Origin of the sequence: Rhodanobacter sp. B2A1Ga4, assembly GCF_018101315.1 — a bacterium.
Taxonomy (GTDB): Bacteria; Pseudomonadota; Gammaproteobacteria; order Xanthomonadales; family Rhodanobacteraceae; genus Rhodanobacter; species Rhodanobacter thiooxydans_A.
Genome location: NZ_JADBJR010000004.1, coordinates 282,708 through 339,525 on the forward strand (window position 1 = coordinate 282,708; position 56,818 = coordinate 339,525).

56 protein-coding genes and 4 pseudogenes (2 of these 60 only partly in view) are annotated in these 56,818 nt (G+C 61.5%); 25 read left to right on the forward strand and 35 right to left on the reverse strand.

Going from position 1 to position 56,818, the window contains the following annotated elements; translation table 11 throughout:
• The 13 genes and pseudogenes from IMW82_RS14415 to IMW82_RS14470 form a co-directional block, all read left to right on the forward strand.
• Positions 1–408: the 3' portion of an arsenate reductase (azurin) small subunit gene (locus tag IMW82_RS14415; protein ID WP_211005034.1), read on the forward strand. Its footprint begins 141 nt before the window's first position; 408 of the gene's 549 nt are visible here — the last part of the coding sequence; its start codon lies off the left edge, out of view; it ends in the stop codon at positions 406–408.
• A gap of 26 nt (positions 409–434) precedes the next feature.
• The gene (locus IMW82_RS14420; RefSeq protein WP_211005035.1) at positions 435–2,957 is read left to right on the forward strand and encodes an arsenate reductase (azurin) large subunit; all 2,523 of its coding nucleotides are present in this window, start codon (positions 435–437) and stop codon (positions 2,955–2,957) included.
• 246 nt (positions 2,958–3,203) lie between these two features.
• Positions 3,204–4,292 carry a porin gene (locus IMW82_RS14425; protein WP_211005036.1) on the forward strand — a complete coding sequence of 363 codons (1,089 nt, stop codon included), beginning with the start codon at positions 3,204–3,206 and terminating at the stop codon, positions 4,290–4,292.
• A gap of 157 nt (positions 4,293–4,449) precedes the next feature.
• Positions 4,450–5,535, forward strand: a complete 1,086-nt coding sequence (moaA, locus tag IMW82_RS14430; protein ID WP_211005037.1) for a GTP 3',8-cyclase MoaA — start codon at positions 4,450–4,452, stop codon at positions 5,533–5,535.
• 330 nt (positions 5,536–5,865) lie between these two features.
• Entirely contained in the window at positions 5,866–6,366 is a 501-nt protein-coding gene (gene moaC, locus IMW82_RS14435) for a cyclic pyranopterin monophosphate synthase MoaC (RefSeq protein WP_211005100.1), read from the forward strand.
• Positions 6,363–6,965, forward strand: coding sequence for an NTP transferase domain-containing protein (locus tag IMW82_RS14440; protein ID WP_211005038.1), 603 nt, complete (start codon positions 6,363–6,365; stop codon positions 6,963–6,965). Before moaC ends, IMW82_RS14440 begins: the two co-directional genes overlap by 4 nt.
• Entirely contained in the window at positions 6,962–7,204 is a 243-nt protein-coding gene (locus IMW82_RS14445) for a MoaD/ThiS family protein (protein WP_211005039.1), read from the forward strand. The genes IMW82_RS14440 and IMW82_RS14445 overlap by 4 nt, the downstream gene beginning before the upstream one ends.
• Entirely contained in the window at positions 7,201–8,868 is a 1,668-nt protein-coding gene (locus IMW82_RS14450) for a ThiF family adenylyltransferase (protein WP_211005040.1), read from the forward strand. The genes IMW82_RS14445 and IMW82_RS14450 overlap by 4 nt, the downstream gene beginning before the upstream one ends.
• A gap of 34 nt (positions 8,869–8,902) precedes the next feature.
• Positions 8,903–10,168 carry a molybdopterin molybdotransferase MoeA gene (locus IMW82_RS14455; protein ID WP_211005041.1) on the forward strand — a complete coding sequence of 422 codons (1,266 nt, stop codon included), beginning with the start codon at positions 8,903–8,905 and terminating at the stop codon, positions 10,166–10,168.
• Positions 10,169–10,193: 25 nt separating this feature from the next.
• A complete protein-coding gene (locus IMW82_RS14460; protein ID WP_211005042.1) occupies positions 10,194–10,559 on the forward strand; it encodes a hypothetical protein in 366 nt (121 codons plus the stop codon).
• Between the two features lie 28 nt (positions 10,560–10,587).
• A pseudogene (locus IMW82_RS14465) lies at positions 10,588–11,085 on the forward strand (transposase); the annotation flags it as partial.
• Positions 11,086–11,118: 33 nt separating this feature from the next.
• On the forward strand, positions 11,119–11,265 hold the full coding sequence (locus IMW82_RS17875; RefSeq protein ID WP_244754348.1) for a hypothetical protein: 147 nt from the start codon (positions 11,119–11,121) through the stop codon (positions 11,263–11,265).
• A gap of 273 nt (positions 11,266–11,538) precedes the next feature.
• Positions 11,539–11,763 (forward strand): hypothetical protein, encoded by a 225-nt coding sequence (locus tag IMW82_RS14470; protein WP_211005043.1) that lies wholly within the window; start codon positions 11,539–11,541, stop codon positions 11,761–11,763.
• 79 nt (positions 11,764–11,842) lie between these two features.
• Here the strand turns inward: IMW82_RS14470 and IMW82_RS14475 are convergent, their stop codons facing one another.
• From IMW82_RS14475 to istA, 3 genes and pseudogenes are all read right to left on the reverse strand, one after another.
• On the reverse strand, positions 11,843–13,105 hold the full coding sequence (locus IMW82_RS14475) for an arsenic transporter (protein ID WP_211005044.1): 1,263 nt from the start codon (positions 13,103–13,105) through the stop codon (positions 11,843–11,845).
• A complete protein-coding gene (gene istB / locus IMW82_RS14480) occupies positions 13,102–13,929 on the reverse strand; it encodes an IS21-like element helper ATPase IstB (protein WP_211005045.1) in 828 nt (275 codons plus the stop codon). Before istB ends, IMW82_RS14475 begins: the two co-directional genes overlap by 4 nt.
• Positions 13,922–15,417, reverse strand: a pseudogene (istA, locus tag IMW82_RS14485) (IS21 family transposase). Before istA ends, istB begins: the two are co-directional and overlap by 8 nt.
• A 99-nt stretch (positions 15,418–15,516) precedes the next feature.
• Between istA and arsH the strand changes: the two are divergent.
• The 4 genes from arsH to IMW82_RS14505 all read left to right on the forward strand — a co-directional run bounded on the left by arsH (position 15,517) and on the right by IMW82_RS14505 (position 18,558).
• Positions 15,517–16,209, forward strand: coding sequence for an arsenical resistance protein ArsH (arsH, locus tag IMW82_RS14490; RefSeq protein WP_211200249.1), 693 nt, complete (start codon positions 15,517–15,519; stop codon positions 16,207–16,209).
• 14 nt (positions 16,210–16,223) lie between these two features.
• The gene (gene arsC, locus IMW82_RS14495; protein ID WP_211005102.1) at positions 16,224–16,625 is read left to right on the forward strand and encodes an arsenate reductase (glutaredoxin); all 402 of its coding nucleotides are present in this window, start codon (positions 16,224–16,226) and stop codon (positions 16,623–16,625) included.
• 217 nt (positions 16,626–16,842) lie between these two features.
• The gene (locus IMW82_RS14500; RefSeq protein ID WP_244754349.1) at positions 16,843–17,874 is read left to right on the forward strand and encodes a DNA-binding protein; all 1,032 of its coding nucleotides are present in this window, start codon (positions 16,843–16,845) and stop codon (positions 17,872–17,874) included.
• 63 nt (positions 17,875–17,937) lie between these two features.
• The gene (locus IMW82_RS14505; protein ID WP_211005047.1) at positions 17,938–18,558 is read left to right on the forward strand and encodes an SEC-C domain-containing protein; all 621 of its coding nucleotides are present in this window, start codon (positions 17,938–17,940) and stop codon (positions 18,556–18,558) included.
• A gap of 549 nt (positions 18,559–19,107) precedes the next feature.
• Here the strand turns inward: IMW82_RS14505 and IMW82_RS14510 are convergent.
• Genes IMW82_RS14510 through IMW82_RS14520 form a run of 3 tightly spaced genes read right to left on the reverse strand, consistent with a single transcriptional unit; the run spans position 19,108 to position 21,933 of the window.
• The gene (locus tag IMW82_RS14510; RefSeq protein WP_211005048.1) at positions 19,108–20,205 is read right to left on the reverse strand and encodes a tyrosine-type recombinase/integrase; all 1,098 of its coding nucleotides are present in this window, start codon (positions 20,203–20,205) and stop codon (positions 19,108–19,110) included.
• A complete protein-coding gene (locus tag IMW82_RS14515) occupies positions 20,205–20,891 on the reverse strand; it encodes a hypothetical protein (protein WP_211005049.1) in 687 nt (228 codons plus the stop codon). Before IMW82_RS14515 ends, IMW82_RS14510 begins: the two co-directional genes overlap by 1 nt.
• Positions 20,878–21,933 (reverse strand): hypothetical protein, encoded by a 1,056-nt coding sequence (locus IMW82_RS14520; RefSeq protein WP_211005050.1) that lies wholly within the window; start codon positions 21,931–21,933, stop codon positions 20,878–20,880. Before IMW82_RS14520 ends, IMW82_RS14515 begins: the two co-directional genes overlap by 14 nt.
• 250 nt (positions 21,934–22,183) lie before the next feature.
• Here IMW82_RS14520 and IMW82_RS14525 point away from each other — a divergent pair, with 250 nt between their 5' ends.
• The 5 genes from IMW82_RS14525 (at position 22,184) to IMW82_RS14545 (ending at position 28,281) form a co-directional block, all read left to right on the forward strand.
• The gene (locus IMW82_RS14525) at positions 22,184–23,851 is read left to right on the forward strand and encodes a DNA-binding protein (protein ID WP_211005051.1); all 1,668 of its coding nucleotides are present in this window, start codon (positions 22,184–22,186) and stop codon (positions 23,849–23,851) included.
• Between the two features lie 57 nt (positions 23,852–23,908).
• Entirely contained in the window at positions 23,909–25,138 is a 1,230-nt protein-coding gene (locus tag IMW82_RS14530) for a hypothetical protein (protein ID WP_211005052.1), read from the forward strand.
• A gap of 134 nt (positions 25,139–25,272) precedes the next feature.
• On the forward strand, positions 25,273–26,643 hold the full coding sequence (locus IMW82_RS14535) for a hypothetical protein (protein WP_211005053.1): 1,371 nt from the start codon (positions 25,273–25,275) through the stop codon (positions 26,641–26,643).
• A 132-nt stretch (positions 26,644–26,775) separates the two neighbouring features.
• Positions 26,776–27,174: an H-NS histone family protein gene (locus IMW82_RS14540; RefSeq protein WP_211005054.1), complete on the forward strand. Its 399-nt coding sequence runs from the start codon at positions 26,776–26,778 to the stop codon at positions 27,172–27,174.
• A 21-nt stretch (positions 27,175–27,195) separates the two neighbouring features.
• Positions 27,196–28,281, forward strand: a complete 1,086-nt coding sequence (locus tag IMW82_RS14545) for a hypothetical protein (protein ID WP_211005055.1) — start codon at positions 27,196–27,198, stop codon at positions 28,279–28,281.
• 92 nt (positions 28,282–28,373) lie between these two features.
• On the opposite strand, the gene IMW82_RS14550 is transcribed toward IMW82_RS14545, so the two are convergent.
• The 12 genes from IMW82_RS14550 to IMW82_RS17935 all read right to left on the reverse strand — a co-directional run bounded on the left by IMW82_RS14550 (position 28,374) and on the right by IMW82_RS17935 (position 38,202).
• The gene (locus IMW82_RS14550) at positions 28,374–28,583 is read right to left on the reverse strand and encodes a hypothetical protein (RefSeq protein ID WP_211005056.1); all 210 of its coding nucleotides are present in this window, start codon (positions 28,581–28,583) and stop codon (positions 28,374–28,376) included.
• On the reverse strand, positions 28,570–29,334 hold the full coding sequence (locus tag IMW82_RS14555; protein WP_211005057.1) for a DUF6338 family protein: 765 nt from the start codon (positions 29,332–29,334) through the stop codon (positions 28,570–28,572). The genes IMW82_RS14550 and IMW82_RS14555 overlap by 14 nt, the downstream gene beginning before the upstream one ends.
• A gap of 108 nt (positions 29,335–29,442) precedes the next feature.
• Positions 29,443–29,715: a hypothetical protein gene (locus IMW82_RS14560; RefSeq protein WP_211005058.1), complete on the reverse strand. Its 273-nt coding sequence runs from the start codon at positions 29,713–29,715 to the stop codon at positions 29,443–29,445.
• Positions 29,705–30,904, reverse strand: a complete 1,200-nt coding sequence (locus IMW82_RS14565; protein WP_211005059.1) for a toprim domain-containing protein — start codon at positions 30,902–30,904, stop codon at positions 29,705–29,707. Before IMW82_RS14565 ends, IMW82_RS14560 begins: the two co-directional genes overlap by 11 nt.
• Positions 30,901–31,056, reverse strand: a complete 156-nt coding sequence (locus tag IMW82_RS14570; RefSeq protein WP_211005060.1) for a hypothetical protein — start codon at positions 31,054–31,056, stop codon at positions 30,901–30,903. Before IMW82_RS14570 ends, IMW82_RS14565 begins: the two co-directional genes overlap by 4 nt.
• Before the next feature lie 24 nt (positions 31,057–31,080).
• Entirely contained in the window at positions 31,081–31,695 is a 615-nt protein-coding gene (locus tag IMW82_RS14575) for a hypothetical protein (protein WP_211005061.1), read from the reverse strand.
• Between the two features lie 224 nt (positions 31,696–31,919).
• The gene (locus IMW82_RS14580; protein ID WP_211005062.1) at positions 31,920–33,776 is read right to left on the reverse strand and encodes a VWA domain-containing protein; all 1,857 of its coding nucleotides are present in this window, start codon (positions 33,774–33,776) and stop codon (positions 31,920–31,922) included.
• Between the two features lie 9 nt (positions 33,777–33,785).
• Entirely contained in the window at positions 33,786–34,769 is a 984-nt protein-coding gene (locus IMW82_RS14585; protein WP_211005063.1) for a DUF3150 domain-containing protein, read from the reverse strand.
• A 352-nt stretch (positions 34,770–35,121) separates the two neighbouring features.
• Positions 35,122–35,775, reverse strand: coding sequence for a hypothetical protein (locus tag IMW82_RS14590; protein ID WP_211005064.1), 654 nt, complete (start codon positions 35,773–35,775; stop codon positions 35,122–35,124).
• A 10-nt stretch (positions 35,776–35,785) separates the two neighbouring features.
• A complete protein-coding gene (locus tag IMW82_RS14595) occupies positions 35,786–36,874 on the reverse strand; it encodes an AAA family ATPase (RefSeq protein ID WP_211005065.1) in 1,089 nt (362 codons plus the stop codon).
• A gap of 74 nt (positions 36,875–36,948) precedes the next feature.
• Positions 36,949–37,791: a hypothetical protein gene (locus tag IMW82_RS14600; RefSeq protein WP_211005066.1), complete on the reverse strand. Its 843-nt coding sequence runs from the start codon at positions 37,789–37,791 to the stop codon at positions 36,949–36,951.
• A gap of 279 nt (positions 37,792–38,070) precedes the next feature.
• Positions 38,071–38,202 carry a hypothetical protein gene (locus IMW82_RS17935; protein WP_280518368.1) on the reverse strand — a complete coding sequence of 44 codons (132 nt, stop codon included), beginning with the start codon at positions 38,200–38,202 and terminating at the stop codon, positions 38,071–38,073.
• Positions 38,203–38,297: 95 nt separating this feature from the next.
• On the opposite strand from IMW82_RS17935, the gene IMW82_RS14605 reads away from it, so the two are divergent.
• A complete protein-coding gene (locus IMW82_RS14605; protein ID WP_211005067.1) occupies positions 38,298–38,531 on the forward strand; it encodes a hypothetical protein in 234 nt (77 codons plus the stop codon).
• Here IMW82_RS14605 and IMW82_RS14610 read toward each other — a convergent pair.
• The 14 genes and pseudogenes from IMW82_RS14610 to IMW82_RS14675 all read right to left on the reverse strand — a co-directional run bounded on the left by IMW82_RS14610 (position 38,528) and on the right by IMW82_RS14675 (position 50,343).
• Positions 38,528–38,791 (reverse strand): hypothetical protein, encoded by a 264-nt coding sequence (locus tag IMW82_RS14610; RefSeq protein WP_211005068.1) that lies wholly within the window; start codon positions 38,789–38,791, stop codon positions 38,528–38,530. The two genes, IMW82_RS14605 and IMW82_RS14610, sit on opposite strands and share 4 nt — an antisense overlap.
• A gap of 359 nt (positions 38,792–39,150) precedes the next feature.
• Positions 39,151–39,678, reverse strand: a complete 528-nt coding sequence (locus IMW82_RS14615; RefSeq protein ID WP_211005069.1) for a hypothetical protein — start codon at positions 39,676–39,678, stop codon at positions 39,151–39,153.
• A 232-nt stretch (positions 39,679–39,910) separates the two neighbouring features.
• Positions 39,911–41,023, reverse strand: coding sequence for a hypothetical protein (locus IMW82_RS14620; RefSeq protein ID WP_211005070.1), 1,113 nt, complete (start codon positions 41,021–41,023; stop codon positions 39,911–39,913).
• A 67-nt stretch (positions 41,024–41,090) separates the two neighbouring features.
• Positions 41,091–42,269: pseudogene (locus tag IMW82_RS14625) on the reverse strand (ribonucleotide reductase subunit alpha); the annotation flags it as partial.
• A 276-nt stretch (positions 42,270–42,545) separates the two neighbouring features.
• Positions 42,546–43,556, reverse strand: a pseudogene (locus IMW82_RS14630) (ribonucleoside-diphosphate reductase); the annotation flags it as partial.
• 150 nt (positions 43,557–43,706) lie between these two features.
• Positions 43,707–43,937, reverse strand: a complete 231-nt coding sequence (locus tag IMW82_RS14635) for a hypothetical protein (RefSeq protein WP_211005073.1) — start codon at positions 43,935–43,937, stop codon at positions 43,707–43,709.
• A gap of 111 nt (positions 43,938–44,048) precedes the next feature.
• Positions 44,049–44,690 (reverse strand): hypothetical protein, encoded by a 642-nt coding sequence (locus tag IMW82_RS14640; protein WP_211005074.1) that lies wholly within the window; start codon positions 44,688–44,690, stop codon positions 44,049–44,051.
• Positions 44,691–45,029: 339 nt separating this feature from the next.
• Entirely contained in the window at positions 45,030–46,364 is a 1,335-nt protein-coding gene (locus IMW82_RS14645; RefSeq protein ID WP_211005075.1) for a hypothetical protein, read from the reverse strand.
• A 114-nt stretch (positions 46,365–46,478) separates the two neighbouring features.
• Positions 46,479–47,456 carry a PD-(D/E)XK nuclease family protein gene (locus IMW82_RS14650; protein ID WP_211005076.1) on the reverse strand — a complete coding sequence of 326 codons (978 nt, stop codon included), beginning with the start codon at positions 47,454–47,456 and terminating at the stop codon, positions 46,479–46,481.
• A 13-nt stretch (positions 47,457–47,469) separates the two neighbouring features.
• A complete protein-coding gene (locus IMW82_RS14655) occupies positions 47,470–48,423 on the reverse strand; it encodes a hypothetical protein (protein ID WP_211005077.1) in 954 nt (317 codons plus the stop codon).
• 59 nt (positions 48,424–48,482) lie between these two features.
• Positions 48,483–49,079 (reverse strand): single-stranded DNA-binding protein, encoded by a 597-nt coding sequence (locus IMW82_RS14660; protein ID WP_211005078.1) that lies wholly within the window; start codon positions 49,077–49,079, stop codon positions 48,483–48,485.
• Between the two features lie 265 nt (positions 49,080–49,344).
• Complete coding sequence (locus tag IMW82_RS14665; RefSeq protein WP_211005079.1) at positions 49,345–49,533, reverse strand: hypothetical protein; 189 nt, start codon at positions 49,531–49,533, stop codon at positions 49,345–49,347.
• Between the two features lie 167 nt (positions 49,534–49,700).
• The gene (locus tag IMW82_RS14670) at positions 49,701–49,919 is read right to left on the reverse strand and encodes a hypothetical protein (protein WP_211005080.1); all 219 of its coding nucleotides are present in this window, start codon (positions 49,917–49,919) and stop codon (positions 49,701–49,703) included.
• Between the two features lie 133 nt (positions 49,920–50,052).
• On the reverse strand, positions 50,053–50,343 hold the full coding sequence (locus IMW82_RS14675) for a hypothetical protein (RefSeq protein ID WP_211005081.1): 291 nt from the start codon (positions 50,341–50,343) through the stop codon (positions 50,053–50,055).
• A 779-nt stretch (positions 50,344–51,122) separates the two neighbouring features.
• Here IMW82_RS14675 and IMW82_RS14680 point away from each other — a divergent pair.
• Positions 51,123–51,929 (forward strand): hypothetical protein, encoded by an 807-nt coding sequence (locus IMW82_RS14680; RefSeq protein WP_211005082.1) that lies wholly within the window; start codon positions 51,123–51,125, stop codon positions 51,927–51,929.
• Entirely contained in the window at positions 51,929–53,692 is a 1,764-nt protein-coding gene (locus IMW82_RS14685; protein WP_211005083.1) for an ATP-dependent helicase, read from the forward strand. The genes IMW82_RS14680 and IMW82_RS14685 overlap by 1 nt, the downstream gene beginning before the upstream one ends.
• Before the next feature lie 328 nt (positions 53,693–54,020).
• Here the strand turns inward: IMW82_RS14685 and IMW82_RS14690 are convergent, their stop codons facing one another.
• The 3 genes in view from IMW82_RS14690 to traD are tightly spaced (at most 45 nt apart) and all read right to left on the reverse strand, a layout consistent with a single transcriptional unit that may run on beyond the window.
• Positions 54,021–54,683, reverse strand: coding sequence for a DUF4400 domain-containing protein (locus tag IMW82_RS14690; RefSeq protein WP_211005084.1), 663 nt, complete (start codon positions 54,681–54,683; stop codon positions 54,021–54,023).
• A complete protein-coding gene (locus IMW82_RS14695; protein WP_211005085.1) occupies positions 54,680–55,189 on the reverse strand; it encodes a hypothetical protein in 510 nt (169 codons plus the stop codon). Before IMW82_RS14695 ends, IMW82_RS14690 begins: the two co-directional genes overlap by 4 nt.
• A gap of 45 nt (positions 55,190–55,234) precedes the next feature.
• Positions 55,235–56,818 carry the 3' portion of a conjugative transfer system coupling protein TraD gene (traD, locus tag IMW82_RS14700; RefSeq protein ID WP_211005086.1) on the reverse strand. 375 nt of this gene lie beyond the right edge of the window, so 1,584 of the gene's 1,959 nt are visible here — the last part of the coding sequence; the start codon falls outside the window, past its right edge; its stop codon occupies positions 55,235–55,237.

A 56,818-nucleotide genomic window follows, 5' to 3' on the forward strand; every position in this document is an offset into this window, starting at 1 on the left:
GCAGGCTCAGCCATGCTTGCGTATCCAAAGGCGGAGGTGGGCAAGGCTGGTGTCATGAAGGTCAATGAGCCGGTCTACTTCACCTACCCCGATTTGAGCTCGCCATGCATTGCCTTGAAGATGGGGCGTCGCGTAGCCGGTGGGGTAGGGCCGCAAGGCGATATCGTCGCCTTCAGTCAGCTCTGCACGCACATGGGTTGTCCGGTGAGCTACGAGGCGGAAACCGCCAGGCTCAAGTGTCCCTGTCATTACAGCATGTTCGATCCGGAAAAGTCGGGTCAGATGATCGCCGGTCAGGCGACCGTGGATCTTCCCCAGATCCAGCTTGAGTACATGGAGGCGAGTGACACGATCCAGGCGACTGCCATCAATGGCCTGATCTACGGCCGTCAGGCCAATCTGCTGTAAGCGTCGACGAACCCGGAGGATTACACATGTCGCAATTCAAGGATCGCATCGCCCTGCCGCCGGCGAATGCGCAAAAAACCAACATGACCTGTCACTTCTGCATTGTTGGCTGTGGCTATCACGTCTACAAATGGGATGCCGACAAAGAGGGCGGAAGAGCTCCTAACAAGAACGCACTGGGGCTCGACTTTCGAACCCAAGTGCCACCAATGCAGACGTGCATGACTCCGGCCATGACCAATGTGTTAACGGACAAAGATGGCACGCGCCACAATGTAATGATCGTTCCGGATGCCCAATGCGTGGTAAACAAGGGGCTCAGTTCGACGCGCGGCGGCAAGATGGCGTCGTATTACTACAATGCCGACGGCCTCACCAAGGAGCGACTGCTCAGCCCTCGCATTTACTATGGCGACCAGTGGCTGGATCTCTCATGGGAATACGCGCTGCAGGTATACGCAGGGCTGACCAAAAAGATTCTCGACAAGGATGGCCCGGAAGCCGTCATGTTCAGCGTGTTCGATCACGGCGGCGCCGGTGGCGGGTTCGAAAACACCTGGGGCACCGGAAAGCTGATCTTTTCCGCCATCCAGACGCCGACGGTACGAATTCACAATCGTCCCGCCTACAACTCCGAGTGCTTCGGCAATCGTGACATGGGCATCTTCGAGCTCAACAACAGCTACGAGGACGCCGAGGTCGCCGATGTCATCTGGTCCAATGGTAACAACCCCTACGAGAGCCAAACCAATTACTTTCTCGCCCACTGGTTGCCCAATCTGCAAGGCGCAACGCTGGACAAGAAAAAGAAGATGTTTCCGAACGAGCCGGTGGAGGCGGGCAAGTTCATCTTTGTGGACCCTCGCCGTACACCGTCGATCGCCATCAGTGAAAACGTGGCCGCCAAGCAGGTGCTCCATCTGGATCTGCAGCCCGGTACTGATACCGCGCTGTGGAATGGTTTGCTCACTTACGTAGTCGACCAGGGCTGGATCGACCGTGACTTCATCGACAAGCACACCGAGGGCTTCGAGGCTGTGGTTGCGGCCAATCGGATGTCGCTCGACGAGTGCAGCAAGATCACCGGTTTGTCCGTGACCAAGATCAAGCAAGCGGCGGAGTGGAGCTACAAGCCGAAGGCGCCCGGCAAGGCGCCTCGCAGCATGCACGCGTTCGAGAAGGGCGTGATCTGGGGCAACGACAACTACCGCATTGAGCAGGCGATGGGGGCCGTGGTGCTGGCCACGCACAACGTAGGACGGCGCGGCACGGGCTGGGTTCGCATGGGCGGCCATCAGGAGGGTTACGCGCGGCCGGCCTACCCTGAGCCTAAGAGCCGCTTCCCCGCCTCGAGCACACCGATTCCTTCGCACGACAAGCTCGTTGAGGTCGATGACTATGTGATCGCCGGCAAAGGACGCATGCTCACTTACTGGGCCAGCAACAATTTTCAAACCTCCAATAACTCGCAAGGTCTTCGCGAGGCGGTTCTCCGTCGCACCCAAATCGTCAAGCAGGCGATGACCAAGGCGCGAGGCGCGTCGCCGGCCGAGATGGTTGAGGTGATCTACGACGCCACCTCCCGGGGAGGTCTGTTTCTGACCGCCATCAACATCTATCCGACGATGTTGGCGCAGGCGGCGCAAATGCTTTTGCCCGGTGCGATTCCCGGCGAAATGAATCTGACCTCGATGAACGGCGAGCGGCGCATCCGGTTGTCCGAACAGTTCATCGCCCCGCCCGGAGAGGCCATGCCCGACTGTCTGATCGCCGCGCGCATCGCCCAAACCATTGCGGCGATGTATCGAGCCGAAGGCAACCAGAAAATGGCCGAGCGCTTCGCCGGGTTCGACTGGAAAACCCCCGAAGACGCTTTCAACGATGGCTTCCGCCGGGCTGGGCAGCCTGGCGCCGAGCACATCGATAGCCAGGGTGGCCCAACTGGGCATCTTGTCACCTACGAACTGTTGAGGAAGGCCGGCACCAACGGCGTCCAGCTGCCAGTGCAGTCCGTCACCAACGGCAAGATGCTGGGCACGGAGATGCTCTATCTCGACAGCAAGTTTGATACTCCCAATGGCAAAGCCAAGTTCTTTTCAGCCCCATGGAACGGCTTGTTGAAGACGGCCGAAAAGCAGAAGGACAAGCACAGGTTCTGGATCAACAGCGGACGGCTGAACGAGGTATGGCAGACCGCCTACAACAACCAGTACGACCCATTCATCATGCAGCGCTACCCGATGGCTGTGTTGCAGATGAATACCAAAGACATGCAGTCGCTGAACATCAGTCCCACGGACGTGGTCGAGGTCTACAACGATTTCGGCACTACGCTGGCGATGGCCTATCCGGCCGATGAACTGAAGGCGGGTCACACCTTCATGTTATTCGGCTATGTCAACGGGATCGCCGGTGACGTGACCACAACGGCCACCGATGCGCATTTCATCCCTTGGTACAAGGGTGCTTGGGGCAGCATCAAGCGGGTGGGGTCGATGCCGGAGTATGAGCGGACGGTTTCCACCAAGAGTCGCTATTTCATCAGTTGAGAAAAAGTCGCGTGTCGCCGCCTGGAGCGGCGCACATGGTACCTAGCTGCGTTGCGTGGTCGGGGAGATTTCGTCAAGCAGGACATTGTGAGTCGCCGGCGAGCCATGGCGGCGGTCGGCTGTTACGTCCTTTCCGCAAACCCGCCGAGCGCGCGTCTTATCCGGCGGTTGGTGCATCAGTGCGTCGTCTTGTGACGCCATTGATGACGAAACCTATTTCAATACCATTGTAGGGGTGGGGAAATCATGTCAGCTCAAAAGTACAATTGCTTCTTGCGTTGCCGGGCCATCGTCATGTTGGGTGGTGTGATGATGTGTTCCGCCGCGGGTGCGGTGGATCTCAATATTTACGGCGTGGGCCATGCTTCGTATGACAGCATTGACTCTGGCCCTTCGACGAGTGACTACCTGCACAGCAACTCCTCACGCCTTGGATTGAAGGGTGATGAGGATCTCGGTGACGGTCTTTCGGTTTATTTTCAATATGAATCCGGTGTGGATCTCACGGGGAATGGATTCGGTGATGGCAATGGAGGGAATGGTACGGGGGGGCAGATTTTTACCCGCGCGCGGGATTCGTTTCTTGGGCTGAAAAGCGACCAGTACGGCAGTATCCAATTCGGTCGCGTGGGCGGCCTTAACCAGTGGCTCTACGACTACAACCTGTTTGCTGACCAAGTGGGCGATCTGGGCAACATCTGGGGCGGTGACGGCTTGCCTGGACGGCTAAACAACACCATCGAGTATCTCAGTCCTACCTTCAATGGGTTCAGTGCCGATGTCACCTATGCGCCTTCCCAGGGAATGTCCAACCAGAACAGTGTCATCTTCAAGGCCAACTACGCCAGTGGTGCACTGAAGTTAGGTGGTGCCTATGCAAAGTTTGGTAACAGCATGGCGGGCACGCCGGATTACAAGGCCTATGCGCTTACCGGAAGCTACGACTTCGGCCAATTCAATCTAGGCGGAGGCTACCAACGTGAAACGGACATTGGTGGCACGCCGGGCGCAGATCGGGACAAGTTCACCGTGGGTGGCGCCGTGAAAGTGGGTGTCAACGGAACCCTGAAAGCCCAATATGCATGGGCCGGCAAACTGAGTGGCACGCCGAACAGTGCCGCTCATCAAATGGTTGTGGGTTATGACTACAACCTTGGCAAGAGCGCGATGGTATATCTCGCTTATGCACGTACCAGTAATCAGCGTAATACCGCGTACAGCGCCTACGACTATGGTCACGGTAACGAGGGAACGCCTGCGATTCTGGACGGCATGAGTCCGTCGGTGGTTTCTGTCGGATTGGTCTACAAATTCGATGTCGGGCTGTTGAAATAGCCAGTCGTGATAGAGATCAAGTACACCAGAATCATTACAGCGAAACTCAGGGTGTGATAACTTACCGGCGTGGGTGCGCATTGCGGTGCGTCCCCACTGCTCGGGTCATTCTGCCGATCCAGTCAATTAAGCAAATCGAACCGGAAGCTTAATATACGTGCGCACAAGTTCAACTGCCTATGAAGGCGATGGATTACATTACGTTCCGGTTCCGGTTCCGGCGGCCGGGGTTTCGTCGTTCGACCGCTTTGGACGGCCGCTGCATGACCTACGCATCTCGGTGATGGACCGCTGCAATTTCCGCTGTCCGTACTGCATGCCGGAGACGACCTATGGTGAGCACTTCGCGTTTTTGCGCAACGACGAGCGGCTGAGCTTTGATGAGATCGAGCGGCTGTGCCGGCTGGCCGCGCAGCTGGGCGTGAGCAAACTGCGTCTCACCGGCGGCGAACCGCTGCTGCGCCCCCGGCTGGCCGAACTGGTGGCGCGCTTGCGCCGCATCGAGGGCATTACCGATCTGGCGATGACTACCAACGGCGTGCTGCTGGCACGCCATGCGGCCGCGCTGCGCGACGCCGGGCTCGACCGCGTGACGGTGAGCCTGGACACGCTCGATCCGGCCTTGTTCCATCGTATGAGTGGCGGCCGCGGCGCGCTCGATGGCGTGCTCGAAGGCATCGCCGCGGCGCAGGCGGCCGGCTTTCCGAATGGCGTCAAGCTCAATACGGTGGTGCAGCGCGGCGTCAACGAACATACCGTGGCCGACCTGGTCGAGCGCTTTCGCGGCACCGGCATCGTGGTGCGTTTCATCGAATACATGGATGTCGGCAACCGCAACGACTGGAGCGCCGAGGCGGTGGTGCCATCGCGCGAGCTGATCGCAGGTATCGACGCGCGCTGGCCGCTTGTCGCGCTGCCGCCGAAGTACGAGGGCGAGGTTGCCACGCGCTATCGCTTCGGCGACGGCGCCGGCGAGATAGGGGTGATTTCCTCGGTCAGCGAGCCGTTCTGCGGCGGCTGCTCGCGGGCGCGGCTGTCCTCGGAAGGCACGCTCTACACCTGCCTGTTCGCCACCCGGGGCACCGATCTGCGCGGCCCGTTGCGAGAGGGCGCCAGCGACGACACGCTGCTCGAACAGCTGCGCAAGGTATGGCTGCGTCGCGCAGACCGCTACAGCGAGGAACGGGCGCAGAGCCGCCAGCGCTCGCGCCGCAAGATCGAAATGCATTACATCGGAGGTTAAAAAACTACGCCGTCATCCTGATCACTTCAAAGATGCGCAGCGGATCCACGATCTCCAGGTCAGTGTCGCCGGGAGATGGGCCTGATGAGTGTCGAAGGCGAGTTCCCCCCTGTTCTTCCGTGTGCAAGGTGCCGGACAAGATCGAGGGGACTCCAGCCAGCACCTCGGTGTCGCTCGCTCAAGGAACGACGTGCGAAAAAGGAAGGGAGATCTGGCCACAGCCCGCTCTCGGCTCTCATCAGAAACATGACACTACCCGCTCCAACAAATGAGCGCACTAGGATGCGTCGGGCCATCCACTTGACGCGGCGCCATCGACAGAGACAACAGATGACCGATCCACAAACCATGCTTTCCCATGTCGATGATGCGAATCAGCCGCGCATGGTGGACGTCGGCGCCAAGCCGCCCACCCAGCGTACCTCGCAGGCGCGCGCGAGGGTGACGTTTCCCGCCGAAGTCGCGGCCGCGCTGCATGCGGCCGGCTACGTCACGCCCAAGGGCGCGGTGCTTACTGTGGCGAACATCGCCGGCGTGATGGGGGCCAAGGCCACCTCGCAGCTGATTCCGCTGTGCCATGCGCTGAGCCTTGACCGCTGCGAGATAGCCATCCATATGGAAGGCGCAGACGCGCTGATCGTATGCACCGTCTCCTGTCGCGGCAGCACCGGCGTGGAGATGGAGGCGCTCACCGGTGCCAGCATCGCAGCGCTGACCATCTACGACATGTGCAAGGCCATGTCGCACGCCATCGTCATCGCCGAGATTCGGCTGCTGAAAAAGACCGGCGGCAAGCGCGATATCGACACTACGGTGCAGGCGCAGCCATGACTGCACAGCGTGCGCCGCCCATCTATGGCCTGCTGCTTTCCGGCGGCGCCAGCCGGCGCATGCAGCGCGACAAGGCGCGGATCGAATACGGCGGCGAACCGCAGCTGCTGCGCGCCTGGCGGTTGCTGGAGGCGGTTACCGCGCGCTCCTTCGTGTCGGTACGCGACGCCCAGCTCGGCGATCCACTGCGCTCAGGCCTGCCGCAGATCGTGGATAGCCATGACGCGATTGGTCCGGCGGCCGGCATTCTTTCGGCGCAGGCGGTCAATTCCCGGGTCGCCTGGCTGGTGATCGCCTGTGATCTGCCGCTGCTCGATGAAACCACGCTGCGCATGCTCATCGATGCCCGCGATCCGACCGATGACGCCACCGCATATGCCAGCCGCCACGACGGCCTGCCCGAACCGCTGTGCGCGCTGTGGGAACCGTCAATCCACGCGTTGCTGAAGCGACGGGTCGAAGCTGGCAGCTTCAGTCCGCGCAAGGCCTTGATCGAAGCGCGCATCCGGCTGCTGCCTACGCCGGGCGACAAGCTGGACAACATCAACACCCCCGAGGAATTCGAGCAGATGCAACACCACATCGCGCAGCAGTCATGACCACCGTAACCCTGCAGTACTACGCGCAACTGCGCGAGCAGGCCGGCGCCGGCGGCGAACAGCTAACCACTTCGGCGGCCTCGCTGCGCGAGCTGTACGAGGAGCTGCGCACGCGGCATGGGTTCTCGCTGCCGATCGACGCACTCAAGGTTGCGGTCAACGCGCAGTTCAGCGACTGGAGCCGGATCCTGAGCGAAGGCGACACCGTCATTTTCATTCCCCCGGTGGCCGGCGGATGAAGCGCTTCAGCCTGGCCGGCGAAGCGGTCGATCTCGCGCAGTTGCACGCCGCGCTGCAGCATCCGGGCAGCGGCGGTTTTTGCGCGTTCGAAGGCTGGGTGCGCGACAGCAACGATGGACGCGAAGTCAGCGGCCTGGAGTACGAGGCCTATGCCGAGTTGGCGATCATCGAAGGCGAGCGCATCATCGAGGAGGCCGTTGCGCGTTACGGCGTGATCGCGGCGCATTGCGTGCATCGCACCGGCGACCTGCAAATCGGCGAGCTGGCCGTGTGGATCGGGGTGTCCTCCGCGCATCGCGACGAGGCGTTCCGCGCCTGCCGCTACGTCATCGACGAGATTAAGCACCGCCTGCCGATCTGGAAGAAGGAGCACTATCTCACCGGCGACACCGCCTGGGTCGCCTGCTCTCACACCGAGCGCGCGCACGAGCACGATCCGCCGCTTGGACATGCACATGCACGCGGGCACGACCACGAGCTGCCACATCGGCAAGCGCACCAGCATCCTCTGCTCCATCACGACCATCAACACACAGCCGCAGTTTCCCTCGGGCGAGAAGCGCAGGTCGCTACGACCTTCACCCCGGACTACTCGCGCCAGACCCGCCTGCGCGAGATGGGCGAAGCCGGTCAGGCCAGACTGGCCGCCGCCCGCGTGCTGGTGATCGGTGCCGGCGGCCTGGGCTGCCCGGTGCTCAGCTATCTGGCCGGCGCCGGCGTCGGCACGCTCGGCATCGTCGACAGCGACCGCCTCGATGCCAGCAACCTGCATCGGCAGACCATGTACGACGCGCGCGACGTCGGCCAGCGCAAGGTGGATCTGGCCGCACGGCGCATTGCCGCGCTCAACCCAAGCGTCGTCGTGCAGACCTATGGTGAGCCGCTGCATGCGGGCAACATCGCGGAGGTGTTTGCACGGTACGACCTGGTGGTGGAATGCACCGACGATCTGGGCAGCCGCTATCTCAGCAACGATGCGGCGGTGTTCACCGGCACGCCGTTGATCCTCGCCAGCGTGTACCAGTACGAAGGCCAGCTGCAGGTCGTCAGCGCGCAACCCGACGCGCCGTGCCTGCGCTGCCTGTGGCCGCAGCCACCGGCGCCCGGCGTGGCCGGTAGCTGCGTCGAGTCCGGCGTGCTCGGCCCGGTGCCCGGCGTGTTGGGCGCCCTGCAGGCCACCGAGGCGCTGAAGCTGCTGCTGGGCCTGCCACGCCCGGCCGATCACGTGCTGCTGCTGATCAACCTGCTCGACTACAGCACCCAGCGCCTGCCGATCGACCCGGCCCAGGGCTGCGCGCTGCACGGCGGCTGCGTCGAGCTGGCGCGTGCCGCCCTCGCGCAGGCGCAGGATACCCGCGACGTGGAGCTGGCCTTCGACCATCTGGACGCCGCGGTCGCCGCTGGTTACGCGCTGGTCGACGTGCGCGAGCCCGATGAAATCGCCGCGCAGCCGCTGCACGTACCGTCGCGGCAGCTGCTTTCCACGCAGATCGCCGCGCGCGCCGCCGAGCTGGCCGAAGGCCGCGTGCTGCTGGTCTGCGCCACCGGCAAGCGCAGCGGTCACGCCGCTCGCACGCTGCGCGGGCAGGGCATGCGTCAGGTCCATTCGCTCAGTGGCGGCCTGGCCGCGCTGCAGCCCGCGCGCGATCGCGTGCCCGGTTGACGCGCGCTCACGCCTGCCCGGTGCGCACCTTGCCATGATCGACTACGTCCAGGCCCTGCAACGCATCCTCGCCCATGCCGCGCCGCTGCCCGCGCAAACCTGCGCGCTGGCCGCATCACCGGGCCGCATCCTGGCCAGCGCGATCCGCAGCCCGATCGCGCTGCCCTCGTTCGACAATGCTGCGATGGACGGCTACGCGCTGCGTACGCGCGAGCCGCTGTCCGCCGGTTCGGAGCACGCGGTGCACGGCTCGCAGGCCGCGGGCGATGGGGCGCGCGCCTCAGCCGCTGGCGCGAGTGAGATCGGCGCGTGGGAAATCATGACCGGCGCGCAGCTGCCCGCCGGACTCGACGCCGTGGTGGCGGTGGAACGCACCGAGCTGCTGGAAGTGCATGTCGATGGCACGCCTGCACGTATCCGCCTGCTCGACCCGCTCGCCGCCGGCGACAACGTGCGCACCACCGGCGCCGACGTGGCCCGCGATGCCACCGTGGTGGTTGCCGGCACCCGCATCGAATCACCGCACCTAATGCTGCTGGCCGCGCTGGGCATGGCGCAGATCGAGGTGGTGCGCTGCCCGCGAGTCGCCATCATCTGCACCGGCAAGGAGTTGCAGAACGATGCCACGCGACCGCTGGAATCCGGCCGCATCCACAGTTCCAACGGCCCCTACCTCGTCGCCGCGCTGGCTGCGGCCGGCGCGCAGGTGTTGTCCTGCGTCACGGTGGACGACACCGCGATCACCTTTGCCGACGCGCTGCAGCACGCGGTCGACGTCGGTACCGACCTGATCATCAGCACCGGCGCGGTGTCGATGGGTCGCTACGACTTCGTGCCCGACACCCTGCGCCGCTGCGACGCGCAGCTGCTGTTCCACCACGTGGCGATCCGGCCCGGCAAACCGCTGCTGTGCGCCACGCTGGCCAATGGCCCGTTGATCCTGGCGCTGCCCGGCACGCCAATGGCCGTCGCCGTCGGCGTGCGCTTCTTCGTCGCGCCCGTGCTGCGTGCCATGGCCGGGCAGGGCAGCGAACCGACCCTGCATGCCGTGCTCGACATGCCTTGGCAACCCAAGCCCGGCCTGCGCCATTTCCTGCGTGCCAGCCTGCATCTGGATTTAGATGGCTATCTGCACGCCGCGGTGCCAAGCCAGCAGCAACCGTTCCTCATCCGGCCGTTTGCCGAGGCCGATGCATGGGTGGTGCTGCCCGAAGACGCGGGTGATTGCGCTGCCGGCACGCGTGTCGAAATCGTCAGCCTCGAACCTGGCCTGCCGCCACGTATCCGCTCACCGCACTGATCCACCCACGCCACGGAGCGCCGCCATGAAACTGCAGATCGAAGGCCAGAAGCTGCGGGTACGTGTTGACGAGGACGAGCTGGCGCAGCTGCTGGCGCGACAGACGGTCGAGGCACGAACGCAGTTTGCGGATGCGTTCGCCATAGGCTTTGCGTTTCGGTTGACGTCCGACGCTGAGGCCACATTCGCTGGGCAGGCCGAGGCTTGGCAGATCGGTTTGCCGGAAGCGACCGTCCGCGAACATGCGGCACGTCTGCCCACGCGCGAAGGGCTTCGCTTCACGCTTGTGGGAAAAGGTGGCGATGAGGCGCTGGAGCTCCTGTTTGATGTGGATGTGCGGGACAGCGTGAAACGGCGCAGATCATTCTATTCCCCGCATGAGCCATCATAGCGACTGGCCTCCAGGAAGCGCATCCTCGATGAAGCAGCGTTCGTTTGCATCATTGAGTTTCGAGTCAAAGAAGAAGCGGAGGCGTCGTGGGTGGTTCCTTGGTGAGATTGGGCAAGGTTGTGCCGTGAGCGGCATTGCTGGCGTAGATTGAGCCACGCTATCCCACTTCCGCTCGCCGCGGTTGGCCTCCGATGCCTGCGGCGACGAAGCTGCGGATCCACTGCATTCAGCAGTGGTATGCATTGAGCGACCCAGCCATGGAGGATGCGTTGTACAAGATCGATTCGATGCGTCGATTCGCCGGACTGGAGTTGAACGAGGACGCGATCCCGGACGAGACAACGATCCTGAAGTTCCGCCGATTCCTGGAGCAGCACGGCCTGGCGGTGAAGATGCTCGCAGCGCTCAATGCGCATTTGGGCCCGCAAGGGCTGTTGCTGCGGCAAGGTATGATCATTGATGCCACGATCGTCGAGGCACCTCATCGACCAAGAACCGGGCAAAGCAGCCCGATCCGGATATGCGGTAGACGAAGAAAAGCCAGCAGCGGTACTTCGCCATGAAGGCGCGCATCGGGGTGGATGTGGAATTGGGACCGGTGCACACAGCAGCACTGGTGCTGGTGGTGTCGCAGTTGCTGGGCGTATCGGGCCGATCGAGTCTGGCGCGTGCTGAATCATTACGTGATACAGGTGCGTGCGCGTGAGGACTACTCAGCGGTGTGCCCGATCCAGTGCCGACGAGCGCAGTGCGCGCTGCGGGTATCGCTACGCGACGATGACGGCCAAGCAGTTCGCCCAGATGCACTGGCTGCAGCACTCGGGATTGAAGACGGCGGCGTACGTGGCGGATCAAGGAACGGATGCGCGCGGTGTTTTCGTAAAGCACCGGTCGAACGGCCGCCGAGGTGCTGCGTCCGGGCTGGATCGGTTGTGTCAGTCGCTGCCAATTCGCTCCCTTCAAATGACTTGCAAGGACGGTGAAGAAGTATCTGGCCGGCGTCCTCGAACACTTCCGCTTCCGGTTGAACAACGACTTTGCCGAAGCGATCTCCGGCTGCGTCCAAGCGGACAAGGCGCGAGCCGAGGGCTATGGCTCCGACGCGCATTTGATCACCATCAGCTATCTGGTCTGCACCAAGCTCAAGCACTTGCCGAAGAACCGTGACAAGAACATCCCCTTTTGCTCTGCTCCACCAACGTGATGAGCCGTCTTGTCTATGGCAAAGCGGTGTCCTAGAAGTGACAGCGTAAACAAACACTTCGGACTGATTCCCGCACTCATCACGGGAGACTCAGGCGTAGTGCCAGCGCCGCCAGCGAGACGAGCAGTACCGGGAGCGTCAAAACGATACCGACCCTGAAGTAATAGCCCCAGGTGATCCGGATGTTTTTGCGTGCCAGGACGTGCAGCCAAAGCAGCGTGGCCAAGCTACCGATGGGGGTAAATTTCGGACCCAAGTCGCTGCCAATGACATTGGCGTAGATCATCGCCTGGCGCACGGCGCCTTCGGCATGGCTGGCATCAATGGACAACGCGCCGACCAGCACAGTCGGCATGTTGTTCATCACCGAGGAGAGGAATGCTGTGAGAATCCCCGTGCCAAACGCCGCGCCCCAGACACCGTGGTTGGCGAAAACATTGAGCAGGTCCGCCAGATACCCAGTGATCCCGGCGTTGCGCAGGCTGTACACCACCAGATACATCCCCAGCGAGAAGATGACGATCTGCCAGGGCGCTTCGCGCAACACCTTCCGGGTGCTGATGACATGGCCGCGCGCAGCCACGCCGAGGAGAAGCAGCGCACCGAAGACCGCGACGGCGCTGACCGGCACACCCAGCGGTTCAAGACCAAAGTACCCGAGCAGCAGGAGCGCCAGCACCACCCACCCGATGCGGAACGTGGCAGGATCGAGAATTGCTGCATTTGGATGTTTGAGCAAAGCCATGTCGTAGCGTATCGGGAGACTGGAGCGAAAATAGAGTAAAAGCACGACCAAGCTGGCGGCGATCGCGGCGATATCCACCGGGACCATGATCGCGGCATATTCGTTGAAGCCGATGTTGAAGAAATTGGCCGAGACGATGTTGACCAGGTTGGACACCATCAACGGCAGGCTGGACGTATCGGCGATGAAGCCGGCGGCCATGACGAAAGCCAGTGTCGTCGCCGGACTGAACCCGAGCGCCAGCAGCATCGCTACCACGATCGGCGTCAGAATCAGCGCTGCGCCGTCATTGGCGAACAAGGCCGCCACGGCTGCGCCCAGCAGGATCAGGAAGACGAAGAGTCCGCGTCCGTTGCCGCGACCCCAACGTGCCACACGCAGCGCCGCCCACTCAAAAAAACCGGCTTCATCGAGCAACAGGCTGATGATGATGGTGGCAACGAAAGTAATGGTGGCGTTCCAAACGATGTGCCAAACCGCCGGAATTGTTGGCGCTCGTTCAAAACTGACCAGCCGTGCTCGTTGAAAATTGACCAGGGCAAGAAGGCCGAGGGAAGGTCCCTCGGCTGTGGATAAGTATAGGTTGCTGACACTCAAAACGGATCGATGGCCTCATCGGTTCCGACGGTGTCGACGTTGATGTCGCGCTGCTCGCGTGTCCGCTCGCGCGAGCTGATTTTCGCCTTGGCGGTGGCGCTGCTGTGGCGGAAACGATAGGACGCGTTGCCGGTTTCCACGATATGGCAGTGATGGGTCAGCCGGTCGAGCAAGGCGGTGGTCAGCTTGGCATCACCAAAAACACTGGCCCATTCGGAGAACGTCAGGTTGGTGGTGATAATGACGCTGGTGTGCTCGTAAAGCTTGGACAGGAGATGGAAGAGCAAGGCGCCGCCGGCCTGCGAGAACGGCAGATAGCCAAGCTCATCCAGGATCACCAGATCCATGCGCATCAGCGTATAGGCCAACCGGCCCTGCTTTCCGGCGGCCTTCTCCAGTTCCAAGGTGTTGACCAGTTCGACCGTGGAGTAGAAGCGCACGCGCTTGCCGTGCTGCTGGATGGCAGTGACGCCCAGCGCGGTGGCGAGATGCGTTTTGCCCGTGCCGGTGCCGCCGACCAGCACGACGTTGTGGGCGGTGTCGGTGAAGACGAGGGTGGCGAGCTGACGCACGATCGCCTCGTCGACCTTGGCGCTGGCGAAGTCGAAGCTGGCCAGATCCCGGTGGATCGGGAAGCGTGCGGTATGCATCTGATAGGCGATGGTGCGCAGCGCCTGATAGGTGTGCTCCGCCTGCAGCAGGTGCTCGATCAGCCAGTGTGAGGCTTGCAGGGCAGCGGTGCCGCCTTGCTCAAGCAACTCACCATACGCCTGTGCCATGCCGTGCAACTTGAGCGCCTTCAGGTCGGTGATGATCTCAGTCATGACGCACCTCCACGTGACGCAGCTGGTCGTAACGGTCCGGATCGGCCAGCGGTTCTTCCTGCAATCGCAGCGTGGTATCTGCCGTGAGGCTGGGTGTTTCGCGCAACCGCGCCAGCACGTTGAGTACATGGTCGGCACTGATCGCGCCGGAGGCGATGACCAGCTCGACGGCCACCAGCACCGCCGTCAGTCCGAACGTCGGCACGCACGCCAGCACCTGAGCCATGAGCGATCCCCACCGGGACGGCGCAACAGGGCGAGCTGCAACGTGCGCAACGTGTCCGGCAAGCCACCGAACGGTGCGCCGTTGCGCAACGCGCCGGGTTTGCGCTCGATCAACGGGACGTAGTGAAGCCAGTCGTAAACCGTCTGATCGCGATCCAGAGCGCGGCGATGCTCGGCGACCGCCTGCTGCTCGGCGGTGATCACGACCCGCTCGGGATACAGCCGCACGCTGACGCGATGGCCGGCCAGATGACAGGGTACGGAGTAACGGTTGCGCTTGACCGTCACCAGGCAGGTGCTGGAGACCCGCGCGACGATCTCGACATAACCATCGAAGGAGCTCGGCATCGGCATCAGATGCGGCTGCTCGTGCTCATGCGCTTCGGCGATGCTCATGCCCGGATAGTCCGGGTGAGATGCCGCGGCCCATGCCTGCGGGCAGCGCACGGCCAACCACGCATTGAGCTCGGCAAAGGAGGCAAAGCTCTCGGTCAGCGCCTCTTGCCATAGGCCACGGCGGTTGTCCTGCACGTCCTTCTCGACGCGCCCCTTCTCCCAGCCGGCGGCGACGTTGCAGAACTGGGCATCAATCAGATAGTGCGAACACATCGCCGCGAAGCGCGCGTTGACGATGCGTTCCTTGCCCTTGCCGACCTTGTCCACCGCCGTCTTCATGTTGTCGTAGATGCCGCGCTGGGCCACGCCGCCCAGCCCGGTCAGACAGCGCGTATGGGCATCGAACAGCATCTCGTGGCCTTCGCCCGGGTACGCCGCCAGCCAGAACGCCCGACTCGCACAGAGCTTCATGTGCGCCAGCCGTATCCGGCGGTAGACCCCGCCGATCACGATACCTTCCTCACTCCAGTCGAACTGGTACGCCTCGCCCCACTCAAACGTCAACGGCACGTAGGCCGATCGCGCCGTGACCGTACCGTCCACATGCCGCCAACGCCGAACGTTGACGGTCAGTCGGGAATAACTACCCTCGTACCCTTTGGTCTGAAGCTGGCGAAACAGCACCAGCAGCGTGCGCCGATCCCGCTTGGGGCGATGGGCATCGGTGGCCAAGGCCTGGCGAAGCTCGTCCATATAAGCATCAAGCTTGGTCGATCCGCGCGGCCGGGCGTACTTCAGCTCGCTACGCTCAGGCTCCTTCAACCACTTCTTGATGGTGTTGCGCGACAGGCTCGTCAGGCGTGCAATCTCGTTGATGGGCCGCTTCTCCCGCAGATGCATCCGGCGGACTTTGGCGTACATGCTCATGGTGATCACCTCGTTTCCCTGCTGGTCAAAGACTCAGCAGGTTAGGTTGAACACCCTGGTCAATTTTGAACGAAAATAACCCCGCCTACCTGGTCAATTTTGGGCGCGCGCCAACACCTTTACGGCTCACTGCGCCCCCAGGCGTTCAGCCGAAAACTGGCTTTGGAGGCGGAGCGCCTCCTCAAAGAACTTGGCGCGGAGACCCGGGTATTTGATCCGCATGAACTGCCGATGCTGGACAGCGTGCCGGTCACACATGCCAAGGTCCAGGAGCTGCGTGCCTTGTCATTGTGGTCTGAGGGACAGGTGTGGGTGAGCCCGGAGCGCCATGGTGCAATGACCGCAGTGTTCAAAAACCAGATCGACTGGCTACCGTTGGAGGATGGCAGCGTACGCCCTACACAAGGCCGGACCTTGGCTGTCATGCAAGTGTGCGGTGGCTCGCAGTCATTCAACGTGGTCAACGCGCTGCGCTTGCTCGGTCGCTGGATGCGGATGGTGACGATCCCCAATCAGTCCTCCGTCGCTAAGGCATGGCAGGAGTTCGACGATGCCGGTCGCATGAAGCCTTCGGCGTACTACGACCGCGTGGTGGATGTGATGGAAGAGCTGGTCAAGTTCACGCTGCTGGTGCGTGATCGCAGCGACTACCTGGTAGACCGTTACAGCGAACGAAAAGGCGCCGCCGAAGCTCGCGCGCTATCGGCAGCCGCCAACGTTATCGAGGTACCGCCCTTGGCTCCTACGTTAGATACGGCTAAAGCCAGTTGCTGCACCACTGGAGCGTGCTGATGATCACCCAAACCGTGAGCGCCACGATCTATCACAACCCCAATTGCGGCACTTCGCGCAACACGCTGGCCATCCTTCGTCATGCTGGTATGGAGCCAACCGTTATCGAATACCTGAAGACGCCGCCGAGCAGAGAGCAGCTGATTAAGCTTATCGACGAAGCCATGCTGACGCCGCGCGAGGCTTTGCGCGAAAAGGGAACACCCTTCGCCGAGATGGGACTGGGCGAGCCTGGAATCAGCGATGAAGCCATCATCGACGCCATGTTGGAGCATCCGATCCTGATCAACCGGCCGTTCGTCGTCACCGATCGCGGAACACGTCTGTGCCGGCCTTCGGAGGTTGTACTAGAGATTATTCCCACACTGCCCAGTCCCTTCACCAAGGAGGACGGGGAAGTCATTGCTCCCCGATAGGAGTGGCAGTCGCTCTAGCATCTTGGTCATAGGGGGTTTCGTAATGAAACTTGTTGAATGACTCCCCCAGGGAGGGGTAAGGCGGAATAATTCGACATTATCCCTTCCCATTTAGATAGGCAATTCTGCTGAACTAATGCTGTTGAGTATTACGTAATTACATGGTATGTAATGCATTACGTTATTCGCGGGAGACGGAACAATGGCGCGCGCAGGCTTGTATAAGACCGAGGTCGAGAAGGCTCGCGACAGCTTGATCGCGCAGGGGAAGCACCCGTCCGTTGATGCCGTCCGCGTTGCCCTCGGCAACACCGGCTCCAAGAGCACCATCCATCGATATCTCAAAGAACTGGAGGCCGAGGGTTCATTAGCGCCACCATCCGGTCTCATGATCAGTGATGCGCTACGTACCTTGGTCGCACAACTTTCGGCACGGCTCGCTGAAGAAGCGGACACCCGCATTGCCGAGGCTAAAACCCAGTTTGATACGGCAACACAAAAGGCCGCCGAAGCGCTGGCCAACCAAGAGCGCGAGGGTCGCGCCCTGAGCGATCGACTGCAGAGGACCGAAACTACGCTTCAGGAGACCGCGCGCTTGCACCAAGAAGCCTTGGCGCAACTGCAAGACCGCACGACACAGGTCATGACATTGGAAGAGCGGCTGGCGGGTCTCGACGCACGCCTGGTCGAACAGGCGTCCCACCTTCAGTCGCTCGAACAAAAGCACAGCCAAGCCCGCGAGGCCTTGGAGCACTTCCGGCAATCCGCCAAGGAGCAGAGGGACGCGGAATCGCGTCGCCACGAACATCAGGTACAGCAGCTGCAGGTCGAGCTACGGCAAGCCAACGAGTTGATCACCGCCAAGAATCACGAGGCCATGCAACTCAACCGTGATAATGCGCGGCTCACTGAACTCCATGGGCAGAGCGAAAACGCGCTACGCGCGTTGCGACGCGAATACGATCAGGTTTCCAAGATTGCCAAGGAAGTACCCGACCTCAAACGGCAGAATGAAGTGCTTGGCCAGCAGCGGTTGCAAGCCACTTCAGAAAGCGACCAACTTCGAGCTGAGGTTGAACGGGTTAGGGCCGAACTGGTCTTGGAACGGCAAGCGCGCAGCGTGGAGATCGAGGAACAGACTCGCCGCGAAGACCGGCTACAAGCGATTGAAGCATTGCTGGCTCAGCTCAAGCCCAAGGATCCAGCGGGAGAGATACCGTCGACGAATGAATCGGCACCGGGCCGATAAAAGCTGCTTAAACGTGTCACGGTCCTGGCGGAATGTAACCCATCAACGTTGGAGTCTTGTTGTTTGAAAACCATCACGCCGCCGCATATCACTCGACACATCCAAAAACTGATCGCGAAAGTCGTTCCCGGTCAAAGCGCTTCTTATCTAACGGTTCAACCCGAACCCAACGCGGTGGTGAACGAGTGTTTCCCTAATGTGGCGGCCAAAATCGAGCGCTCGGGTGGGCACATGATCTGCGGTTGGCAGATCTGGGAATGGCCGCATGTCATGGTCGAAGCGGAGTTTCATGCTGTCTGGGTTTCGCCCGAAGGGCAGTTCGTCGACATCACGCCCAAGCCGCACGGAGAGGATACGATCTTGTTTGTACCTGACGCACGGCGCGCTTACGCCGGCGTGGTCATAGATAACGTCAGGATGCCGGTGCGAGACGACTTGCTTGTTCGTCACTTCATCAAGGCGTCTGAGGCTATCGTCAAGGTGATGAATCGTGGCGAACGCAGCGCCCAATATGGGCAGGTCAGCGTGCCGGCGCATGAGATCGAACCGCTGATGATGGCGCAGAGCTTTCTCGGTCAATCTATTTCGTTAGGGCTACGCGACCACAATTCTTGTCTATGCCGAAGCGGTAGCAAGTACAAGCGATGCCATGGTCCAAGCTTTGAGTTGCTATTGAGCAAGTAGTTCGGCGTCAATGATTTTTCAAAACTAGAGTCAATGCCGCCATTTAGCTAGGTTCCTGCGAACAATTCAAGAATTCCCGCTATGCGTCAGCAAGCGCATAGATAATTTCTGAAAAAGTCGGTAACAGCATTTATTTCGCTAGATCAATAGCTTATAAGCACAAATGCCGGTTTTTGTACGAATCCCTGCCGACCCTCTAGAACGGTACAAAAGCGCGATGGCCAAAGACATCAAATTTGCCTTGTAGCCTCAAGGGCTTATTGCTCATTTTGCGAAAATTTCCAGAATCCCGGCCGACCCTCAGTGTCGGCACGCTTTGCACGTCAGGGCCAAAACACCCAGGTATTCGGGCCAAAAGCCATCGGAGGAAGTCACGCAAAAGAAAAGCAGGGTGACTTGTTGTCAGTTCCGGCAATTTGCGGGCGAATTTTGCGTGCCGTGAGGTTTAGAGGGTGATTTGTTGTCGATGCTCGCGACAAATATTGATGGCAAAAACCCGCACACACAATTCGACAAATCAAATACTTAGAAGACGGGTAGTTCGTGTCGCTAATCAGGCGTCTTGGCCTTCTGGCGCCCTCGCATGTCAGCCATGGCGTTCGCACCTGCCTGCGAGCGCCGAGTGTACAGCTGCACCATCTCGGCACTCTTCCAGTTCCCCGCGTCCTGGATCTGCGCGGTGGTGTAGCCGTTGTTGATGAGGTCGTTGGCGCTCCCGACCCGCGTGGAGTGACCCGAGATCGTGAACCCATGATCAAGTCCGGCGGCGACGGCGCGACGCCGAAAGATCCGTGCGACTTCCTGGGCGCCAAGCGGCAGCACGGGGTCGGGCCGACCCTTCGCGCGGGCCTCCAGGACGGCAGCGCGCACCCGGCCGCCGATCGGTCGGAAAAGCACACCCGTGGTAATACCGGCGGCATCCTGCCAGCGCTGGATCGCGGCGCGGGTGCCGGCCTCGACGTGCCGGAAATCGTCCTTCTCACCCGCCTGATTGGTCTTGGAGAACGGCACGTCGACAGACCACTTGTCTGTCGCTGGGGTGTACGCAAGGTGCTCGACCTCCACGCGAACGAGCTCCGATTCGCGCAGCAGCGTGTCCGACGCCAGCAGCAGCATTGCCGCGTCGCGCAGATCCCGTGGCGAATCGCCCAAGGTGCCAAGGATGCGAGCGATGTCGGTAGACACAAGTTGCCCCGCCTGTTTGCGCTTGTTGCCGCCGCGCTTACCGAGCTCCCGAATCAGCTTTTTCCACTTGACCGGCCACCGGGCGTCCTTCACCGGATTGGGCAAACCGGCCGCCGCATGTACCAGGCCCACGGTGTAGAGGTAGCGGTTGATGGTCGAGCGCTTGCGGCCGCGCACAATGGCGTTTCGCAGGAAGGCCTCCAGCTGTTCGATCGACGCCGGCAACGGCGCTTGCCCGGTGCCTTCGCACCAGGCGATGTACTGGCTCCAGTCGGCCCGGACCGCGCGCACCGTTGCGGCGGACTGGCCGCCGACAAAGTCCGCCTGCCATTCAGCGAGGCGGGCCAGGATCCCCGGCACCGAAAGCGGTGTCGCGACGGGTTGCAGCGCCTGCGGTGCGACGGGCGCCGCGCGCACCAGGCCCTGCAGGCTATCCACCACCAGCAGCTCGGTGCCGTCCATCAGGGATCGACCGTGCGTGAATCCGCCACGACCGCGCGCAGGTCCGGCACGAGCACCATCTGCGCACGCCCCAGCGCCGCCTTCAGCATCGCTTGCCCGCGGGGCGCGGACAATTCGATCGTCTCCGCCACGCTCCAGTGGTCGGACAGTGCACCGTACAGAACACCCACCAGGTCCCGCTGCAGTTGTCGCGAGTGCCAACGAAACCCGGGGAGGACCTCTCCCGTGGCGCGGCACTGGGCGTCGACGGTAGCGGCGGCGAAGTGGGTGCGCCGGTAGCGGTCGGTGGTCAGGTGGCCATGCCAGCGCTGATCCTCGGGCGAGTTGTAATCGATGACCTTGCGGCGCGCCGGATGATCCATCGCCACGATGGGCAGGGGGTGACGCAACGAAAGCCGTGCCAGCCCATGCACCGCCGCATAGCCAGGCACCAGGCTAACGCCCCCAGCGGCATCGGGCGTCGCGTCGCGCAGTGCGGTTTCCCACAGCGCGGCGTCGGGTGACCACGCGATGTAGAAGGTGGGGCGCACGATCACGGTGGCGGGGCGGCCAGCGACGAGGGCGAGCCGGGCTTCGCTGCGCGGGTGCGTCGCCAGCGGACCGTAGGCCAGGTCATAGACGTGCCAGTAGTCGCCCGCTGGCACCGCGTCGAATAAAAGGTGATGCAGCGTATCAGCGACGGCCACTTACGACCTCCGCATCCTCGATCGCTAGCGCGACCACGGCCTGCGGATCGGTCGGAAAGACCTCGGCAGGGGTACGGCCACGGTCGTCCAGGCTGTCGTCGGCCACACCATCCGGAGCCCTCTCCTCGGCGAGGCTGCGCACACTCAACGACCGCCGCGGCTGGTAGAGCCAGCCAAGCCGCCCCCAGCCGGCCGGGTCGGTCGCCTCGGTGAGCTCTGGGTTGGTTGCCAAGGCGGCGAGCAGGTCGGGCAGTTTCGAGTGCACGCGGCCATCGGGCAGGAACTGGAAGCGTGGATGGAGGAAGGTGCGCTCGCCGGGCGGACGGACGCCAAACAGCCGGCCGGCCGCGCGGTCGCGCGTGGCGCGCTGACGTCCGGCCTCTTCATTGCTACTGCCCAGCTGCTGGCCAACGACTCCCGATTCGGGCCATTCTTCTGAGCGAGCGCGCGCGAGCAGGGCGTCGCGACGGGCGATCGCGGCCTGCTCTGGAGTGAGCGGCAACACGCTGTCCGTGATCAGGACGGTCGGTCCGCTCACTGACGTGTGGATGGTCGCCGGTGCCGTGGTGATCACGAGCGCTTGATGCATCCGCGCCAGCAGGTCCTCCATATCGGACTCCACCGCGCCGGCCAGTTCGAGAAGGAACACATCATTGGAGTCGGGCTGGCTGGGGAAGAGCTCCCACGCCGCGACGGTCTCGCGCACGCTCGAGGGTGCGACCAGGCGCACCTGCTTGTTCGGTTCCACAATCAGCCAGGCCCGTTCGTGGGCGGCATGGCGCAGCAGCTGGGCGACCTTCGGGGTGGGATCGGCAATGGCGCGGGCGGCCGCCAAGATCCCCGACCAGACGCCCTCGCCAAAGGTGGCGGTAGCAGGCTTGCGCGGGCGCGCACTGAGGTTGACTACACGCAGCAGCGTGTCGGTTGCGGATAAATCGAACACATCGGTCTCGATCGCGGCCCGAGTGATGGTGCCGAAAGCGGGTGCGCCGCTGCGCTCGAGCTCAAGAGTGGCAAACACCGCGTTCATCGCGTCATTCATGACGGTCTCCGTGCAGCACCGGCTGCGGCATTACTGTGCGCCGTGTGATTTATAAAATCAAGCGCCATCCACAATAACTGTAATTATCATCTATTGAAAAACGCGGCGTTTAATTTAAGGCTATGGCGATACATAGGCTTAAATTGCATATCCTCTTGACACGTCAAATGGAGGTGATGCACCATCCCGCCCAAGCCGCCGCTACGGGCGGCGCCGTGCGGGAATTCGCCCGCGCGCACCGAGATTGCCCATGAGCCGCTCCAAGATCCCGATGAACTGGACCGCCGCCGTCGCCACCGTGCTGGGCGAACGTGACCCGCAACGCGAACAGGCGTTCGACGCCGACGCCGATGAAGTCTTCAAAGCATTGCAGGCGCTGATCGCCACCGGACGTTGCCTCGCCACGGCATCACACGGTAGTTATCTACCGCTGACCGGTGTGCGCCGCACCGCGCAATCCCGGATGGGGTTCAACGGCAAAGCGCACCGTGACACTGCGGACCTCAAGAACATGGCGATCGCCTTCGAAGGGCCGCAGGGCAGCTGGATCGCCAACGTCGCGCGCCTGACGTATCTGCCGCCCCGGCGTGGCGCGCCGGCGGAGAAGGCGGTGTTCCATGCGCTGCTCGGCGAACGGCACGGCTCGCCGTTCATCAACGACGCTGACGTGCCGGAGCCGCAGTTGCATTTGGCCAAAGGCGCCTGGGTGCTGCTGACCGAGGCGGATCTGGACGTACCGTCCCTACTGCGCGGCGACGTCGACCCAGCCGACCTCGACAGCCTGGGTGAGGCCGTGCGCGGCCGCCCGCGCGCGAGTTACGTACCAATGGACGAGCGCCTGCGCAAAGAAGCGGGGCTGGCCGCCGTGAAGGACGCCTACCTGTTCCATCGCGGACCGACGCCGCGGGCGCTGCAGCAAGACGACATCGACGTGATCGTGCGCAGTGGCCTTGAACACGGCCTGTTGATCAACCTCGACCTCGTGCACGCCGCCACCGACAATCGGGGCTCACCGAATGCGGTCTACCCGAAACTCGCCGATGCCATGCGCCGGCTGGCCCCCGGTCGCACCACCGCCGATGACGTCGACCCGACACTGACGACCCTGTGGGAGCAGTTGCGTGCCGCCGCCGTCGCCTCCGCCGACGAGTTGCTCGCGCCGCAACGCACCGCGCTCGAGGCCGAGCGAGCCACCTTGACCGCGGCCAACGAGCAGCTGGCAGCGGAGCGCGATCAGGACGCCCGGGCCGCGGCCGAGCGCCAGCGCCAGCACGAACGCCTCGAGCAGGAACTGGCGCAGGCGCGCGAGCGGATCGAGTCGCTGACGAACGTCGAGCGGGGTCAGGCCAGCGAGATCGCCAGCCTCAGCGCGGAGCGTGGAGCCCTGCGGGACCAACTGGCCGAACGCACGGAGGCCATGTCGGCGTTGCAGGCGGAGCTGGGCACCGTACGTGAGACACGAGACGCCTTCAAGGCGACGCTGGACCAGTGCCAGCGCGATGCCCTCGCCGCGCAGGAGCAGGCAGGCGTCGTCCAGCAAAAGTACTCCGAGCGCATCGCCGAGTTGGAAGTGGAGATCGACACCCAGCGGCAACACGCATCCCGGTCCAGTGCCGCCCATCGGGACGTGGTTGGCGCGTTGGAGCGCACCACGGCCCTACTCGATACGACGCGCGACGCTGCCGAACGCAGTGCTGAGCGCATAGCCTCCCTCGAAGCGGAGTTGACCGCCGCGACGCGTCAGCACGGCCTGCTGGAAGGACAGTTGCTGGCCGGCATCGAGGAGCGTCGCCGCCTGACCGAGCAGCTCGCACAGGCAGACACTCTACCGGGCCGAATCGAGGCGCTGACCGAGCAGTTGGCCAGGGTTACCGCCGAGCACGATCGTCTGGTGGCTGAGCGCGACGCCGAAACCTGACGAACCATGCCGGTTCAGTCCTTCCTCCCCTTAACTGCGCCACTGGACGATCGCTCGATGAACGCCGCACCCTTCCACAATCCGCACTCGGCGGCGCTGGCCACCTACTACGCCGTGCTGGATGAAGCCTTGCAAACCGTGCGTACCCTGGCGGCGGACCTCCAGTGGTTCGACCAGTTCGATGTCCTCGCCGTCGACCAGATCCTTTCCGACCATGGACAGCAGCGCGAACAAGTCGCACGTGCGGTCCAGCAGGCTGTCATCGCGAAGGCTGCGTTGCCCGCGCCATCGACGCTCTCCGTCATGGCGCGCATGGTCCCGTGGCTGGTGAACTCGCCGGCGGCGCGCGTGAATGAAGCCCTTCGGGCCGAGCACGAGCGCCTAACCCTCGCGCTCTCGCAGGGGCAACGCCGTGTGGCGGCCATCGACGAATCTGCGGCGGCGTGGCGCGACGAACTCGCGTTACACGCGGCCTTCGATCACGATGCAGTCTGCGCCAGGCTTGCGCAGGCTCGCGTTGATCGCGATGCCGCCGAGTCTCACCTACAACAGGCCGTGCGCGACCACGCCGCCGCGGAGCAGCTGCTGGCCCCGCTGATCGCCCAACTGCAGGCGGCCGAAGCAGCCGAGGCTGCACTTCGAGCGGACCTCGCCACGGCGGAGGACTTCCAGCGGCAGCTCGCCGCCGCCCCCTCACCTGCTGCTAGGGGCCCGATCCACGGCGCGTGCACCGAGCGATTCGGCACGGGCAATCCCGGCAAATTGATCGAAACGTTCCGGCGCAAGATCGAAGGTGCCGCGCGTACCACCGCCAAATGCCGTGAGCGCTATACCAGTGAAGCCGCCGACGCTGCCTTGGTCATCGACCACCTCGTCGTCGACGCGAGCAACCTGTGCTACCGCAACGACGGCGGGCGTCGGACATTCATCGGGCTGGTGGCGCTGGACGCGCTGGTGCCGATGCTCGCGGCGCGTTACCGCACCACCCTGGTGTTCGACGCATCCACACAACGCCGACTGGATACCACTGCTCGTGACCTGAAGGAGCGATTCGGCAACGGCGTAGAGGTGCAGGTCACGCACGCTTCGCGCAGCGCCGACCGCACGTTGCTGAGTTATGCCAGCAGCCCCACCAGTTACGCCCTCACCAATGACCGGGTTCGCGATTTCACCGACTTGCCGGTGGTGAAGGAAGGTCGGGTGCTGCGCTTCCACCAGATGGAACGCATGGTCGAGATCCCGCGACTCAATGTGACCGCTCACTTTCATCAAGCTAGTCAACCGTAGGCTGCACGCTTTGCCTTCCAAGGAGTAGGAATGTGAATTCACCGAAAATACCCGTTGCCACTAAGCAAGGAACATCGGCCCGCGTAGGCCACGTTGCATGGGCCATAAGGGCAAGGGAGGTTGTACTTCCCGCATTGATGCTGGCTGTCTCAACCCTGGGTGTCTATCTCGCTGATGAAGTACTTCACGCTGTGGGCCTCGTCGCGGAAGACGAACTCGCCGCGGAAGACGAACTCGCCGCGTTAGTTGGCCTCGGTCCCCGTTCGATTGGCACGCTGTCTAGCCGTGGCAATCTCCCGTTGCAGGTTCAAGAAGACGAGTCGGGGTTGACGACCACGACCCTGACCGTCAGCGCATTGATGCCGCTTCCTGGCGGCGCCATGCACGTGGAGCTCTCCGTCATCGGATCTGGCGCAAGCGCTGGCGAAGGTCTCCCCTTCGACACGGTCATGCCGCTGGCGGTGCACATGGTCTGGATGGCCGTTGGCGAAGTGGATTCGGCCGGAATCATTTCATGCGTGCGTCACTGGCTAGGGAGCATCGAGCTCATCGTGGACGAAGACGACGAAGAACCGTTGATCCTGCCGGACGTGCTGTTGGCAGAAACGGTGGATGCATTGCACGACCGCGTCGCCTTCCGAGACGACCTGATCGAGCAACTCAACACGTCAGTTCAGGTGAAGACAGTTCGGGCCGCCGCTGAGACGCATCGTCGATCGGAACGCGCGCTGACCAGGCATGTTGACCAGTTGAAAACCGAGCTTGAGACGCAGCGGGCGGTCGCGAAGCGGCAACGGGATCGCGCCGACGACGCTGAGCGTCGCGCGCGAAGCGCGACTGTCAGCGTGGTGGGTAGCATCCAGAGCAACACGACACAGGCGGCTCCAGTGGTCAACGAACACGCCGCCGAATACGATCGCCTTCAGCTGGTCACGCGCCAGCAAGCCGAGGAGCTCGATCGCCTTCGCGCCGAGGTCTATCGTTGGCGCGAAGAGGCGACGCGCCGAAGGAGTACGCCCCTGCAGACGGCGACCGCGACCCTGTCCCCCGGTACAACATCGCAGGACACGCTTCAGGGTCTCTCCAGCTGGGTGCAAGCCAACCTTGACGGCCGAGTGGTGATCCACGTCAAAGCGGCACGTGCCGCCCGCAAGAGCGCATTCGCCGACCCATCCCTGGTCTACCGAACACTCCAGGCGTTGGCGGACCATTATTGGCCCATGCGGTTTCTGGGAGACGCCACGTCCCGTGACACATGGGAGGCATTCCTGGAAGCTGAACACCTGTCGTGTGGCCCCACGGGAGCGGCTGTCTATGACCGAAGGACGCGCAGCGCCTACCTGGTGAACTGGCAGCACCGCCAGGTTGAGCTTGATCAGCACTTGCAGGGGGCGAGTTGCCGGGACGAAGCGCGCACGTTTCGGGTCTACTTTCATGTCGACGCGGAGCGTCAGGTCATCGTGGTTGGTCACCTACCCTCCCACCTTCCCAACAGTCTGACCTGATTTTCGCAGCAACCACGGCGGAGCAGAGTAGCGACAGCCTACCGTCGCGGGCCAGCTTGCTTATACTCGGGGTCGCCACGGTTCGTCCGTGGATCCGCCACCCCTCAATTGAATGCTCTTAAAGGATCAAAGATGGCACTGAAACTCGACGGCTTGTCACCGAAGGAACTGGAGACCCTGATCCGCGATGCACAGGCACGCATGGCGTCGGCGCGAACCACGCACGTGGCGTCCGTGCGATCGAAGATCGATGGGATCCTCAAAGCCGAAGGGCTGCAGCTCGTTGACGTCTACCCAATCCGGGGCGGCAAGACAGGCAAACGCGCCGGTGCCGGCGTTCCCAAGTACCAAAACCCGGCAAACCCCTCACAGACCTGGACGGGGCACGGCAAAAAGCCGGCATGGTTCCTTGCGGCGCTGAAGAAACCCGGCACCACAGAGGCCTCGCTTCAGATAGGCGGACGAGCACCCACCGCAAAGGCCGTACCCAGGAAGATAGCGAAACGCGCAAAGAAGAAAGTTGCCAAGTAGCCCCTTCACCTGCGAGCTGTCATGGATACGCCACCGCCGACCTACCTGCGTCACTGGAATGGCCTCCCCGAGGCGGTTGCCGCATGCCCGCCGTCACGCTCCCACGCGGCGCTGGAAGCTTGCCTCAGACGCATGCCGGGGTTGGAGGATGCATGTGTGGCCGCGTCGCATGGCGACCGGTGGCTACAGCGGCGCAAGGTCTATCGACCCGATGGGACGCTGGTCGCAGAAGATCATGAGACCTGGCTGGCGGCCCAAGTCGAGGCCGACGGTGGCAAGGCGTGCTCCACCTGGTTGCGGCTGAAGGATGCGGGGTTTCGGGTTACACGGTGTGACATCACGGACCTCTTCATTGTCGCCGGCAGTAATGAGGATCCAGCGAAATTCCTGCAGGGTGAGATTTCGGTGGAGACCGAGGCCTTAGAGCGGGAGCTCATTGACCTGCACCCGTGGCGGCAACCCTCGTCGCTGGAGGATCTGTTGGAGCAGTACGGCCCAGCGCTGTCCGCGGACCAGCAGGTTGCCGTGCGCCCACCGGCGTACCGGTTGAAGCGCTTCATCGACGTCAGCGCATGGCTTTCCGTAGCCGACGCACTGGAAGATGTGCGGCGGGAAGCCTTCCGCGAAAGGCGGTATCGGGTGACCAGTTCCGAGGAACCGGGTAGCGGCACCATCAAGACGGCCGATGAGATCTTTCCGGGCTGGGATCGCGTCGCACCGAAGCATCGACGCTATTTCCGGGACTGGCAGCGCTCCAGCGCTGGTGGATCTCGCCTTTGCGACCACTGGATACTGGACTTGTCCGACTGGACGGATTCCCATGGTGTACGCACCCTCACCCTCATACCGCAGTGGGCATTCAACCGTTCGCTGGCGAAGGTCGAGGCTGCCAAGGGCAGCGACTACGAGTTCTATGGCCGCCTACAGAAGCTCGATCGTCGCGTCGGTGTTCCCTTCGCCTGGTTCTTCTACGCGCTGCATGGTAACCGCGTTGAGAGCGACGCCATCGTCCGCGTGATTCGTGCCGCTGAAGCCGGGACCATTGTGCTGCCAGAGCACGACTATCGCGTACTCAAGGACTGGGAAGCGTCGCCCTACGGGTTCTGACGTTCCACATCCCTACCGGGCCGGCAAAAGTGCAGACCAAAAAAACCACGGGGAGCGCGAGGCTCTCCGTGGTTTGTGGTGGATGTAACGGTCTAACGCGTCGTCGTCACGCGAAGGCTGAAACTGCTGACCAGCCGAGCCGCTTTTGACAACGGTTCGGAAGTCACCTTGATGGGATCGATCCCCATGGTGGCGCAGGTTACCTTCAGCGGAACGGGAGGCAGTTGTGCGACGAACGACGGTGGTTGCCACGCACCGACGAACGACAATGCTGCAGCGTAGTGCTCGTCACTTTTCATCATGGCGCGCACCTCCTTCCATAGTCCGTGCAGTCTGCTGGCCACCTTCATGTCGCTCCTGTGCTCCGTTCCACAGCGCTATCGTGACCACTTCACTTCCCCGAATAAACACACCTTTGGAGTCGGGGTTGGGAATGGCCTTACCGTCTTCGGTTATAGCGCAAGACTGAGCGAGGAACAAGTCGGGATAATTGCCATGCCGCGACGTCGCCGAACCGGTCTTGAACATACCGATGACGGTGTCGCCTGACTTCTTCTCGACGACCACGATGTGCGGCCCTCCGGTAGTCAGCTCCAAGTACAGAGCATCCCATCCCTCGACAATCGAGGGCAGCGGAGCAAGCAATTGGCGAACGACCTTTCGGCCACCGAAACGACGGGCGACCGTCGACACGATGATGTAGGGCCACGCTACGACGTTGAACCGGACGGCAAGCGCTGCGAGGTAACCCCCGACGATCGGAAACACGAAGATCGTCAGGCCCCAAGCAACCGGGGAAGCAATCAACTGGCGGATCAAGTCCTGTGCCGACATGTTGTTGAGAATCGTCGACGGATGCTGCCCGATCAAGGACTGTGCACCCCACGCGATGGCGAGGATGATCAGCGAATGCAAGACGTACGACAGCAGTGAATGCTGCCAGTCATGCTCCTCGGCGAAGACGCAAAAGCGTCGCTTTGTCTTGGTGAAAATGTAGCCCGGGATCACCGTGAGAACGATGATCACCAGGGCTGAGATGGTAGTGAATTCCATAGTGAGCTCCTGGCCGGCAAGCCGGCAAATGAAACCCACGGAAACCACCACCCCTGACGGGAAGGCGATTCCCGTGGGGGGTGAGTCCATGCCGAGGCATGGGATTGGTTACGAACTCGGGCTGGTGCCCTTGTTCATGGTGGCGACAACCCGATCGAAGGCGAATTTGAAGTCGTCTGCGAACGGGCCAACGATTTCCAGCTTGGTGCAACGGGCTTGACCGGTGAAGAACCAGGACATGACCTTGAGGTCCTTGATCTTCGTCTTCAGCCAGGCCAAGTACTCTTCCCTGCTCCCCGCTGCGGATAACGGAGGTGCGAAGGTCGCGTACATGCCCATCGCACCGGGCGTGGTATCGACACGAGAGAAATCACGCAGCATGACGGAACCTCTCTGCGAGTTCGTGGTGGTTGAGTTCCCGCAAGACCTCTGCGAGACGCTGGCGCCATTTGCGGAACTCGGGATGTGCCCGGGCCCGCTCGACACCTTCGAGCATGACGACATCGTTCCAGTCCAGCGTACGCTTGTCCTCCGGTATGCCGTACGGGGGCAACATCACCACCGCACGTCGACCTTCGGCACGCAGACGCTGACACAGGGCGATCGCTGCAGCTTGACCAGCCTGTCCACGATCACGATCCGCCCAGATGACCACAACCTGCACATAGTCCGGCACGATGACCTTCTCCAGCAAAACGGAGTTCAAGGTCGACCAGGCCGGGATGCCCAGGTTGGCGGTCAGCAAGCGAGCGGATAGCGCCGTTTCGAGCCCTTCGGCAAGAGACAACACCGGGTGTTCAAAGTGATCCAGTCGGATGGCTACACCCGAAAGGTCCACCGTGGACGGTTGTGACTCCTGCTTGCGTGGTTCGGGTACCGGTGCCTTGGAACGCCCGTCCCCGCTGAGCCAGGTACGGTGGATGGTCGCCGTCTTACCGTCCGGACACTGCACCAGCGCAACGAGCGCAGGATAGGTGCCAAGCCGTACAAGACGACTGGTCGACTGGTCGTAATCCCAATAGCCCAGTGCCGGGTGGCATTGGACCGAGGGAAGGTTGAGGTGATGACCCACACCGCGCGACTCCAGCCAGGTACGGGCCGGCCGACTGCGTGGATCGGACAGGTGATGCGAACCGCCCCATGCACGCTCGATCCGATCTCGAATCTTCGCGTCCTTGGCAGCGACCTCCTTGGGATCTGGCGCTCGCCGCCTCGATGGAGGAGGCAGGTGGTCAGTGGTGATACGACCGCCCAACGCGTCAATCAGAAGCTGCTTGGCGTCCATGAAGCCAATGTTCTTGGCATACATGATGACCTGAAAGCCGTCCGTCATTTTCTTGTTGCAGCTGCAGATGCAACCGCCGGTTTCCTCGAAATTTTCGTGGATCCGGAAGTCGTTCTTGCCGCCGTGATAGGGACAATCCACGTGCTTGCGATAGCCCGCGTTGATGGCGTCAGCGAGCTCCGGCAACACGAAAGACAGGACGCTACCCCAATGGCCACGCAGGCTATCGGTGAGGCATTTGGTAATGGCCTTCTCGCGATCGAGGGCCGACATTTGCTCGTTCATAAAGTCTCCTGAACTCGCGGCATGTGGCCGCTTCGATGGGCAGTGGCCCGTGATTGGACGACGCAGATCCGTTCCCGGAACGCTTCATCCGCCTTGGCCACGTGCTGCTGGGTGGGCCGTCCCGTTTCAACTTCGGTGGTGATGATGTACATGACGATGTCCTTCAAGAATCGAGGTCATGCCACCCCTTGGGGTGCGATGACCCGGTGGGGGTGGATAGACGTCCGAACGGACATCGGTGAGGAAACGGCGGTAAGGCCTGTGGAGATGATGCGATGGCCACGCCCGCGCGCGCGCTGATGCTCAGCACGAGCGTGACAGACGAGCTGCGCCGAGATGGACGCCGGCAATAGACCACCGTTTGCATCGGCCATGCGGACAAGGTCCACCAGCGACAACACTGTGTTGGTGTCTCGACCGTGGTCCTGCGAATGCAACCACGATGTGGCGGCATGCTCCGCAAAGGTCAGTGTGGCGACGGCCAGGTCGATCAGCTTGACGACGTCTTCCGCAGGAACGCGGCGGTGACAGTCGTACTGCAGGATGACGGAGTGGCGTCCGTTGACGACGATGGCAGGACAATCGTGCTGGACCCACGTGGCCAGCGAGTTCTCACCGCGCGCCTGAAGGCGTTCGACGATCGTTCGCTGATCCATGTGGCCACGGACAATGGTGACCCGCGGTCGATCGAGACCCGGGCAAAGCCGGATGCCGTCGACGACGTGGGCAACCACACCGTGCTGTGCGAGAACTGCACGCAGGTGGCCATCGGTGATGGGACAAAGGTTCATGGTGGTGCTCCTTGAAAAGGTGGAGCGACCCCATGGGGGAAGGCTCCCCGGTTGGGTGTGAGTAACGCTGTGTGCCGAGCTTGAGGTCTCGGGTACCTGTACGTGCCGAGGCACGAGAAAACCCATGAGGAATGCACCTGCATTCCCGATACGTTCTCGATGGTGCCTTGAAAGATGGGCGGTGACCCTTGGCGTTGTACGCCAGGGGTCACCACCTTTGTGTATCAGGCCGCTTTTGCGAACAGGCGTTCGCGCAACAGCCCCATCATGGTGAACGGCAATTCGCCGATGGACTTGATCGTCACCCAGCTGGGAAACAGCTTCTCGCCGGCATTGGTCTGGATGCCCAGACCGTACACCTCAATCCCCGCGGCTTGCGCCGAAAGGATCGCCACTTCAGTGGCAGGACGCGAATCGGGGTCACCATCGGTGATCACGATCAGCATACGCCTGCGTTCCGGAGTGGCACTCAGCATGCGCCGAGCGTGGGTGATGCCTTCAGCCATTGGCGTGGAGCCGTGCACATCCAGATGAAACCGATCCTGGACGAGACGCGACGACACACCGAACGGCTTGACCACACTGAATCCGGGAAATGCCGCGGCTGCGACATTCACACCGGCTATGCCTTCCATGGCACGCGTGGTGGCGTAAAGGGCCTGCGATGCCAGCGCGATACGCTGGTCCTTCATCGACCCCGATACATCGATCAGCAGGCAGACCGCGGTATTGACCTCGACTTCTTCGTCAACCGTCTTGAACACACGACCGTCGCACACTCCGACACGAGAGAGATGGCCACCAGAAAGCCGGCGTCCACGGGTACCCACCGAGATCTCGCCATCGGTGAATGCCTGCATCTCACGTACCAGTCGCATGCGCAGCTGAGCGGTCACCGAAAGCGCCTCGGCCATGTCGTAGCCCGGGGACACCAACGGTAGGTTCGATTCAGTCGTCTTGATCTCCGCATTCAGATGAGCGCCCGTGAGATCCACGTGGCCATCCGAACCGTCGCTCTCGACTTCATTGACGAGGCCCTTCAGCGCCGAAGCAATGTCGCCGCTCCGGTCGCCATAGCCCTTCTGTGTGTCATCGGCATCAATAGCTGCCTGCAGGTTCTGTGCGCGTTGAGCCTGATCGTCATCCGAGCCGTCTCCGTGCCCAGAACCACCACCGGACGAATCATCCTGCGACTTGTCGTCTTGCGACGAGCTGCCTTGGGGTGAGTCGCCCTGTGATGGATCACCTGTGGTTGAGTCGTCTTGCGACGAATCACCCTGACCACCCTGCTGGTCATCCGCTCCACTGGGAGGTGGATTGGAAGCCGCTTCCTTTGCCTTGTCCGCTTCATCCTGAAGCAAGTCCGCAATATCGCGGGCCAGATCCATGGCGTCGGCCGAGCTTTCGAGGTCATCCATGCGCGGCATGACCGTTTCCAACCGTGCGACCAAGCCTTCCGGAAACGTCTGACGCACTGCGTCTTCCGCCTGGATCAACATGTTTTCCACGGTGTAGTCGCCACGGTATTCCCAGTAGAGCCGATACAGCAGATAGCCCGTGAGAATCGCCAGTGGAGGTTCCTGAGCTGTCACCGCCGAGTAGTGGCCAGTGACTTGCAGTGCGGCCGCTAACCCATCCAGGTAGAGCTTGGATCCTGGATAGCGAGCGATGTGCACGTTCTCCTGGCGCACATCCTCGATGATGCCGAAGATGTGGTCGATCAGTGGCGACTGGCGACTTTCGTTGATGTCTTGATCATCGAAAGTCGAATCGTTCACATGGCCGACTTCGTGATGAATCAACCCGTAAGCCAGCGCCAGCATCAGCACGAACGTGTCGACGTCGGTGCTCGCGCCCGGGATGGGCATCTGCATCAGGTAGATCGTCTTGCCGTCGGTGGAACCGAGCTTGTCACCGTAACGAATGGCAACCGGTTTCCCGGACGCCGCGGTGAGCGAGTTGGCGACGATCGGTAGCGAACCGAGCACAGCCTTGCAGCTCTTGATCATGTCGCTCGGCGTGACCGCCTTGCCCACGAACTTGTCGCGCAGGTATGCCCTTATCTCGGTGATGTCTTTCATGGATGCTCCTTACATGCCCATCAGGAGGCCGGCCTTGGCAGGCTGGACCACGGATGGTGCGGTGAAGGCAGGCGGCAGGAAGTCCTGCGCATCTGCAAAGGGAAGACCAGCCTGGTTGGAGGACTGGCGTTGTGAGGTAACGTCCGCGATGACACCGACGCCGTGCTGAATGATGGTCTCCGGACGAACAAGCTGTTCGAGGACCGCCACGCACATCGACGCGTTGACTTCGTTGAGCACACCCGTGACGGGCATGTTCGCCAAAACCGCTTGCATGCCTGCCGTTGCAGGACCAACACGCGGATCGAGGAAGGCAAAGGCCTTCAGCTTGGTGACCAGCTTGCGGATGTTCTCGAGCTGGGATTGCAACATGCGAGACTTGCCGCGGTAGGTATCCAGTAGCCGATACGCATCCTTGGCGACAGAATCCAGCAGAGCTGGGAATGCCTCGGAAACGGTGTTGCGGTACTGCTGCGAGGCGACGCTGTCGGGATCCATGTCCGGTGACGCCATGCGAAACACAGCCATGCCGAACTGGCAACGATCCTTGACCTGCTGCGGCGTGAGCTGCGAGTCGATCAGTGCCTGTTTCCAGGTACCGGCCTTGTCGAGCATCTCCTGGTACAACCCCGAGAGGTTGCGGCATACGTCATCCAGCGCCGTGTTGAAATCCTGCTCATAGTTGGGCAGCGCGGCGAGGAAGCGTTGGCACTTCTCGGTGGTCACGGCGATGCCGCAGCCGACGTAGGAGAAGCCCTCATCCTTGAGGTCCCTTTCGATGCTCTTGCGAACGCTTTCCAGACCGGCAAGGTGCTTGCTCTCGATCAGAGTCCAACGTCCATCGGACGCCAGATTCTTCGGCGGAAGCTCGTCCTTGATCGCGGCCAGATCGGATTCGCGGCTGATCTTGACCGTACCGCTCCACACGCGAATGCGGTTGGACATGACGACCAGCTGTTCGGCTGGGATGGTGCCTTGGATTGAGTTGCTCATGGTGATTTCCTCAAAGGGTGCGTCGCCCTCGAAAGGTAGGTATCGCCCGGATACGCAAGCCGGACATTGCCAGCACGTCACGTGGACCAAAGGTCGGCACGGTTCGTGGAGTGGCGGTGGTGGGTGAAACGGTGGAGGTGGCCTCGAATGAGGCGCGGTGGTGTGGCCAGGCTGTGACCCCCTGGTTGGGTGGTGCAAGCAGACGCTTGCGGAAAATCATGGCGCAAATGCGCAAGGGGCTTGGCGGTGGGCACGCTGCAAGGTGCGGGCATGTCCACTGAAAAGCTCCTTGAATCAAGGAGCGAAGGAAATCCCATCACGAGGCCGGTGGGCACACGTGATGGGGAGCGACTTACATCGCCATGGCAAGCGCATGCCCCACGGGGGACAGGCTCGGCAGGTTGAACGGTCGCGACATCACCTTGGATGCGTAGAGGAGATTGAGAATCTCCTCGCTGAACACCTTGGCTTTGACCGCCTCCTGCAGGTAGGCACGCACATCGACTTCCTCGTCATTCCCTACGAACACCTTCGTGGTCGGTGACCACATCAGGAGAAACGCAGTGGCCAGGTAGCCACGAGTATGCGAGGAGCTGAAGGACAGCTTGCGCTGACCTTGGTCGGGTGCAGACGCTGACACCGTCACACCGCCGACGGACCAACGCTTGCGATCTGCCACCCCCGTCTTGGCGGGTTCGAGACCGAACACGTGCTCCAGTTCGACCGAACGATCCGGATCGAACGTCACCGGGTTGGTAGCCATGTGGACGATGGTGCCGCCAGTATCAGCGGTGTTTGTCGCCATCTCATAGCCTTGTACGGCGTAGCTCTGGATCACTTCCTGCACGAACTCCTCTACGGAGCCGGGTAGGTTGCTCTTCAGCGTCTCCTGCCGCTTTTTCTTCCTGGCGGTGGTGAGACCGGTTTCGACGACGATTCGCTCGTCGCTTTCGCTGATCGTCACCGCCTTGGTGCCGCCGGGTACCTGCATGTGCAAGGTGATCATGATCGCATCCTCAAGCCGTCACGCCGAATGCCAGGTCGAACAGATGCTCGACCGAGGCACGCTCGTTGGCGGGAAGGACGTTGGTGTAGATCGGACCCAACGCGTACTTCGGGACACTGATGTGCTGTGCCTCGAGGTAGGCGAATGAACGAGTCATATCCACCCAGTCGATCAGGTTGCGCCGCGAGAAGCCGAGGCTCACCCGATGCACACTGCCCTGCACCGATGCGCCAGAGCCGTCCGGAGACGACGCCTTGCGCACCATGCCCATGAACGCCGCATAGCGACCGGCATCTTCGTCGGTAACATCTGGGTACATGGCCTTCACGAACTTCGCCTGCGCGTCGTCCGTCGGGGCCTCCATCGTGTACTTGAAGAAGCGATCCAACACCGAGATGTTCTGGGAGCGGGTACCAGCAAAGCCCCCATGGCGATCCTCTGTGAAGCTGCTGTTGCAGTTGGCGAAAACGCAGAAGCCGCGACGAGCGTGTATCACTTCGCCCGTTTCCGGGATCGTGATCGTGCCGGTGTCGATGATCTCGTTGAGCGCAACCAGCTGAGCCGGGCGAGCCACATCGATTTCCTCGATAACCACCGGATACCCGCCTTCCGCCGCTTGCCACAACACGCCCTTCTCGATGGAAACGTCACCACCGATGAGGGTCTTGCTGTAGATCGCGTCGACCGCATCCATTTCCGGCCGCCACGAAATGACGGCGGACGGGATGCCCTGGCGAGCAAGTCGCTGGCGCAGGTACTGGGTCTTGCCCACGCCTTTGTCACCCATGATGAGGATGCCGCGGCGAGGGTCGCCGTCTGCCCTGCTCCATTCCCTGGCGATCGTGACGTTGATCAGGCGATCGAGGTCGAGATCGTCGAAGTGGAACTTCGGGTTGATGCCGGCAAGGTGCGGGTGATCTTCCGTGCCGATGTAGGCCATGGAGATGCCGCGAAAGTGCGGTGCAATGTTGAGAGTTGAAAGATCGGCTTTGGCCACCTGGTAGTGGCGACCATCGACGTTGGCAGCCTGGACAGCCGGCAGATCGTCGTGAAGAGACGGGTCATAGGTGAGCCCGCGGAGTGCGTCGTTGTACAACATGGAGAAACCTCCGTCAGATAGAGAAATGACGGGAGCGTCTCCCCCATGGGGGAGAACAACTCCCGCATGGGTGGTCAGGCGGCGCGAGCTGCCTGGTTGGTTGGAAAGACCCGGTCGATGATCTTGTCGATCGCTACGGACAACGGATCCTTGGTGAATTGCATGGCAGGCTTCGGCAAGCGAATCTGCTCGCGTGCATCCTCGGGATCAAACCCCAGGGAGTCACAACACGTCACGAACGACAGCGGTGCGACGACATCGGATAGCACCCATTGGATGGCTTCCTCATCGCCGGCTTCAGCCTCCATGAGGCCTTGGCGTAGCACCTGGGCATGCGGCATTTCTGCGCCGTAGGCCTTCTTGATCCACATCCTGGTCATGCTGCGTAGTACCTCGGGATCCTGGGCACCGATGGATTCACCATCGAGTTCCAGGTTGAAGTACCGGCAACACGTTTCGAATGAGAACGGCTCGTTCGGTGCTGCACGTTCGATCCAGGCCACGATTTCAGCGGCACGAACGGAACGCTTCTCGCACAGACCTTTCAACGTCTCCAAACTCTCCTTGAGCAACACGGAGTGGAGCGCGATGACGCTATCGCTGGACCAGGTGAAATCGTTGCGATCATCTTCCTTCGCTGCGTGATTACGTACAGCGATCTTGCGTGGCGTCAGGCGGGTCGGGATCTTGAGGCGATACTGCAATCCCTTGACCTTGGTCGGACGCTTTTTCGAGCGCTGACGCTTGATCTTGCCGCCCTCTTCCGCGAACAACAGCAGTTGCGTCACGGAACTCAGGGCAACGGTTTCAGTGGTGGTGGACTCGGGTACTCGACGGCACGCCGAGATAACACGCTTTGCCCGGACAAGGCACGGCGTGCGCACGCGTGAGATCACGCGTAGGGCATGGGTAAACATGGTTAGGATCCTCTGGCTGCAAGAAAACCCGCCAGACGAACTCCCGAAACGGGAAGTTGTCCCGGTCGGGTGTTGGAGAAGCTGAGTTGAGACTCAGCGAGCTGACTGTAACCCTCAGCGTGGGCTTTACCTGCGGTGCAGGTGAAACTGGGTCGGCACGGGCAGAGGACCACTGTGACGACGGTATTTTTATACCCCGTCCCGAGTCCTCGTGCAACCGGTTTGCGATGTGGAAACCCCGCGGCAGCCGTTGGGCTGGACGCGGGGTTGTGGTGGAGGTCAGAGGTAGCCGGCCATTCGAAGGCCGAGGGCACCGAAGGCGATGACCAGGCCAAGAAGCGTCGCGGCAACGACATAGGCTGCGATGGCCGCTTCGTTCTGGTCGAACCAAGTGGCTATGCGTGTGTGCATGCTGTTCTCCTGTTCGGTTTCAGCGTGTGGATGGATGAGTCGTTGATGAAGGTCGCTGTGGCGCGGTAGCATCGACGCCCCTTGAAGGAGTCGTCGTGGAACTTGCCAGTGGCGAAACAGTGGAACTGTCAGACGGCGAGCACCGCTTTCTTGAAGAAGCCCTTGGCTGCCCCTGTCCAAAGGTGGCAACTCCGATGCAACTGGAGCGGCACCTTGAACAGGGACGTGACCGGCTACGCCGCAACGGCGAGGTCGGCGAACTGGCCGAGGCCTTCATCAAGGACCTCTTGCAATCAGCTCGTGAGCTGACCACCGGGGGGCGGGTCTAGTGCCGCGCCAGGGTCTGTTTTAGGCACATTTCCCGAACCTCAGGAAAGCGCTTCGACATCCCAGCGTTGCTATCAAGCACCCTCAACATGCGCTTCGCGCACATAAAATCGGCCTGGATGCAGTCGATCATCATCGAGATGCCAATCTTCTGTTCCTGTTCTTCACCGAGGATGACGTAGCCAAGTGCTTTGAGTAACTGGCCAGCGATGCGACTGTCGTCAAACAGTCCGCCCTGGCTTTCATTGTTTCGCTTTTGCATGGCGATACTCCGGGATCACGGCGAGGCATGACCCTTGGAGGGGCCATGCGCCCATCCGGGTAAGTGAATCGCGTGGGGTACACGCGGGTTGGGGTTAGCTCGCGAACGAGATGGCCAATGCACCGAGAAATGCGGTGCACCACACTTTCGTTCGCCAGACACGACGGGAGAGACCTCCTCTCGACAGTTCGTAGTGAATCGAGGCTTCGGTGTCACATGCGAGTGCGTAGGCTGCTTCGTCCAGGGCGTGGTTTAACTGCGACCTGACACGACGGCATGCTTTCGCCGACACGTAACTCCTGTTCTCTTTGTCTCGATGGTCCATAGGTATCTCCTTGCTGGTCGCCGGAATCGACGACTCAGTTGCAGGCCGAAAACTCCATGGCGAAACCTTGCTGATCGTGAGCAATCAGCACGCTGCCGTCATAGACAACCTTGGACGCCCGGTTCTCGTCGAAGTACCACGGTGAATTTCGGTTCGGCTCTACAACGAGCAAACCGCCATCCATGTAGACCTTGGCGTTCGGGTAGTTCTTGGGTCGGAATCCCTGCTCATGTACCAGCAGTGCGAACAAGGCTTCGGGCTCGCTGTTGCACGACTTGGACGCAAGCACGTTTCCGCAGCGCTCCTCGAGGTTCTCCAGCACGGCGCTGGATTTCGTTGGGGCGATGCGCTCGACATACGCCGATTTGCACGGATCACCGTTTGAACGGCTCCACGTGAACAGGCCCTGCAGATCAGGGAAGACCTCCGACACGGCTCGAAAATCACCGTACAGGCGGTACCTCGCTTCATCGAACAGAAAGCTGCCGACTTTCCCACTGTCGATATCGGTGCACTGAATTGTGTAATTCATCAAGCAGTACCCTGCTTTGACGTCGCTCATGATTCATCTCCTCAAGTGGCGATCAGGTGGTGGCTACGGAAAATCCGCGGCATGTGGTTTCGTCGACTGTGTCCCTCGACGTGGGTTAGTGCCTGCAAGCAGGCGCAAAGCGGTAAAGGTTTTCCTGCTGGCGTCGCCAGACGCAGCGCCACCAGGAAGACCTCGAATCCGAGGTCAGTGGATCCGGAGACCAGCTCGACGATGTTCTGTCGAGCTGATCCACCGGTTGGGGTCACTGACAATGGCTGTGGCCGCACTCTTGGCACGTCGCACAACCACCATCCATCTTCACGGCGAGAGCACCGCACGCACCGCAGGGCATGCCCTTGGGGGACGTGTCCACGGTGGCGACGGAGCGCGCCTTTGCCTTGTCGAATGCGACCACTCCGGACGATCCTTTCGGACTGCCATCGATTTCACACAGCCCGCGGTAGGCGAGCCTGTCGATGATCAGCGATGCCATGTAGGCCACCGTCGACGGATAGAACGCGGTCTTCTCGTGACCAGGTACCTGGGCCCGGAACTCGCCATTGACCTCTGAGACCGAGAGCAGCTGGCGAAGCTTCAGGAGTACCCATTCGACCTCGATGACACGCAGATCGAAGCTGAGCGACTTGCACAAGCCGTCCAGCGACTTCGGGTATTTGCCTCCGAGCCAGACGCTGTACGGCCGAACGGTCCCATCGGGCAAAACCAGTTCCTTGACGAACATGGAGATGTTGTCGCCCGAGTTCGGGTTCGCGAAATCCACGAACCAGCAGTCGGAACCGCGGGCGGTGGTCTTCGGCTCCTTGCGCGACATCAGTGCATCGAGCACCGGCGTCGGGCCTTGAACGTCATACGCACCCAGCTCGCGGCAGCGGAAGTCCACGAGCATTGCGAATGCTGCCACCTCGCTGGGTGCCAGCACTTGCCGATGATCGGGTAGCGTGAGCTCGAAAGGCTTGCCGGGTGTCTTGGCGAGCGACTCGAGCTTGGCTTGAAGGAACCCACGATCGCGCGAACGCATGTCCATGCTGAGCGACTTGGCCAGTGGAGCAATGCCACGCGGTGCGGTGTCACCCTTCACCCAGACCTCGAAAGGTTCGGCGTGGCCGTTTTGCACGTGACCGATATCGATCGCAAAGCGATGCTCCGGACCTCGTATCAGGTAAGTGCGGCTGTCGTTGCCTTCGACCAGGTCGGGGCGCTTTGACCAACGCAGACTGGCTGCGACTGGCTTGGGCACGGTTCCCAGCTTGAGGTGGCGATCCGGTTCATCCACGAACACGGACGGCTTGCGTGTTGCATCTTCGGGAGTGACGACCTTGTAGCCGGTGATCTTCTTGGTAATGGAAACAGACATAGAGACTCCTTCGGGAGGCCTCGCTGTGCGAGGCGCATCCCGTTGCAGTTGGTGGTTGAGAGGGAAGTCAGAATCGGCCGTAATAGCCTTCTTTCATGGCGTCGAAGAGATTCGCGGCGGTATGTCGCTCACCGTCGTATTCGATTTCCTCGTTGCCCTGAGCACGCACTTCCGTTCCATCCTCGAGCGTGAACACGTACGTCGTGTTCGCCAGGTCCTGCTCGCGAACGAGCACGCCCTGGAAAGCTGCGGGGTTGAAGCGAAACGTTGTGCACCCCTTGAGCCCTTTCGAAGCGGCGTAGAGGTAAAGGTTCTGGAACTCCCCGAAGGGAATGTCCGTAGGGACGTTGACGGTTTTTGAGATGCTGGAGTCGACCCAATACTGGGCGGCCGCCTGCACGTCGACGTGGGCCTTCGGGGTGACGCTGTCGGCCGCGATGAAGCATGCGGGCAACCGGTTGGCAGGGTCCGCTGCATCCGGAGATGCGTTGGAATTCACCAGTGCCCGGTACGCCAGCAGCTCAAAGCTGCACACGTCGACCTTTTCCTTGGTCTTCTTGCCTTCCCGAATCACATTGCGTGAATACAGGTGAGCAAAGCTTGGTTCGATGCCGTTGCTGGCGTTGTTGCCCAGCGAGAGCGCGATGGTGCCCGTGGGAGCCACGGACGTGTGGTGGGTGAAGCGAGCGCCTGTTGATGCCAGCATCTCGATCAGCTCGGGTTCGACCTCGGCGATGCGTTGCATGTAGGCCGAATACTTGGCGTGGAGCAGCGATGCCTTTACGACATCACCGACCGTGTATCCATCGGCTGCCAGTTTGGGCTGGCGGCGCAGGTGCTCGGCGGTAAGGACCACATCCTCGGCCAAAGCCGGGGCGGGACCCTTTTCCAGTGCCAGGGTAAGCGCTTCCTTCCAGCCCTCGATCGCCATGACCTGCACGACCTTGGAAGTGAAGGCGAGACTCGCGTGATCGCCGTACGTGATACCGAGCATCGCCATCGCCGAGCCCAGGCCGAAGAAGCCCATGCCGTGGCGACGCTTGCGCTCGATTTCCTGCCGCTGACGTTCCAGCGGGAGGCCGTTGATCTCCACCACGTTGTCCAACATGCGGGTGAAGACGCCGACCACTGTGGCGTATGTGTCCCAATCGAACCGCGCTTGCGGGGTGAATGGTTGAATGACAAACCGTGTCAGGTTGATTGATCCGAGGTTGCATGCCCCGTAGGGCGGCAACGGTTGCTCACCACCGTCTGTTACTTTCGGCCCGAAGGCCTACCGACCGACTCTCGTCGGCGGGAACACGCTTCGGTGTTCCTCTCCCCTTTCCCAGTAGCGCCGGAGCGCACTGCACGTCGTGGGGGAGTCCAGACTGTCGCATCAGGACGCAAGGTCCTGCCCTCTCACTCAGTCGTTCACGGCGACTACGGCACACGCCGAAGTCTTCCGCCCTGTCGCCCACGTGAAGGGCTTCCAAGTCAATCAGAGAAGGTTTTCCAAGGTTAGCCCTTGGCCGCGTATTCACGGGTTGGTGGCTCGGATGTGCTCGCAGAACCAGTTGTTGTTGAGGCGATTGACCTCGTCGATCAGGATGAATCCCGGTTCGGCAAAGTCGTACGTTGACGTCATGATGATGTTCCACAACGCCTTGGCCTTGATGCGCTTGTAGACCCGACAGGCAACCAGACCATCCTCGCGGACGATATAGCCGTTGTCGTGATCAGCCCACTCGCGCCAGATAGCCTCGGCCGAGTTGTTGAGGTCCATCTTGTCCCTTTCGCACGCGAGCACCGGGAAGGCCAGAGGCCATTCGGTATCTCCTTCCACAGCATCGAGGAAGTCGCGGGTGATCAGGAGAGAGAGGTTGAACTGCCGGAAGCGGCCGTCCTCGCGTTTGGCGCGGACGAACTCCAGCACGTCGGGATGACCCACATCGAAGGTTCCCATCTGGGCACCTCGACGTCCTCCCGCACTGGCCACCGTGGCACAAGTGCGATCGAAGATCTCCATGAAGGACAGCGGCCCACTGGTGCTCGACCCTGCGCCACTCACGCTCGCTCCTTTCGGACGCAACGTGGACAGCTCATAACCGACACCACAACCCGCTTTCAACGTGAGACCGGCCTCCATCACCTTTTGCAAGATGTCCTGCATCGAATCGCCGATAGTTCCGGAAACGGTGCAGTTGATGGTGCTGGTCTTCGGCTTGTGAGCTTCAGCGCCCGCATTGGAGAGGATACGTCCTGCAGGAACTGCGCCGTAGCGTAGCGCCCAGAGGAATTGCGGCATCCACTCGTGCATCTTGTTGCGAGCTTCCACTTCATCCCCGCCACGTGCACGCACCTGGTTGGCTTCAACCAAAGCGAGAGTGGTTGCGACACGGATCAATGTGGCATCGAGGTCGACATCGACGGCAACGCCGTACATGTCCTTGAGTCGATATTTCTTGTCCCAGATGTCGGCACTGGCTGGCTGCAAAGGCAGCGCATCCTGCGCGTTGTTCGGGATGATGTTGTTCACTGGTACTGCGTTCATGATTTGCTCCTTGAAGATCCCGAACGACGGGGTCTTCACAAGCCTCCCTGCCGAGGGGTTTGTGAAGACCCCGAGGGCCGGGATGAATGAGTAGCCCCAGCAGCGCGCCTATCACCGAAGTGATGGACGACTGCCAGGGTGTTGGGTGCATCAACTGGTGCGGGAAGCCGGCGGTCGGTGAGCGGTATTGAAGCGACCGCTGACTGCACGTTTGACCATCTCGCGCTCTACAGCCTGGCTGGCCTCCATCGCGTCGAAACGCGACGAGGATTCGCCCTGCAAGTAGGCAAGGACTTCGCGAATCTGACCGTGACGCTGCAACAACTCGTCGTGATCGAGACCGCTGAATTCGACTTGAAGGTCGACTTCTTCATTACGCATATCAAGCTCCTTGGAGATCGAGCCCGCTTGGGGGGCGGGTAAGGGAAAACCCTCCCGGCCCGAAGGCGACAGGAAGGCGTTGGGACTTCCTGCTGATGGTTTGCGTGAGGCTTAGTGGAAGGTCTCGCTGGGCTGCATGGATCCCTGCACAAACAGGTCACCCTGAGGGGCGGCCATACGCTGGGCAAGCAACTCGTCAATCTCCCACGGTTCCATGGTCTGCTGGACATAGATGCCGGCGGATTCATCGGAAGGCGTTTCCTGCGTGGTTACCCAATCCGGAAGGATCAGGTCGCCGTGCTCGTTGTGCTGAGCGCGCAGGTGGACCGTACCGTTGGCCGTTTCGACAGCAACGATCTTGCCAAAGCGCGCCTCGACCTTCTCCGCCATTTGAATCGGCGAGGAATGGGGACGCGTGGCAATAGCGGGATCCAACGTGACAGAGACGACAGGTCGCGCGGGGGCGGCCTGCGATTCGGACTTGGCTTTCGCGGCAGCTTTCGCTGCAGCGGCTTCCTGGGCGGCCTGCATCGCGTCTTCGATTTCCGAACGACGGATGAGCTCCCAGATATCAGCTTCCTGCGATGAGGCTGGTTCCGATGCGGCTGGAGCCTGCTTCGATTTCACGGCCTCGGTAAGGAGGTCCATGCGGGCATCGCTTTTTTCCGAGCGTTCCGGAAGTAGGGCGAGAATGCCTTTGACAAACACGGTGCCCAGCAACAACAGAAAAAACGCGGTTAGGACAGATGGCATGGTTCTTCTCCTGACGAGATAAAACCACGGCGCAACCACACGCCCGGAAGGGAGTGATGATCGACTCCCGTGGAAGTGTGGTGTGCATCAACGCAGACCTGATGGCCTGATCGATACGCTAAGGGAAATACATCGGTGAACCGATGCTGTGACCGACAGACGTCGGTCCGTTCGTTTGAAGCGCGTGATGCGCTTCGGGAAAGTACCTATCTCGGGTGGATAGGAGCGGCTATAGAGCGAGCCTCGACGCTTGAGTTGATCATCTGAACCAGCATGAACAACTAAGAACTGGTGGCGTGGAATGCCGGGATTGATACTAACGACGCCAGACGGCCGCGGTCAAGACGCCTTGTACTTGAGGATCTGCGCCGTCAGGCGACGGCCGAAGGCGAATGGGTCGTCCTCGGGCCGAAACTCGACCAGGTCAAGGACGCCCGGCAGGGCTCGCATGCGCGGATGGGTGATCGCCTTGCTCGCCAGATAGTCGGGATCCTTCTCCATCCCCATGACCTCGATCAGGATGCGCCGGCGATCGGGCAGCCACAGGACGAAGTCAGGGTGGCAATACAATCCCTCGCCAACCTCCTCCGGGAAGAGCGGCTTCTCGAGCTGCACAGAGACCTGGGGACCGTTCTCCGAGGCCCAGTAGTTGATCTGCCGAAGCAGCGCCTCGGCGGCGATGCGTTCGAGTCCGCTATCGACGGCGAGCAGTACGGATCGACTCAGCACGGGGTGTGCATACGCGTGCACCGGGAGGAACGGGCCGCCGGCGCGCTGCTGGGCGAGCTGGGCGATAACCCAGTACGGGCCTCTCGTGCCTTTCTCGAACCCGGAGCGTCGGACCGTGCCTTCGACGTTCACCACGGCGACGCGATCACCCTGCCCTCGCCATTCGAGTTGCGAGCGGTGAGCGTCAAGAGGTGTGATTGCGCTGACCACACCGAGAAAGAGCCCTTGCGGGCGCACGCCAGGCGGAAATCGTGGTGCGAGCTTGGCCAGCTTACCGAGATGGTTCGGCAAGCCGGGAAGATACGTGCACCCGACATCGCGCCAGGTCAGATCCGACGTGACCTTCTGCTCCTGGATGCTTGCCAGGGCGGCGTACGCTTCTTTGCCTCGGCTGACAGCCGCATGATCTCGGCGCGTCACGACATCGCCAGGGCCGACCGTCGTGTAGCCGGTGTCCGTCAGGATCGAAAAAAGCAAACGGGCCAGCGCGGGAACGCTCGGTGCACCTTTCGGAGAGGGTGAGCGCGACGTCGCCGGTGTATTCCGATCAGAGATATCCGCCGCCATCTGCTTCAGCAGCAGCCAACCGCCCTCCCACGGTGCCATGGTGCCACCCGGTGCCTGCGTCGAAGCATCACGCTCGGAAGGCACCACGAAGAACGGACAGCCGGGAGTGTGAGGCGTCACGCCATGTCGCCAGATGTGGATCTGGCCCTCGCGCAGCCGCGGAGACATCAAAGGCTTGGGATCGACCGCGTCAGTTCGACACTGGCATTCCAACCAACTTTGCTTGTCCCGGACTGACGACAATAGTTCGGCTGCCCGTCGGTGATCGTTCGGACTTCCCAAATCGCGTTGCCCGAAACAGGCCACCAGCACCAGCGCGTCGGCAGGAGCCACTTCGCCCAGTGCGCGGGTCCGATCGTGATACCGCAGTGCTGTCATGGTGCACCTCCTTGTGAGGAATGACCTTTGTTGAACGCATACCCATGGTATGCCTTCAAAAAAAGCCACTCAAATTGAGTGGCGAAAGTCCCGAAGGAACAGGGAACATGGTGATTAGAATGGCGCGATCTGGCTAGGAAGCGATGCCGACATCTTTCGAGCTTCGCGAACACGAAGTCCAGTCCTGTCGCCATGGATGCAGTTTTGCTTGTAATCGCAAAGATCTGAGCATGGCGAGTTGTAGGCATCGAGCGGGCGCTTCGGAAAGCGGCCGCGACGGATGTCTTCGGCGATCCACAGCCGGGACTGCACGTAGGCCTGAAGTTCGGCCTCGGTGCGCGGTGGGCAGACCATGGGATCGAGCACGACTGGCCCCATTCCCTTACCCGCCTTTCCACCCTTGGCAGGCTTCGGGATGGTTCTCTTGAGGCCCTGGTAAAAGCAGAGCCCATCCACCTTGTCGATTCCCAGTGCATCACGATGCGCCTCCACCACGAGCTGCTGGCCGGTTAACTGGCCTGCATTGAGGTGGAAACTGCCATCGCTGGCTTGCGCCGCGGTCTTGATGTCGGAGAGAAGCATTTCGCAGTCCCGCGTCATGATCAGCACGTCGATGATCGACGTGTAGAACACGTTGTGGGCCAGCTTCACCCTCAGCTCGCGCTGAACGATGGGTACGCCGTCCGGGTCAAGCGCCGCTGTGTAGCCGTGCGCCAGCCAGGATTCGACAAACTTCTCGACCAACACCTTGCCACTGGCCACGCACGTCTGTTGCGAGTCGAACGTCGTCGAGTAGCTCACCGTGTGCGATCGCACGAATTCCTCGAATTTTTCCTCGAAGATTCTCACGGGATCTAATTGACCCTCGTGACCCAGTGCGTGTGCGACGATGAAAGCGCATGTGGCCTCGTCGTAGGCGCCGCCGTAGCCCAGGCTTACACCTGTTGCGGCGGACTCCAGTCGCTCCTTGTAGCGTTGACGGTACTTGTTGGGACACACCTCGTACAACGTGCTCGAGGAGTGGGACAGGTACACGGGGGCAGAGAACTCCAGGGGCATCACGTTGGTTGCTTGGGAGAGTTGTGCATTCATGGCACGGTCCTCCTCAGGCGACGTTGGATGATGGCTGGGTACGAGATGCCGACAACGACTTGTAGAACTCACGCAGCTCGTCGTTGTTCTTGAACTCCGGCACCACGACTCCCAGAACCCTCGCTCGCGCGATGGCCTGCCGCAGGATGTTCTGGCTCAGCTCCGCACTGTTCGATGGCGACTTCTGCGCGTCCGCGATCGGGCGTACCACTGCACGATCCTGGACACCGACCGAACCCATGGAGGGAGCTGCCGACGCTTCGTCTGCCACGACGGTTGGGGCCTTATCTGTCTCCGCGGCAACGTCCTTGGAGGTTGTGACCTCCGTGGTTGTCGCTGCAGTGTCAACCTGCACCTCAACAGCTTGCGCCGTTGCCGGTAAAACCACCGCGTCGACCATGGCTTGCGCTGCAGGTGCGAGTTTGGACACGTGTCCGCTGCTCGCCACCGGCAACACGCCCCTCACTTGCGGGGAAGCACTGGTCAGCGGTTTGATCTGCTGCTGCGGAGGTTCGCCGCCGTCCGAAGTATCGAAGGGAAGCGTGAGACCCAATGCGTCGTAAAGCGCACCGCGAACGGACGTTTGGCCAGCCTGCCAGCTGAAGTGACTGTTGATCACCTTGAGAAGACTGGCTTCGGCTATGACGCGATCGTTCGTATCCAGCAGTTGGGCGTTGAAAACCACCGTCGGCTGGACTGCGGGTACGTTGTTCTGCAGCGATTCGGACCAGACCAACGTGTTGGGATCAGGGATGTTGAACGGGCCGGCTTCACTCTTGATGCGGATGCTCCAGCCGTCGAGCGGCGCGAACACCTCCAAGGCGTGCTTGGTGCGATGGTGGACGCCCCACAGAAGGACTTCCTTTCCATCGCGAACGATCGGGCGACCACCTTCATCGAGCAAGGGTCGCACTTCGCCCTCCGGCACTTCGAGGCCCTTGAACGGGCCATGGGTTACTGCTGTCATCGTAGTTCTCCTGCACCATGAGGTGCCTGCAAGAATCCCCGTGAGGGGTGTGGTGGGTACTACCAGTGGATCGCCTCTTTGAGGTCCTCCTTGGCAACTTCGTAGCGCCGCTTGCCGTCACCGGGATCCGGTTCGGGTGCAACAGGAGCGTCGGCCAGCACTCGGTTGCCCGGTGGTGGTGGCATGGACGCGTCCTTTGGCTGAGGCTGGGGTACAGCTTTCAGTCGCGGGGCTTGTCCCGTGCGAACGGGAGCGTTTGGTCTGGGTGTCGAGGTCTGAGCGTTCTGCTCTTCCCGGATCTTTGCTTCGGTGAGTACCGCAACGGTCTGTGCGGCCATGTAGTGGTAGTACTGGGTTCCGCGATCATCGACGACGGTGTCGACCAGCTGCTCTCCGACGACGAGTACTTCGGCGCCTTTCTTCAACAGCCTCTGGTAGAACTTGACGCCTTTTTCGCGAACATCGAACCGGATCGTGAACCAGGTGGTTCGCTGGGCCGGTTGGCCTTGATTATCGCGAGTAAAACTGTCGCAGCCGATGCGGAATTTGAAGCGAAACATCGGTTGGCCGTCGACCGGAAACTGCAAGGCTTGCAGTTCAGCGTCTTTGGCAAGATTGCCTGACACGGTGTGACTGTTGGCGTGGATTTTTGCCATAGTGCTCTCCACGAAATGGTGAGTACATCGGTGGGTGCTCGATACCGTCAAGACGGCATCAAGTAGGGTCTCTCCAGCGAATCAGTCAAACACGACTGATGGTGAAGAGAAGTTCGTACGGGAATTGAAGGCTCCCTCTGACCTTGTGGCAGATGCCACGAAACCACGGATGTTCTTGCATCCCGGCCCGCGCGATATCCGCAAGGGCATGGACGGAAGAACACCCTGCAGTTGCCTGCGGGGTGTTCGGTTTCGGTTGGCGCTATCACGCAGGACCGTTCGCGCTTTCCGGTGCCGCTGCCGTGCCCGAGATCAGGTTGTACAGGCCTGATTGACGAGCCCAGTTCATCACCGCGCCGGGCGCAATGTCCGCGCGCGCCTCGGCGATGAGCTGTTCGGCAGTGGTCGAAAAGTACGGAACTTCGTGACGCTTGTTCGCTTCACCAAAAGCCATGTGAATCTCCTTCCTCAGCAGGGGCCAGGTCCCCTCGCCATGCCCCTTACAGGAAGGGCATCGAGAGGGGACCTGAGTCCCGGAAGAAGTAAATGGAGCACCGAAGTTCCCAGTGCGGGCGACCGAAGTCGACACACGCTGGGAACCCGGTGTGCAACTGCGAGACGTCAGTTGCAGGACGTAGCAGGCGCGGGCTGAGGATTGCCGAGCACTGCAGCATCGACCGCTGCGTCAATACGAGCCGAGTCACCTCGGGCGTACTGAGCAAGGCCGTAGACGTGGCATTTCCTGGATGCCACATCCTGTTGCTCATGGGGAATCACGGCTTTCAGAATTGTTACGCCAGCCATGACACCGAAAAGCAGAGCCAAAAGGTAATAACGCATGCGAACCTCCGATGGCTGTGCGAGCCAAAAGAAAAAGGTCCCCGGTGCACAGGCGGGGACTGAAAAGAGAGTCCCCACGGACGCATGCATCCCCGATGGGATGGCAAGCATCCCGTGAGGAGTGTTGGTGAAATTACGAACTGCGACGACCGAACCGTTGACCGGCTGTGTCGAATTCGATACGACGCATGGCTTCGGTGAAGCGCTGGTGGCTCGCAATGAGTCCACGCAGGTCATCGGCCATTTCGGCGAGCATCATCAATGAAGCGATGATGACCACGGCGCCGAAGGAGCAGGAGATCCAAGCCTTCGAGAAGGCCAGAAGAATCTCGAATACCAGCGCGATGAGTATCGCGATGGCGAGACAGATCAACCAGAATTTGGCGAGGAAGATCTGCGTTTCGAGCGTGTCGTGCTTGGACATGGAACACCTCCAAGGTTCAAGAATCCGCCGAGGTGAGTCGACGGTGGTTGGAACCTCAAGGCGCACGATCCCTGAAGGGATGTGAACACCCCAAGGGATAGGAATACTGCGCAGCGAAAGAACACTGCGAAGGACGCACACACCTACTACTGACCGGTGATCGCGAGGATCACTTCAGAGACAGAAGCAAGGTGGTCTGCGTCGAAGTCAACGCTGCGCTGGCCGAGAGGTCGGGGCGCGAAGACTTCAGGTACACATGCCGGGGGCGGACGACGTCCAGCAGGACGAATCGCACACTCGCACGCATGTGGCTGGCCGAGGCCAGTCGGTGATAGCAGCCGGAGCTGCAGGTGTTTGGCGCATCGCGGATGCGCTATGTCGCCGAACAGAGGGTGATCGACCCTGAGCGGGTCGAGGCCATCGGGAGAACCCGATCAGTATTGCAATGGCTGCACGGAGCAGCGAGAAACATGACCTATCTCTGGTGGATAGGAGCGGCTTAAAGCGAGCCTCGGCGCTTCGGTTGCACATCTAAACAAGCATGCTCAACCCAGAAACTATGGCGGAGACGTTACGGCCTTGGGCAAACGTCGTCAAGCAGTTTTTTGGCAGGTTGACGACTCGCGCAGTCAGGCCCTGAGCGACCCAGCGCGGGCACTGTGGCAGAGGGTTTGCCCCCTCGAAACCGGGAAACTGGCCGACTAATCAGCCCTTTGTGGACGTCCATCGTCCGGGCCGGACAGGAAAATGGTCGGCACCAACCACGCAAGGAGCGCACCGTGAATGCTGCCGTCAACGACCTTCCCGCACAGGCTGCGGGCCGCACCGACCGCGACCAACGTCAATCGGCGAAACGGACCCGTCGCCTGGAGATGGCGACCTGGGTACCCAAACAGTCAACGCCCTTCTGCCTGGAGCGGCTCGTCCTGAAATCGAGCGCTGCCCAGTACGTGTATCACCTGGGCTTGGTGATGGCTCAGAAGTCCCTGTACTTCTTCTACTTCACCCTTCCCGACAACAACGACGCCGTCAAAGCGGCCGATGCCGTCGTGACCAAGAAAATCGATGCCGTCGACAAAGCCATCAGCGACGAGATCGCCCGACTCACCGCCCTGATCGAAGCAAACCTTCCGAACCGCCACAGCGGTTACTCCGATGCATTGACCGTCGAGGTCAGCATGTACTGCCCGGAAGCCGCCAAGATCGGCGACATCGTGCGCAAGTTCGACAGTCTGGTCGAGCTGGTCGACACCCTCTGGTTTGCCAGCTTCATGAAGCGCGAAGAGCGCGGCGCCGTGATCCAAAAGTATCGGCAGTCGATCATCGCCCTGGCGCGACAGCTCTACCTGCTCAGCCGTTCGGCTCGCACCGCGGTCAATCGCCAGCGGTCCGATCGCGAGAAGGAGAAGCAGCAGGTTGCCGACAAGCGCGCGGCAGCAGCTGAGGCACACAACTCGGCGGCCGCAGCATCGGAAGCGCGCGAGGGCGGTGAAGCACCGGCACCGGCGGTGGCTGAAGCGCAGGTCGACGAACCTTCGGCGAAAGCGACCACCGGCCGGACCAAGCGGGTCGCTGTGGGCGCGTAATGCTTAACGAGGCGCAGTCGCGTGCCGTCGAGGTCCATGGGCACTGCCTAATTACGGCGTGCCCTGGATCGGGAAAAACGACGGTGCTCGAACACCGGGCGGCACACCTGCTGAAGAAGCCCGACGTCACCATCATCGGCGTGACGTTTTCCTCCGAGTCTGCGAAGGAACTCGAGCGCCGGGTGAAGGCCAGGTCACCTGAGGCGGCCAAGCGCACCCTTTTCGGCACGTTCCATGGTCTGTGCAAGAAGCAGCTCGAAGCGGGTGGCCAGAAGTTCAGGCTAGTCAACGAGCTCCAGCAAGCGGACCTGATCCGACGCGCCTTCACCGATGCCCTGGATTTCGACGAGCTCGTCGATTTCGATTCCTGTCTTGCTTTCATCGAATCGGTGAAGTCCGCCGTCGATCCTATCCTCCCCTCCCCTCACGTGGAGCCGCGGGTGAAGGTGTACGAGCGCTACGAGGAATTGCTTCGGCAGACCGGCGCATACGACTTCGCTGACCTGCTGCGTCTGGCCGTGCGCGGGATGCGCACTCCCCCGGGAATGAAGGGGCACGTCGCGCCCTTCAAAGCAACTCACCTCCTGGTCGACGAATGGCAGGACACGGATCCGGTCCAGTACGACTGGGTGAAGGAACACATCACCCACGGCGCGACCGTCACCGTCGTCGGCGATGACGATCAATCGATCTACTCGTGGCGAGGTGCAGGCGGTGCCAAGGCCATGACTGACTTTCGGTATCTGACGCAGGCCACTCACGTCTCGCTCGATACCACTTACCGCTACCCGCGCGAGATCATGAAGCCGGCGGCCCAGCTCATCGTCAACAACATCGAGCGCATTCCAAAAGCGCTGACGACCGCCAATCTGGGCAAAGGAGTGGTGGAAGTGGTCCGCTGCTCAAGCAAGGAAGACCAGCACGCAAAGATCTGGACCGCCGTGCTGGAGTCGGGGGAGCCGGGCAACTGGGTGGTGCTCGCCCGCACTAACTCGCAACTCGAGTTATTGGAAACCTCACTACCCGAATCACTGACGTGCATCCGCATCGGCGGCCGATCGTTCTGGGAGATGCAGGCTCCCGCGCTCTACCTGTCTCTGGTCCGTAGCATCGCGGCCAACGAAATGCACAGTCTCGACATCGTGCTCAAGGCAGCGGGCATGACCGAAGAAGGTCTGGCCAAGCTCCACCAGGAGTGTCGAAGCGCGCAACCCGGTGCCATCGGTCGCTTCCTGGACCAGAAGAAGCAGGGCTCGATAGCCGCGCCGGACGAAAGGCTGCGCGCCCAGATGAAACAGTGGCGCAGCATGATCGGTGCCGGCGACATCAACCTGGTGCTGCGCGGTATGTCGCACTACTTGAAAAGCTACGCACGGCTCGGTTCGAAGGATCGGTCCCAGTCCCAGGTCGGGCGGGACAACATGCGGTTCGACGCGGCGGCCGCCATCCTCTGTCGTCTGCGCGGAGCGCTCCACAGCCGCCTCCACACCCTGATGCAGTCGGAGAGCGAGCGCGAGGGCGCGGTGAAACTGATGACCATGCACGCATCCAAGGGACTCGAGTTCAAGCATGTCTGGGTCATGGGCTGCGAAGACGGGGTGATCCCGTCCCAAAAGGGCCTCCTCGATGAGGAGCGGCGTCTGTTCTACGTCGCGATGACCCGTGCGAAGCATCGCCTGTCAGTGTCCTACGTGATTGGCGAGAACTCGAAGCCGTCGCCCTTTCTGTTCGAATCCGGCCTGTTCGCCCTCGCCGGGCGATAGCCCCGAAGCCCACCGTTGCGTGTGTGGGCGGGTCGAGCGACCAGCTCGGCCGGTCTCTGGTGGACCTACCCTTGCTCCACCGTACAGTCCCGCAAAACGACGCCGGCTGGCCTTTGGACCGAGTCATAGATCAGGTGCAAGCATTCCTCCACGCTTCGCGCCGACGCGTCCAGAAAGCCCGCAGCGTCGTGGGCGGCACCGATCTCTACCGCCGTGTCGTGGGCAGCTTGCCGAAGCGCGCGTTCGCGCTCGACGGTGCAGACGATCGATATGACGTAACACGGTTCCGTGGACATGGCTGGCTGGCTCCGAGGTACTGCGCCAATGGTCAGGCGCGCTTCGCGAAGTGCGCGATCGCCGCCCAGAGTGAAACCCCGCAGAGGACGCAAAGCGCCGGCAACACGTAGGCGGGAATCGGAAGTGGCACGAGAAGCAGCACCACGTAGAGCAACGGCGACAAGGCCACGAAGTGACGTCCAAACACGAAGGCATGCGGAGACGATCGGCCAAAACTGCCGGACTTGATCTTGCGGACCACCCACCCGTCGACAACAAACGGGACGAGCACGACGATCAGGAACGGCAGCCAGATGGCGGAAACCGACACTCGGGTCAGGAGCTGATAGAACACTGCCCACATCACAGCCACGCGAGCGGAAGCCCAGGTCTGGGCGAGCTCGATGGCATGGCTCACCTTTCTCGCGGCTTCGGACCCGTTCATCGCCGCCGGCGTCGCCGGCGAGCTTTGGCCGGTTCGCTCCAGCCAGCCGTGATTGACGACCAGGACGGTGAACCACCTTGCCGCCCGATCCTCAGCCTCGCTGGCCGCTGGGGTGCCGAGGAAAGCACTGTTGAGGTTGTGCTCCGTCCGCATGCGGTCGGCAACTGACGCCTGTGGCACGACGGCAACGTAGCCAATGATCCACACGATCATGCCGATGAGCACCCACTTCCAGAGGGCTAGCTCACGATCTGATGCCCCATTGCTCATCCCGCTGCTCCAGCCAGGCCCGGCACGTACTGATAGTCCACCGGCTCCAAAACGCGGATCGCGATGCTGGCGGCGAACACTCGCGGTACCGGCAGCGGCTCCATCGGTCCGCCATCGTTGTCTACAACGGCGTCCGGGCGATCCTGCAACCACGTCATCAAGGGCTGGTCGCTCACCGGATTCCAGGTCTGCTGGCCAGACGTCACGCGCACTTCCAGCAACATGGTCACCTTCGCGAGAAGACCCTCGACGAACGCACGCACACGATTCTCAGGGGACTCGGTGCCGCCAAGGATCGCAGCGGCTAGGCAATGCTCGGCGATCGTGCGCTTGCCGTACGGATACAGCAGTGTCGGTGATACCAGCCAGACGAATCGCTTGCTGGCGACCGCCAGGTTGGGGTGCTTGTCGAACAAGTCGACCGCCAGGGGCTTCATGCGCAGGCGGCGGAGCACGCGATCGAGCATGGCACCGGCTTCTTCCGGTGGATGATCGATCGCGCGCATCGCGAGGACTCGGGGTTCAGCCATGGCTTCCATTCCGTCAGTGGATCAGTGGATGTGCAAGGTCTTGGGATCGGGCTTGCTCGGCGCGTAGCTGATCGCGGGTGCGAGCTCCGTCTTCTTGGCATCAATCAAGATGGGGATCCGTCCCTTCCTGATGTGACCGCCGGAGATCTGGGCGAAGAATTCGAGGTTTGCGAGGCAGCCAAGGACGTCCGCAGCAATGAGCGGCACCTCGGTTTCCTTCATCGACTCGGACAGGCGGTACCCGAACGAGAGAATGCCGTCCGACTTGGCGTCTGTCGCCTGGCTGTATTCGATGTGGCGCACATAGGTCAGTGGCACGGACTCGGAGAGGTACTTCTGGGTCTCGCCGTCGATGGTGCGAAGGATAATTTTGTTGTTGAGATTGCCCAGCACCATGCGTGCCTTGTCCGGCGAGCCGAGGCGCGCAGCGAAATCAGCAATGGTCTGCGTGGCGACGATCAGTCGGATGTTCGAGCCGCCGGCCTTGTTGAGCAGCGCCACCATCTTGTCGCTGACGATCTCCGCTGCCTCGTCGATGATCAGGGTCACCGGGCGGAGCGTCTTCTCCTCCCGTGCCTGGCCCACACCAGTCAACTCAGCCATGAATGCCTGGTTGTCGAAGTAGTTGTACCGGTCACCGGAGACCGCGGTCATGTCGCTGACGAACATCGAACCGATGGCCGAGCCCACCATGCTGTCCGAGAGGCTGTCCAGTCCGAGGTAGCAAACCTGGCCATTTCGGATGATGCGTGCGAAGTCAGTCACCGGCCGCCGATCGTTCATGTCGTTGGCGTCTGGCGACAGAAGCTCGCCGAGCGATCCGGCAGTCAACATCGTCAGCACCGGCGTCAAGCTGGCAGTCATCTTCTGCTGGTGTTGCTTGTCGTGTGTGAAGTCACTGAACAGGCCCTCGAGGACGCTGCTCTGGGCCTTCTTCTGCACCACCTCGCGGTAGTAGTTGTCGTACACGATGGCCAGGTCGCGATCGCTCTTACCGCCTTTGCCACGCGAAATGTACGGTGCTACTTCATCCCGCCAGCCTGGCACCTTTTTCTCGAAGTGTGCTTCGCAGGCGGCCACGAGCAACCACTCCGGACCGCCGTCCACGAAGCGCTTGAGCAGCTTCAGCGTCGGCTTGGAGTTCAACATCAGCAGGCCTTCGCAGAGATTCGTCAGGATCATTTGCGAGTGAGCGGTAAACGGGTCAGCGCCGGTTTCGGAAGGGATCAGCGATGCGATACGGGTGGCGAGCTCCGTGCCGCGGTTGAAGTTCTTGAGGGGGTCGATGCGCCAGGAGGACTCCGGGAACGCCGGGTGGAAGAAGATGAAATCGCCTACCTTGTCGAACATGAGGCAGGCCTGTCGGGCCGAGTTCGCAAGGCCCTTATCGCCCTTGGGATCCCAAATGATCACGGCCTCACTGCGACCCACCGCCTGGTGGATGATCGAATCCAACATTCGGGACTTGCCCGCACGCGTGGTCCCCACGAGCAGCATGTGACCGGCGGTGTGATCGAGGGGGAGGTAGATCGGCGTTTCGTCCGACATACCGATCCCGTGCAGCCAGGGCTGTCCCATCGAGGGCGTACCTTCCGGCGGTGGCAA

Excerpts from the sequence above, each read along its gene's own strand:
- IMW82_RS14675 (WP_211005081.1), bottom strand. The coding sequence starts at position 50,343 with ATGTCCAAGCACGACACGCTCGAAACGCAGATCTTCCTCGCCAAATTC.
- IMW82_RS14545 (WP_211005055.1), top strand. The coding sequence starts at position 27,196 with ATGGATACGCCACCGCCGACCTACCTGCGTCACTGGAATGGCCTCCCC.
- IMW82_RS17935 (WP_280518368.1), bottom strand. The coding sequence starts at position 38,202 with ATGCACACACGCATAGCCACTTGGTTCGACCAGAACGAAGCGGCCATC.
- IMW82_RS14450 (WP_211005040.1), top strand. The coding sequence starts at position 7,201 with ATGAAGCGCTTCAGCCTGGCCGGCGAAGCGGTCGATCTCGCGCAGTTG.
- IMW82_RS14445 (WP_211005039.1), top strand. The coding sequence starts at position 6,962 with ATGACCACCGTAACCCTGCAGTACTACGCGCAACTGCGCGAGCAGGCC.
- IMW82_RS14550 (WP_211005056.1), bottom strand. The coding sequence starts at position 28,583 with ATGATGAAAAGTGACGAGCACTACGCTGCAGCATTGTCGTTCGTCGGT.
- IMW82_RS14620 (WP_211005070.1), bottom strand. The coding sequence starts at position 41,023 with ATGTCTGTTTCCATTACCAAGAAGATCACCGGCTACAAGGTCGTCACT.
- IMW82_RS14555 (WP_211005057.1), bottom strand. The coding sequence starts at position 29,334 with ATGGAATTCACTACCATCTCAGCCCTGGTGATCATCGTTCTCACGGTG.
- IMW82_RS14670 (WP_211005080.1), bottom strand. The coding sequence starts at position 49,919 with ATGCGTTATTACCTTTTGGCTCTGCTTTTCGGTGTCATGGCTGGCGTA.
- IMW82_RS14540 (WP_211005054.1), top strand. The coding sequence starts at position 26,776 with ATGGCACTGAAACTCGACGGCTTGTCACCGAAGGAACTGGAGACCCTG.
- IMW82_RS14695 (WP_211005085.1), bottom strand. The coding sequence starts at position 55,189 with ATGCGCGCGATCGATCATCCACCGGAAGAAGCCGGTGCCATGCTCGAT.
- moaC (WP_211005100.1), top strand. The coding sequence starts at position 5,866 with ATGACCGATCCACAAACCATGCTTTCCCATGTCGATGATGCGAATCAG.
- IMW82_RS14585 (WP_211005063.1), bottom strand. The coding sequence starts at position 34,769 with ATGAGCAACTCAATCCAAGGCACCATCCCAGCCGAACAGCTGGTCGTC.
- IMW82_RS14460 (WP_211005042.1), top strand. The coding sequence starts at position 10,194 with ATGAAACTGCAGATCGAAGGCCAGAAGCTGCGGGTACGTGTTGACGAG.
- IMW82_RS14650 (WP_211005076.1), bottom strand. The coding sequence starts at position 47,456 with ATGAATGCACAACTCTCCCAAGCAACCAACGTGATGCCCCTGGAGTTC.
- IMW82_RS14580 (WP_211005062.1), bottom strand. The coding sequence starts at position 33,776 with ATGAAAGACATCACCGAGATAAGGGCATACCTGCGCGACAAGTTCGTG.
- IMW82_RS14600 (WP_211005066.1), bottom strand. The coding sequence starts at position 37,791 with ATGTTTACCCATGCCCTACGCGTGATCTCACGCGTGCGCACGCCGTGC.
- IMW82_RS14640 (WP_211005074.1), bottom strand. The coding sequence starts at position 44,690 with ATGCCATCTGTCCTAACCGCGTTTTTTCTGTTGTTGCTGGGCACCGTG.
- IMW82_RS14510 (WP_211005048.1), bottom strand. The coding sequence starts at position 20,205 with ATGGACGGCACCGAGCTGCTGGTGGTGGATAGCCTGCAGGGCCTGGTG.
- IMW82_RS14610 (WP_211005068.1), bottom strand. The coding sequence starts at position 38,791 with ATGCAAAAGCGAAACAATGAAAGCCAGGGCGGACTGTTTGACGACAGT.
- IMW82_RS17875 (WP_244754348.1), top strand. The coding sequence starts at position 11,119 with ATGAAGGCGCGCATCGGGGTGGATGTGGAATTGGGACCGGTGCACACA.
- IMW82_RS14560 (WP_211005058.1), bottom strand. The coding sequence starts at position 29,715 with ATGCTGCGTGATTTCTCTCGTGTCGATACCACGCCCGGTGCGATGGGC.
- IMW82_RS14615 (WP_211005069.1), bottom strand. The coding sequence starts at position 39,678 with ATGAGCGACGTCAAAGCAGGGTACTGCTTGATGAATTACACAATTCAG.
- IMW82_RS14525 (WP_211005051.1), top strand. The coding sequence starts at position 22,184 with ATGAGCCGCTCCAAGATCCCGATGAACTGGACCGCCGCCGTCGCCACC.
- IMW82_RS14420 (WP_211005035.1), top strand. The coding sequence starts at position 435 with ATGTCGCAATTCAAGGATCGCATCGCCCTGCCGCCGGCGAATGCGCAA.
- IMW82_RS14575 (WP_211005061.1), bottom strand. The coding sequence starts at position 31,695 with ATGAACCTTTGTCCCATCACCGATGGCCACCTGCGTGCAGTTCTCGCA.
- IMW82_RS14660 (WP_211005078.1), bottom strand. The coding sequence starts at position 49,079 with ATGGCAAAAATCCACGCCAACAGTCACACCGTGTCAGGCAATCTTGCC.
- IMW82_RS14645 (WP_211005075.1), bottom strand. The coding sequence starts at position 46,364 with ATGACAGCACTGCGGTATCACGATCGGACCCGCGCACTGGGCGAAGTG.
- istB (WP_211005045.1), bottom strand. The coding sequence starts at position 13,929 with ATGACTGAGATCATCACCGACCTGAAGGCGCTCAAGTTGCACGGCATG.
- IMW82_RS14665 (WP_211005079.1), bottom strand. The coding sequence starts at position 49,533 with ATGGCTTTTGGTGAAGCGAACAAGCGTCACGAAGTTCCGTACTTTTCG.
- IMW82_RS14530 (WP_211005052.1), top strand. The coding sequence starts at position 23,909 with ATGAACGCCGCACCCTTCCACAATCCGCACTCGGCGGCGCTGGCCACC.
- IMW82_RS14520 (WP_211005050.1), bottom strand. The coding sequence starts at position 21,933 with ATGAATGACGCGATGAACGCGGTGTTTGCCACTCTTGAGCTCGAGCGC.
- IMW82_RS14565 (WP_211005059.1), bottom strand. The coding sequence starts at position 30,904 with ATGAACGAGCAAATGTCGGCCCTCGATCGCGAGAAGGCCATTACCAAA.
- IMW82_RS14595 (WP_211005065.1), bottom strand. The coding sequence starts at position 36,874 with ATGTTGTACAACGACGCACTCCGCGGGCTCACCTATGACCCGTCTCTT.
- IMW82_RS14455 (WP_211005041.1), top strand. The coding sequence starts at position 8,903 with ATGATCGACTACGTCCAGGCCCTGCAACGCATCCTCGCCCATGCCGCG.
- IMW82_RS14635 (WP_211005073.1), bottom strand. The coding sequence starts at position 43,937 with ATGCGTAATGAAGAAGTCGACCTTCAAGTCGAATTCAGCGGTCTCGAT.
- IMW82_RS14685 (WP_211005083.1), top strand. The coding sequence starts at position 51,929 with ATGCTTAACGAGGCGCAGTCGCGTGCCGTCGAGGTCCATGGGCACTGC.
- IMW82_RS14655 (WP_211005077.1), bottom strand. The coding sequence starts at position 48,423 with ATGACAGCAGTAACCCATGGCCCGTTCAAGGGCCTCGAAGTGCCGGAG.
- IMW82_RS14690 (WP_211005084.1), bottom strand. The coding sequence starts at position 54,683 with ATGAGCAATGGGGCATCAGATCGTGAGCTAGCCCTCTGGAAGTGGGTG.
- IMW82_RS14440 (WP_211005038.1), top strand. The coding sequence starts at position 6,363 with ATGACTGCACAGCGTGCGCCGCCCATCTATGGCCTGCTGCTTTCCGGC.
- IMW82_RS14570 (WP_211005060.1), bottom strand. The coding sequence starts at position 31,056 with ATGTACATCATCACCACCGAAGTTGAAACGGGACGGCCCACCCAGCAG.
- IMW82_RS14590 (WP_211005064.1), bottom strand. The coding sequence starts at position 35,775 with ATGATCACCTTGCACATGCAGGTACCCGGCGGCACCAAGGCGGTGACG.
- IMW82_RS14425 (WP_211005036.1), top strand. The coding sequence starts at position 3,204 with ATGTCAGCTCAAAAGTACAATTGCTTCTTGCGTTGCCGGGCCATCGTC.